Annotated in this window: 57 protein-coding genes, 1 tRNA gene and 1 pseudogene (1 of these 59 running past the window's edge); 34 read left to right on the forward strand and 25 right to left on the reverse strand. The window is 30.7% G+C overall.

Annotated elements, in window-relative coordinates; all coding sequences use genetic code 11:
• Positions 1-146: 146 nt before the first annotated feature.
• From RMO53_RS14130 to RMO53_RS14140, 3 genes are all read left to right on the forward strand, one after another.
• Positions 147-944 (forward strand): helix-turn-helix transcriptional regulator, encoded by a 798-nt coding sequence (locus RMO53_RS14130; protein WP_310381931.1) that lies wholly within the window; start codon positions 147-149, stop codon positions 942-944.
• A gap of 73 nt (positions 945-1,017) precedes the next feature.
• Complete coding sequence (locus RMO53_RS14135; protein ID WP_310381933.1) at positions 1,018-2,679, forward strand: serine hydrolase; 1,662 nt, start codon at positions 1,018-1,020, stop codon at positions 2,677-2,679.
• A 408-nt stretch (positions 2,680-3,087) separates the two neighbouring features.
• On the forward strand, positions 3,088-5,229 hold the full coding sequence (locus tag RMO53_RS14140; RefSeq protein WP_310381935.1) for a DUF349 domain-containing protein: 2,142 nt from the start codon (positions 3,088-3,090) through the stop codon (positions 5,227-5,229).
• Between the two features lie 292 nt (positions 5,230-5,521).
• Here the strand turns inward: RMO53_RS14140 and mazG are convergent, their stop codons facing one another.
• The 6 genes from mazG to RMO53_RS14170 all read right to left on the reverse strand — a co-directional run bounded on the left by mazG (position 5,522) and on the right by RMO53_RS14170 (position 8,546).
• Positions 5,522-6,307 carry a nucleoside triphosphate pyrophosphohydrolase gene (mazG, locus tag RMO53_RS14145; protein ID WP_310381936.1) on the reverse strand — a complete coding sequence of 262 codons (786 nt, stop codon included), beginning with the start codon at positions 6,305-6,307 and terminating at the stop codon, positions 5,522-5,524.
• Between the two features lie 78 nt (positions 6,308-6,385).
• Positions 6,386-6,862, reverse strand: coding sequence for a DUF5606 domain-containing protein (locus tag RMO53_RS14150; RefSeq protein ID WP_310381938.1), 477 nt, complete (start codon positions 6,860-6,862; stop codon positions 6,386-6,388).
• A gap of 66 nt (positions 6,863-6,928) precedes the next feature.
• Positions 6,929-7,516, reverse strand: a complete 588-nt coding sequence (def, locus tag RMO53_RS14155) for a peptide deformylase (protein WP_310381940.1) — start codon at positions 7,514-7,516, stop codon at positions 6,929-6,931.
• 108 nt (positions 7,517-7,624) lie between these two features.
• Positions 7,625-8,041: a Holliday junction resolvase RuvX gene (gene ruvX, locus RMO53_RS14160; RefSeq protein ID WP_310381942.1), complete on the reverse strand. Its 417-nt coding sequence runs from the start codon at positions 8,039-8,041 to the stop codon at positions 7,625-7,627.
• Positions 8,042-8,323 carry a type II toxin-antitoxin system RelE/ParE family toxin gene (locus RMO53_RS14165; protein WP_310381944.1) on the reverse strand — a complete coding sequence of 94 codons (282 nt, stop codon included), beginning with the start codon at positions 8,321-8,323 and terminating at the stop codon, positions 8,042-8,044. It lies immediately after the preceding gene.
• The gene (locus RMO53_RS14170) at positions 8,304-8,546 is read right to left on the reverse strand and encodes a hypothetical protein (protein ID WP_310381946.1); all 243 of its coding nucleotides are present in this window, start codon (positions 8,544-8,546) and stop codon (positions 8,304-8,306) included. Before RMO53_RS14170 ends, RMO53_RS14165 begins: the two co-directional genes overlap by 20 nt.
• 98 nt (positions 8,547-8,644) lie before the next feature.
• Between RMO53_RS14170 and RMO53_RS14175 the strand changes: the two genes are divergently transcribed.
• Positions 8,645-9,460, forward strand: coding sequence for a 2,3,4,5-tetrahydropyridine-2,6-dicarboxylate N-succinyltransferase (locus RMO53_RS14175; protein ID WP_310381949.1), 816 nt, complete (start codon positions 8,645-8,647; stop codon positions 9,458-9,460).
• A 30-nt stretch (positions 9,461-9,490) separates the two neighbouring features.
• On the forward strand, positions 9,491-11,347 hold the full coding sequence (locus RMO53_RS14180; RefSeq protein WP_310381951.1) for a glycosyltransferase: 1,857 nt from the start codon (positions 9,491-9,493) through the stop codon (positions 11,345-11,347).
• Here the strand turns inward: RMO53_RS14180 and RMO53_RS14185 are convergent.
• Positions 11,344-12,111, reverse strand: coding sequence for a Kdo domain containing protein (locus RMO53_RS14185; protein ID WP_310381953.1), 768 nt, complete (start codon positions 12,109-12,111; stop codon positions 11,344-11,346). The two genes, RMO53_RS14180 and RMO53_RS14185, sit on opposite strands and share 4 nt — an antisense overlap.
• Positions 12,112-12,229: 118 nt before the next feature.
• On the opposite strand from RMO53_RS14185, the gene RMO53_RS14190 reads away from it, so the two are divergent.
• From RMO53_RS14190 to RMO53_RS14220, 7 genes are all read left to right on the forward strand, one after another.
• On the forward strand, positions 12,230-13,339 hold the full coding sequence (locus RMO53_RS14190; RefSeq protein WP_310381955.1) for a glycosyltransferase family 4 protein: 1,110 nt from the start codon (positions 12,230-12,232) through the stop codon (positions 13,337-13,339).
• Between the two features lie 24 nt (positions 13,340-13,363).
• Positions 13,364-13,930: an L-threonylcarbamoyladenylate synthase gene (locus RMO53_RS14195; RefSeq protein WP_310381956.1), complete on the forward strand. Its 567-nt coding sequence runs from the start codon at positions 13,364-13,366 to the stop codon at positions 13,928-13,930.
• Between the two features lie 95 nt (positions 13,931-14,025).
• Positions 14,026-15,441, forward strand: coding sequence for an HD domain-containing protein (locus tag RMO53_RS14200; protein WP_310381958.1), 1,416 nt, complete (start codon positions 14,026-14,028; stop codon positions 15,439-15,441).
• 59 nt (positions 15,442-15,500) lie between these two features.
• A complete protein-coding gene (locus RMO53_RS14205) occupies positions 15,501-15,737 on the forward strand; it encodes a hypothetical protein (RefSeq protein WP_310381961.1) in 237 nt (78 codons plus the stop codon).
• A complete protein-coding gene (locus tag RMO53_RS14210) occupies positions 15,719-16,015 on the forward strand; it encodes a type II toxin-antitoxin system RelE/ParE family toxin (RefSeq protein WP_310381963.1) in 297 nt (98 codons plus the stop codon). Before RMO53_RS14205 ends, RMO53_RS14210 begins: the two co-directional genes overlap by 19 nt.
• A gap of 23 nt (positions 16,016-16,038) precedes the next feature.
• Positions 16,039-17,055 carry a COX15/CtaA family protein gene (locus RMO53_RS14215; protein ID WP_310381966.1) on the forward strand — a complete coding sequence of 339 codons (1,017 nt, stop codon included), beginning with the start codon at positions 16,039-16,041 and terminating at the stop codon, positions 17,053-17,055.
• 71 nt (positions 17,056-17,126) lie between these two features.
• On the forward strand, positions 17,127-17,900 hold the full coding sequence (locus tag RMO53_RS14220) for a CDP-alcohol phosphatidyltransferase family protein (protein WP_310381968.1): 774 nt from the start codon (positions 17,127-17,129) through the stop codon (positions 17,898-17,900).
• A gap of 93 nt (positions 17,901-17,993) precedes the next feature.
• Here RMO53_RS14220 and RMO53_RS14225 read toward each other — a convergent pair whose 3' ends face one another.
• The 10 genes from RMO53_RS14225 to RMO53_RS14270 form a co-directional block, all read right to left on the reverse strand.
• Complete coding sequence (locus tag RMO53_RS14225) at positions 17,994-18,752, reverse strand: LytTR family DNA-binding domain-containing protein (protein WP_310381969.1); 759 nt, start codon at positions 18,750-18,752, stop codon at positions 17,994-17,996.
• 20 nt (positions 18,753-18,772) lie between these two features.
• Complete coding sequence (locus RMO53_RS14230; RefSeq protein ID WP_310381971.1) at positions 18,773-19,414, reverse strand: DUF2306 domain-containing protein; 642 nt, start codon at positions 19,412-19,414, stop codon at positions 18,773-18,775.
• Positions 19,415-19,477: 63 nt separating this feature from the next.
• The gene (locus RMO53_RS14235) at positions 19,478-19,786 is read right to left on the reverse strand and encodes a 2TM domain-containing protein (protein WP_310381972.1); all 309 of its coding nucleotides are present in this window, start codon (positions 19,784-19,786) and stop codon (positions 19,478-19,480) included.
• Positions 19,787-19,788: 2 nt separating this feature from the next.
• Positions 19,789-20,088 (reverse strand): 2TM domain-containing protein, encoded by a 300-nt coding sequence (locus RMO53_RS14240; protein ID WP_310381973.1) that lies wholly within the window; start codon positions 20,086-20,088, stop codon positions 19,789-19,791.
• 2 nt (positions 20,089-20,090) lie between these two features.
• Positions 20,091-20,414: a 2TM domain-containing protein gene (locus RMO53_RS14245; protein WP_310381975.1), complete on the reverse strand. Its 324-nt coding sequence runs from the start codon at positions 20,412-20,414 to the stop codon at positions 20,091-20,093.
• Between the two features lie 2 nt (positions 20,415-20,416).
• Positions 20,417-21,772, reverse strand: a complete 1,356-nt coding sequence (locus RMO53_RS14250) for a 2TM domain-containing protein (RefSeq protein WP_310381976.1) — start codon at positions 21,770-21,772, stop codon at positions 20,417-20,419.
• Between the two features lie 20 nt (positions 21,773-21,792).
• Positions 21,793-21,966, reverse strand: coding sequence for a hypothetical protein (locus tag RMO53_RS14255; RefSeq protein WP_310381978.1), 174 nt, complete (start codon positions 21,964-21,966; stop codon positions 21,793-21,795).
• Positions 21,967-21,987: 21 nt separating this feature from the next.
• Complete coding sequence (locus RMO53_RS14260; protein ID WP_310381980.1) at positions 21,988-22,608, reverse strand: hypothetical protein; 621 nt, start codon at positions 22,606-22,608, stop codon at positions 21,988-21,990.
• A 132-nt stretch (positions 22,609-22,740) separates the two neighbouring features.
• On the reverse strand, positions 22,741-23,151 hold the full coding sequence (locus RMO53_RS14265) for a DUF2141 domain-containing protein (protein WP_310381982.1): 411 nt from the start codon (positions 23,149-23,151) through the stop codon (positions 22,741-22,743).
• 154 nt (positions 23,152-23,305) lie between these two features.
• Positions 23,306-25,465 (reverse strand): TonB-dependent receptor, encoded by a 2,160-nt coding sequence (locus RMO53_RS14270; protein WP_310381984.1) that lies wholly within the window; start codon positions 25,463-25,465, stop codon positions 23,306-23,308.
• A gap of 141 nt (positions 25,466-25,606) precedes the next feature.
• Between RMO53_RS14270 and RMO53_RS14275 the strand changes: the two genes are divergently transcribed.
• The 6 genes from RMO53_RS14275 to RMO53_RS14300 all read left to right on the forward strand — a co-directional run bounded on the left by RMO53_RS14275 (position 25,607) and on the right by RMO53_RS14300 (position 29,495).
• The gene (locus tag RMO53_RS14275; RefSeq protein ID WP_310381986.1) at positions 25,607-26,164 is read left to right on the forward strand and encodes a sugar O-acetyltransferase; all 558 of its coding nucleotides are present in this window, start codon (positions 25,607-25,609) and stop codon (positions 26,162-26,164) included.
• Between the two features lie 34 nt (positions 26,165-26,198).
• Positions 26,199-26,594 (forward strand): hypothetical protein, encoded by a 396-nt coding sequence (locus RMO53_RS14280; protein ID WP_310381987.1) that lies wholly within the window; start codon positions 26,199-26,201, stop codon positions 26,592-26,594.
• 19 nt (positions 26,595-26,613) lie between these two features.
• Positions 26,614-27,273 carry a DUF998 domain-containing protein gene (locus RMO53_RS14285; protein ID WP_310381989.1) on the forward strand — a complete coding sequence of 220 codons (660 nt, stop codon included), beginning with the start codon at positions 26,614-26,616 and terminating at the stop codon, positions 27,271-27,273.
• 36 nt (positions 27,274-27,309) lie between these two features.
• On the forward strand, positions 27,310-27,849 hold the full coding sequence (locus RMO53_RS14290; protein ID WP_310381991.1) for an IS1096 element passenger TnpR family protein: 540 nt from the start codon (positions 27,310-27,312) through the stop codon (positions 27,847-27,849).
• A gap of 120 nt (positions 27,850-27,969) precedes the next feature.
• Positions 27,970-29,028 carry a nucleoid-associated protein gene (locus RMO53_RS14295; protein WP_310381993.1) on the forward strand — a complete coding sequence of 353 codons (1,059 nt, stop codon included), beginning with the start codon at positions 27,970-27,972 and terminating at the stop codon, positions 29,026-29,028.
• 230 nt (positions 29,029-29,258) lie between these two features.
• Positions 29,259-29,495 (forward strand): hypothetical protein, encoded by a 237-nt coding sequence (locus RMO53_RS14300; RefSeq protein WP_310381995.1) that lies wholly within the window; start codon positions 29,259-29,261, stop codon positions 29,493-29,495.
• A 177-nt stretch (positions 29,496-29,672) separates the two neighbouring features.
• Here RMO53_RS14300 and RMO53_RS14305 read toward each other — a convergent pair whose 3' ends face one another.
• Positions 29,673-30,716 carry a hypothetical protein gene (locus RMO53_RS14305; RefSeq protein WP_310381997.1) on the reverse strand — a complete coding sequence of 348 codons (1,044 nt, stop codon included), beginning with the start codon at positions 30,714-30,716 and terminating at the stop codon, positions 29,673-29,675.
• A gap of 96 nt (positions 30,717-30,812) precedes the next feature.
• On the opposite strand from RMO53_RS14305, the gene RMO53_RS14310 reads away from it, so the two are divergent.
• The 5 genes from RMO53_RS14310 to RMO53_RS14330 are packed head-to-tail and all read left to right on the forward strand — an operon-like array spanning position 30,813 to position 40,815.
• Positions 30,813-31,709, forward strand: a complete 897-nt coding sequence (locus RMO53_RS14310) for an ATP-binding cassette domain-containing protein (protein ID WP_310381999.1) — start codon at positions 30,813-30,815, stop codon at positions 31,707-31,709.
• Positions 31,710-31,752: 43 nt separating this feature from the next.
• The gene (locus RMO53_RS14315) at positions 31,753-32,589 is read left to right on the forward strand and encodes an ABC transporter permease (protein WP_310382001.1); all 837 of its coding nucleotides are present in this window, start codon (positions 31,753-31,755) and stop codon (positions 32,587-32,589) included.
• A 15-nt stretch (positions 32,590-32,604) separates the two neighbouring features.
• Positions 32,605-34,923, forward strand: coding sequence for a choice-of-anchor L domain-containing protein (locus tag RMO53_RS14320; protein WP_310382003.1), 2,319 nt, complete (start codon positions 32,605-32,607; stop codon positions 34,921-34,923).
• 23 nt (positions 34,924-34,946) lie between these two features.
• On the forward strand, positions 34,947-39,890 hold the full coding sequence (locus tag RMO53_RS14325) for a T9SS type B sorting domain-containing protein (protein WP_310382005.1): 4,944 nt from the start codon (positions 34,947-34,949) through the stop codon (positions 39,888-39,890).
• 4 nt (positions 39,891-39,894) lie between these two features.
• Positions 39,895-40,815 carry an alpha/beta hydrolase-fold protein gene (locus RMO53_RS14330; protein WP_310382007.1) on the forward strand — a complete coding sequence of 307 codons (921 nt, stop codon included), beginning with the start codon at positions 39,895-39,897 and terminating at the stop codon, positions 40,813-40,815.
• A 52-nt stretch (positions 40,816-40,867) separates the two neighbouring features.
• On the opposite strand, the gene typA is transcribed toward RMO53_RS14330, so the two are convergent.
• Positions 40,868-42,664, reverse strand: a complete 1,797-nt coding sequence (typA, locus tag RMO53_RS14335) for a translational GTPase TypA (RefSeq protein WP_310382009.1) — start codon at positions 42,662-42,664, stop codon at positions 40,868-40,870.
• 161 nt (positions 42,665-42,825) lie between these two features.
• Here typA and RMO53_RS14340 point away from each other — a divergent pair, with 161 nt between their 5' ends.
• Both RMO53_RS14340 and RMO53_RS14345 read left to right on the forward strand, forming a co-directional pair.
• Entirely contained in the window at positions 42,826-44,535 is a 1,710-nt protein-coding gene (locus RMO53_RS14340; RefSeq protein WP_310382011.1) for a PAS domain S-box protein, read from the forward strand.
• Positions 44,536-44,541: 6 nt separating this feature from the next.
• A complete protein-coding gene (locus RMO53_RS14345) occupies positions 44,542-44,952 on the forward strand; it encodes a response regulator (RefSeq protein WP_310382013.1) in 411 nt (136 codons plus the stop codon).
• A 51-nt stretch (positions 44,953-45,003) separates the two neighbouring features.
• On the opposite strand, the gene rpsT is transcribed toward RMO53_RS14345, so the two are convergent.
• From rpsT to proS, 3 genes are all read right to left on the reverse strand, one after another.
• Entirely contained in the window at positions 45,004-45,255 is a 252-nt protein-coding gene (gene rpsT, locus RMO53_RS14350; RefSeq protein WP_310382015.1) for a 30S ribosomal protein S20, read from the reverse strand.
• 25 nt (positions 45,256-45,280) lie between these two features.
• Positions 45,281-45,352, reverse strand: a tRNA-Glu gene (locus tag RMO53_RS14355).
• A 79-nt stretch (positions 45,353-45,431) separates the two neighbouring features.
• Positions 45,432-46,910, reverse strand: coding sequence for a proline--tRNA ligase (gene proS / locus RMO53_RS14360; protein WP_310382017.1), 1,479 nt, complete (start codon positions 46,908-46,910; stop codon positions 45,432-45,434).
• A 100-nt stretch (positions 46,911-47,010) separates the two neighbouring features.
• Between proS and RMO53_RS14365 the strand changes: the two genes are divergently transcribed.
• Positions 47,011-47,937, forward strand: coding sequence for a hypothetical protein (locus tag RMO53_RS14365; protein WP_310382019.1), 927 nt, complete (start codon positions 47,011-47,013; stop codon positions 47,935-47,937).
• A gap of 100 nt (positions 47,938-48,037) precedes the next feature.
• Complete coding sequence (locus RMO53_RS14370; protein WP_310382020.1) at positions 48,038-49,597, forward strand: outer membrane protein transport protein; 1,560 nt, start codon at positions 48,038-48,040, stop codon at positions 49,595-49,597.
• A gap of 109 nt (positions 49,598-49,706) precedes the next feature.
• Here the strand turns inward: RMO53_RS14370 and RMO53_RS14375 are convergent, their stop codons facing one another.
• Positions 49,707-50,051, reverse strand: a complete 345-nt coding sequence (locus tag RMO53_RS14375; protein ID WP_310382022.1) for a helix-turn-helix transcriptional regulator — start codon at positions 50,049-50,051, stop codon at positions 49,707-49,709.
• A gap of 187 nt (positions 50,052-50,238) precedes the next feature.
• Between RMO53_RS14375 and RMO53_RS14380 the strand changes: the two genes are divergently transcribed.
• From RMO53_RS14380 to RMO53_RS14395, 4 genes are all read left to right on the forward strand, one after another.
• Positions 50,239-50,658, forward strand: a complete 420-nt coding sequence (locus RMO53_RS14380; protein WP_310382024.1) for a hypothetical protein — start codon at positions 50,239-50,241, stop codon at positions 50,656-50,658.
• A 262-nt stretch (positions 50,659-50,920) separates the two neighbouring features.
• Positions 50,921-51,316 (forward strand): hypothetical protein, encoded by a 396-nt coding sequence (locus RMO53_RS14385; RefSeq protein WP_310382025.1) that lies wholly within the window; start codon positions 50,921-50,923, stop codon positions 51,314-51,316.
• A 224-nt stretch (positions 51,317-51,540) separates the two neighbouring features.
• Positions 51,541-52,845: a 30S ribosomal protein S12 methylthiotransferase RimO gene (gene rimO / locus RMO53_RS14390; RefSeq protein ID WP_310382026.1), complete on the forward strand. Its 1,305-nt coding sequence runs from the start codon at positions 51,541-51,543 to the stop codon at positions 52,843-52,845.
• Positions 52,846-52,855: 10 nt separating this feature from the next.
• Positions 52,856-53,281, forward strand: coding sequence for a hypothetical protein (locus RMO53_RS14395; protein WP_310382029.1), 426 nt, complete (start codon positions 52,856-52,858; stop codon positions 53,279-53,281).
• A 71-nt stretch (positions 53,282-53,352) separates the two neighbouring features.
• Here RMO53_RS14395 and RMO53_RS14400 read toward each other — a convergent pair whose 3' ends face one another.
• Positions 53,353-53,769, reverse strand: a complete 417-nt coding sequence (locus RMO53_RS14400; RefSeq protein ID WP_310382031.1) for a DUF1573 domain-containing protein — start codon at positions 53,767-53,769, stop codon at positions 53,353-53,355.
• A 187-nt stretch (positions 53,770-53,956) separates the two neighbouring features.
• On the opposite strand from RMO53_RS14400, the gene RMO53_RS14405 reads away from it, so the two are divergent.
• Positions 53,957-55,210, forward strand: coding sequence for a HAMP domain-containing sensor histidine kinase (locus RMO53_RS14405; RefSeq protein WP_310382033.1), 1,254 nt, complete (start codon positions 53,957-53,959; stop codon positions 55,208-55,210).
• A gap of 156 nt (positions 55,211-55,366) precedes the next feature.
• Complete coding sequence (locus tag RMO53_RS14410; RefSeq protein ID WP_310382039.1) at positions 55,367-56,050, forward strand: response regulator transcription factor; 684 nt, start codon at positions 55,367-55,369, stop codon at positions 56,048-56,050.
• A 3-nt stretch (positions 56,051-56,053) separates the two neighbouring features.
• Here the strand turns inward: RMO53_RS14410 and RMO53_RS14415 are convergent, their stop codons facing one another.
• Positions 56,054-57,223: a LysM peptidoglycan-binding domain-containing protein gene (locus tag RMO53_RS14415; RefSeq protein WP_310382040.1), complete on the reverse strand. Its 1,170-nt coding sequence runs from the start codon at positions 57,221-57,223 to the stop codon at positions 56,054-56,056.
• A gap of 153 nt (positions 57,224-57,376) precedes the next feature.
• Here RMO53_RS14415 and RMO53_RS14475 point away from each other — a divergent pair.
• Positions 57,377-57,671 (forward strand): annotated as a pseudogene (locus tag RMO53_RS14475) (DUF4173 domain-containing protein) (its annotated part continues 1,004 nt past the right edge of the window); the annotation flags it as partial.

The following is a 57,671-nucleotide window of genomic DNA, read 5'->3' on the forward strand; positions in this document are numbered from 1 at the left end:
AGCTAATTTTGGAAATAACTTTTGGCTAATTCAAAAAGCCAAAAAAGTTATTCTAAAATTAGGCAGATTTAAAAGAATTTTAATATTTTTGATACTAACTAAATAACTAACGATGTTGCGTTAGATACTTGAATCCGCCAAAAAAAATGAATATATTAAAAAAAGGAGAATTTTTCGGAACACATTACCAAAAGTCAACTTTTGAAAATATTATTATAACTGATACTGAATATACGCATAGTAAAGTGGATTGGCATTATCACGAAAATCCCTATTTCACCTATTTACTTCAAGGTAAACTTTTTGAATCTAATAAAAAAGAGTCCTATTATCTAGAACCAGGAAATTTATTATTTCACAATTGGCAAGACGCACATTACAACATAAAACCACCCGAATATACAAGAGGATTTCATATTGAATTGAATGAAAATTGGTTTTTAAATAACGATATTAAAACAACTGATTTTGAAGGAAGCATAAATATAAAAAATCCTTTGACTAAAAATTTGATGAATAAAATCTATGTAGAATCTAAAATAAACGACCAATATTCAAATCTAGGTATTGAAACATTAATGATTGAAATTTTTAGAAATATAAAAGAAAACAAAAAAATAAGTACTAAAAAACCTGATTGGGTAAATAAACTTCAGGAACTTTTATTGGAGGAACGAATGGATTACTCCTTAAACAATTTAAGTTCTATATTAGGCATTCATCCCATTCACTTATCCAGAGAGTTTCACCGATATTTTGGCACAAGCCTAAGCAATTATATTAGGCTATTAAAAGTCAATAAAGCATTTTATTTAATTGCTTCCAATAAAATTTCAATGACAGATATCTGCTATCAATGTGGATTTTACGACCAAAGTCATTTTATTTCAAGTTTCAAACGAATCTACAATACAACTCCAAAAAAATTATTTAGAAAAATGTGATAATGTTAATTTTATACAATTTTGATGAAATTCAAAAACTCATCTTTGCAAATCATCATTAATCAATCAAAAAATGAAATTTCAAAACATCACGATCCTTTTCTTTATTCTTTTTTCGTTTTCTGTCAATGCACAAGATATGGCAGAATATACAGATAATTGGGAAGGAAAAATCGAAAATTCCAAAACTTTCAATTTAAAAGTTGAAATAAATAATTTAGGATTTGAAAAAGCTATTTTCAAAATTTATAACAATAAGAACATTATTGATTTTCCTTTTAATGCGACTACTATTAATCAAATAAAAATACCATTTACTGAAAATTTATTTTTTGAAGGTATTCTGTCTAAGGATAGTAAAGAAATTAATGGCTTTATTAAATCTGGTTTATTACTATATCATTTAAAACTAACAAAATCAAACAACAATTCTTATATAGGAGATTGGAATATTTTGATGGTAAACGAACTAAAATCTCAAGATTTTTATTTAAGTGTAGAAAATGGTTCGAAAGATGAATATCAAGCGTATCCAATTTTAGGCGACAATCGTTTTACTGGAACTTGGTGCGACAATTTCCAAAAAGAAGATAATGTCATTTCCTTTTCTGATTTTAAAACCGGATTACAATTTAAAGGAAAATTAGAACCTAATAAAATTCAACTAGGTATATACTTAGGAACCCATTTAATCACAGAAATAGATTTAAAAAAATCCAAAGCCGATTGGAAAATTGGTGGTTTTGAAACAGTTAATAAAACTTCTATTCTAAAACTTACCGAAATGGAGAATCTTATTTTAAAGGATTCATTACCCAATACGCATTCGGTTTTAATTTCGAGAAATGGCAAACTTATTTATGAAAATTATTTTGATGGTTATACCGCAAATATACCACACGATATGCGTTCATCAGCAAAAAGTATTTCATCAGCCATAGTTGGTATTGCTTTAGATAAAACATTATTCAAAAGTGTTGATCAATCTATTTTTGATTTTTTACCCACAAAATATCAAGCTCAAAAGGACAGTTTAAAAGCGAAAATAAATATTCAAAGCCTTTTAACAATGAGTTCCGGATTAGACGCTATCGATTATGGTATAAATGCAAATTCAAAATCTCCTGCAACTGAAGAAAATTTTCAAAGAACAAAGGATTGGATAGCAACAATATTATCTGTACCAATGATAAACGATCCAAATACAAAAGCAAATTATGGTTCTGCAAATCCTTATTTACTGGGAATAGCTATGGATTCTTTAGTTTCTGAACCTTTAGAATTATTTATGGATGTCAATTTATTTCAAAAACTTACTATTTCAAACTATATTATTCAGTCCGATTTAAAAGAAAATCCATATTTTGGCGGTGGAATGTATGTTACTTCTAACGATATGTTGAAATTTGGAGAGCTATATCTTAATAATGGAAAATGGAATTCAAAACGTATTTTATCAAAAAATTGGGTTAAAAATTCATTTAGAAATTATCGAGTTTTAGAAAATACCAAAGACAAAAATGGATACGGCTATTTATGGTGGCACAATACCTATCAAGTTAATGGAAAAAGTTTTGAATCTATAGAAGCTAGAGGAGCTGGTGGTCAATATATTTTTGTTATTCCTAGTTTAAAAATTGTTACAGTTATAACATCTGGAAATTTCAGAAACGGAAAAACACAACAGCCAGAAATGATTTTTGAAAATTATATCTTGCCTTATCTTAAAAAATAAAAAACAACGAACGGCTAACAGCGGTTTAGCGCAATTGAGGTTTTAGGCAAACTTTAAAGTTGGTTTTGTACTAGCGAGTTCATTTTTTAATCAAAAATTGAGTGAAAAATGAATAAATTGAGTAAATAACGTCTATTTTATTAGAAAAAAAGATTTATTGATACCCATCAATATTTAAAATTAATTAGTCTCAAAATTATTTGCGAAATTTTTTATTCAAATTAAAATTCTATAAAATTTAAGTAGGGTTTGATATTATGTTTTCTACATTTATTTTAAAACAGAAAATAGCACTCGAAAAATGCTTTATTAAATATCAATAGCTAATAAATAAAGGTTTTCTTTGAATTTAGGTATAGCTTTACTACCTTTCGCCTTCAAAAATTAGAAACCTTACACATTGAAAAAATGTTAGAAGAAAAGAATGACAACCTGCTTGAGGCAGATGGAAATTTACCGACCGAGTCAATTGAGTCTATTCAAGATGACAGAATGGTTTTCGAAACTACAGAATTAGCAACATCAGAAACTATCGAAACTGTTGCTCAAAAAGAAGAAAAAGAAGCAATTCCAGTTCAGGAAGAGTTGCAAAAACCGGTTACAAATGAAACCGTAGCCGAAATTGAAATTGTTTCAGACACGCCACTTACAGAAAAAATTACAACCGTAGAGCTAAACGATGAAAATCAAAATCAACTTTTAGAAGAAAACAGCATAGTAATTACTGATGAAGTTTTGGCAGATACAAATACTATTATTGAGAAAATTGCAGATACTAATGCCGCCGAAAGTGAAGATGAAACCTTAAAAAATCGTCACGAAATACCAATGCTTGATTATGATAATTTATCTCTAGAAACACTTGTTGATGAATTAAAAAATTTAGTCACAAATGAAAAAGTCATGGCTGTTAAAAACCATGTAGAGGAAATAAAAAAAGCGTTTTTTGCAAAATACCATCATTTAATTGATGAAAAAAAAGAAGAGTTTCTTGCAGAAAACCAAGATTCAACCCAAGAATTTCAGTATCATTCTCCTTTAAAAACACAATTTGACCAATATTATTCCCTTTTTAGAGACAATAAAAATACTCATTTTAAAAGTTTGCAAACTAATCTAAAAACTAATCTTGAGAATAGATTAGCTATTGTAGAGGAATTAAAGGAATTAATCAATCCACAAGAAAACATAAAAGACACCTTAAAGCATTTTAATGAATTAAGGGAACGATGGAAAAATGCTGGCCCAATTCCAAAAGACAAATACAACCATGTTTGGAATAATTTTCATTTTCATGTTGAAAATTTCTACGATTATCTCCACCTGGATAGAGAAGCTAGAGATCTTGATTTTAAACACAATTTAGAACAAAAACAAAAAATTATAACTCGTGTTGAAGAGTTAGTGCACGAAACAGATATTAATAAAGCTTTTAGAGAATTACAAGATTTGCATAAAATCTGGAAAGAAGACATTGGACCAGTTTCTAGAGAACATCGTGAAGATATCTGGAATAAGTTTAGCGAATTAACTAAACAAATGCACGATAAACGAGAAGTTTTATTTGAAAATTTACGAGGAACCGAACTTGAAAATTTAGAACAGAAAAACGAAATTATTGCAAAAATTCAAGTCTTAGCTACCGAAAAAGTGAATGCACATACACAATGGCTTGGACAAATAGATAAAGTAGAAGCTTTACGAAATGCCTTTTTCTCTGCCGGAAAAGTTCCTTCGGATGTGAATGAAGCAACTTGGACTAGGTTCAAAACTGCTGTAAAAAACTTTAATACATTTAAAAATTCGTTTTATAAAGATATTAAGAAAGATCAAAACGATAACTTAACCAAGAAAATTGCACTTGTAGCCAAAGCCAAAGAATTACAAGAAAGTCTAGATTTTGGGGCAACTACTCCAATAATGAAACAAATTCAAGAAGAATGGAAACAAATTGGACATGTCCCTAGAAAATACTCTGATAAAATATGGCTCGAGTTTAAAGAAGCTTGCAACCACTATTTTTATAAATTAAAAGAACAAAAAAACGAAGAAAATACTGAAGAAGTTGAAGCTTTTGAGAAAAAGAAAACTTACCTTGAATCACTAAGAACTTTTGAGCTAACGGGAGATCATAAAACCGATTTAGATGCAATTAAAGCTCATATTGAGACCTGGAAATCCTTCGGAAGAGTGCCTGTTGCGCGCAGACATATTGAAGGAAAATTTAATAAAATTCTAGATGCCTTATTTGAAAAATTAAGTTTGAGTAAAAAAGACACAGAAATGATGCGTTTTTCCAATAGAGTAGGAAATTTATCCGAAAACAATGATACTCGAAAATTAGATAATGAAAAGATTTTCTTGATGCGTAAAATTGAAGAAGTACAAAATGAAATTTTTCAATTAGAGAATAACATTCAATTCTTTGCTAACACTCGAAATGCTAAAAAAGAAAATTCTATCGTATTAGAAGTTCGAAAAAACATAGCAATTCATAAAGAAAGTTTAGATGTATTGAAAGAAAAACTGAAACAGTTGAGGAGTTTGTAGGACGTTTTAATATAATTAATGAACCTAAAAAAACCTGTACGATTTGTAAATCGTTCAGGTTTTTTTTATAATTACAACATTTTATTGTAATAATTTTATATGATTTTGTCATTCTGACGCAGGAAGAATCTCATATTATTGCTCGCAAGTTGTTGTGATTCTTCCTGCGTCAGAATGACAAATAGTGGTTATTCTTTATAGGTAATCCCAACAAAAATCCATCTATTATTTTTTGGAAAGAAGCTTAGCTTCTTCCCAAAAAAAGATGTATTTGAAAATCATAGATTTTCGATTAGCTATTTTTTGGAAGTCGCTTCGCTTCTTCCCAAAAAACATCCATCTCAGCAAGTGTCATATCCATTAATGGTTTTCCTAATTCACCTGCTTTACTTTCGAGATATTGAAACCGTTTGATAAATTTTTTGTTCGTTCGCTCTAATGCATCTTCGGGATTTACGTTTAGAAAACGAGCATAATTAATCATTGAAAACAATACATCGCCAAACTCTGCTTCAATTTTATCTTGATTTCCATCTGCAACTTCGACTTGCAGTTCTTGCAACTCTTCTTGTACTTTGTCCCAAACCTGGTGTGGTTCTTCCCAATCAAAACCTACTCCTTTTACTTTATCCTGAATTCTACTCGCTTTTACAAGTGCAGGTAAACTTTTTGGAACACCTTCAAGAACTGATTTTTTACCTTCTTTTAATTTTAGTTTTTCCCAATTTTGTTTTACTTCTTCTTCATTCGCTACTACAACATCGCCATAAATATGTGGATGACGATGAATGAGTTTATCACCTATTTCATTACAAACATGGGCTATATCAAAATCGTTTGTTTCGCTTCCAATTTTAGCATAAAAAACAATATGCAATAATAAATCTCCTAGTTCTTTTTTGACTTCGTTTAAATCATTATCCAAAATAGCATCTCCCAATTCATAAGTTTCTTCGATGGTCAAATGCCGGAGTGATTGCATGGTTTGCTTTTTATCCCAGGGACATTTCTCACGCAAATCGTCCATAATGTCGAGTAATCGCTCGAAAGCCTGTAATTGAATTTTCCTTGAATTCATATCTATTGATTTTTCGCAAAAATTAGAAATCCTGTCAGGAAAACATCTCGACAGGATTAAAATTTAGCCATACTAAAATTACTCTTTTATAGCTTTTGCTTTTTTTGCAGGAATTGTTACTTCTTCAACAATTTCTTCTTGAACAGATTCCGTTGGCGTAACAACAGCAGCTTCTTTAGAAACTAAACCTTTGACTTGCAGCAAATTATACCAGTTTAGCACTTTTTTTATATCTGATGCATATACTCTTTCTTCATCATAATCTGGAAGAATTTCTTTAAAATAGGCCATAAGTTTATGGTTGTCCTCTTTGTGTGAAATTGCTGGTCCATTATCTTCTTTTATAGCAATATTTCGCATTACTTCGCTCAAAGGTTTCTCCTCAGAAAGAGTATACATTGAAATTTCGGATAATAAACTCACGTTAGTTTTCATTACAACCGTAATTTTTTTTCCATCTATTAGAGACTCCGCAATAAATCCTGAACGCATTTGAACTTTTAATTCATACAACCCTGGTTTTCCAGAAATAGACAATATTTTTTCTAAATTCATTTTTTTAAAATGTGTATTTGATAATTCGTTTTTTAGTTTTTCAATACTATTTAACCTGTAAATTTTCTATCTTCCTTTTTTGGCAAAAAATTTCATTCTATAATCTTGAAAAGTTTTTCCTTCAAGAATGTTTTTAAGTTTCTTTTGAATCAAACGCTTTTTTAGAGATGAAATTTTATCTGTAAACAAAATTCCTTCAATATGATCGTACTCGTGTTGAATAACTCGGGCTATCAAACCGTCATAAACTTCGGTTTTCATAACAAAATCATCTTCACAATATTCAATTGTAATCGTTGGATTTCTATAAACATCTTCACGAACATCGGGAATACTGAGGCAACCTTCGTTGAAACTCCATTCCTCCCCAATTTCGGTTATCATTTTGGCATTAATAAAGGTTTTTTTGAAGCCTTTTAATTGCTCTTGTTTCTCGATTGATAAATCTTCATCATCGCTAAAAGGGGTTGTGTCTATTACAAATAAACGAAGTGCTAACCCTATTTGTGGTGCCGCAAGTCCAACGCCATTGGCATTATACATTGTCTCATACATATTGGCAATCGTTTCTTTTAAGTTGGGATATTCTATTGAAAGTTCAACACCTACTTTTCTTAAAACGGGATCACCATATCCTATTATTGGTAAAATCATTATTTTAGTATTCTATAATTAATTTTATGCTCTAAAAAAGCAAAGTGCAAAAGTAATAAAATATTTAGGATTTAGAGTGCGAAACTTAGGGATGGAATTTCAAAGCTATTAAAATATTTTTCGGTTCAAATAATCTTGAAGCATAATTGTTGCCGAAATTTCGTCGATAAGTGCTTTGTTCTGGCGCTGTTTTTTATTTAAACCGCTATCAATCATGGTCTGAAAAGCCATTTTTGAAGTAAAACGCTCATCAACCCGAATGACTATCATTTCCGGAAAATGATTGGTAAAATGAGTTACAAAACCTTTTATTATAGAAGCACTTTCTGATGGTTGTCCGTTCATTTGTTTGGGTTCGCCTATGAGTACAGCTTCAACTTTTTCTTTTGCAAAATAATCTTTCAAGAAAGCGATTGCAGTAGCTGATGGCACTGTTGTTAATCCAGAAGCAATGATTTGCATTTCATCGGTAACAGCAATTCCGGTGCGTTTTTGTCCGTAATCTATGGCGAGAATTCTTGGCATTTATAAGGAGTCTTTATGTTTTATGAACCCGAAGACAAAAACTGTTTTTTGCTCTATATTTATTTCATATACAGAAGTGTACCCTTTAAAAACATAATCTCTAATGTTTTCACTATTATAATAAATAGATTTTTTAAAATGATAAGGGCTTTTTAAATCTTTTTTGAGATTTTTAATCAAGTCTTTACGAAACTTCAACGCAGCAATAGGCTTGTCCTTATAAATATAACGAACTTGATCAATCAAATCTAATTGAAAAACCTTAATTAATTTTACGGTCATATTCAGAAAAAATATCGTCCATCATTAAGTCTAACTCATCAATTGAACAAAACTCGGCTGTACCATCTTTAATTTTAGCCAATTCAATATCCAGTTTTCTTTTATTCTCAATGAAATTTGGATCTTCATTTACAACTTTTACCTCGTCTGGAGAGAATGAGCTTAATAACTCTAAAATTTTCGATTTTAAATTTGGCTGAAATTCTATTGTAAGGGTTTCCATAATGAATAGATTTAAAGTACAAATATATAACATTTTCGATTCAATTTGCTTTTTTGCTTTTGGTTTAAAATCCTATCTTTGTCAAAAATCTAACTAAAATGAACGACTTACAACCCATTATAGAACAAGCCTGGGAAAACCGAGCTTTATTACAAGAAAGCCCTACAACTGATGCCATTAGAGCCGTTATAGAATTATTAGACACCGGAAAATTACGTGTTGCAGAACCTCTAGGTGATGCTTGGCAAGTAAACGAATGGGTCAAAAAAGCGGTGGTTATGTATTTCCCAATTCAAAAAATGGAAACACTAGAATCTGGAATTTTCGAATATCATGACAAAATGTTGCTAAAAAGAGGCTATGCCGAAAAAGGAATTCGTGTTGTTCCTAATGCAGTTGCGCGTTATGGTGCATACATTTCGAGCGGCGTAATTTTGATGCCAAGTTATGTAAACATTGGCGCTTATGTTGACGAAGGAACAATGGTTGATACATGGGCAACCGTAGGAAGTTGTGCCCAAATTGGCAAAAATGTACATCTTTCTGGCGGAGTTGGAATTGGAGGCGTATTGGAACCATTGCAAGCAGCACCAGTTATTATCGAAGATGGTGCTTTTATTGGTTCCCGTTGTATTGTTGTCGAAGGTGTTCATGTGGGCAAAGAAGCGGTTCTTGGCGCCAATGTTTGCTTGACTGCTTCCACTAAAATCATTGATGTTACCAGTGAAACGCCAGTAGAAAGAAAAGGATTTGTTCCTGCTCGTTCTGTTGTGATTCCTGGAAGTTATACTAAAAAGTTTGCTGCTGGCGAATTTCAAGTGCCTTGCGCATTAATTATTGGTACACGCAAACCGTCAACAGATTTGAAAACATCCTTGAATAATGCTTTGAGAGAATATGACGTAGCGGTATAAAAAATACACAGTTTGAAGTAAAAAAAGGAAATGAAAATACTGGTTATTCAACAAAAAATGATTGGAGATGTTCTAGTAAGTAGTATTATTTGCAATAACTTGCGAACTGCTTACCCTGACGCGCAGATTGATTATTTAGTTTATGAATCTACAACTCCAGTATTGGAAGGTAACCTCAATATAAACAATATCATTTTATTTAAAGCGGAACATAAAAATAGCAAACTTGCCTTTTTTAAATTAGCCTTACAACTCCGAAAGGAAAATTATGATTTAATTATAGATGCCTACTCTAAAATGGAAAGCTGGCTTCTGGTGCTGCTAAATGGAGCAAAAAGGCGGATTTCTTATAAAAAAGTGGGGCGTGATTTTCTTTACACTGATAATGTGCCCTTTACTGAATTTCCAAAAACAAATTTAGGTCTTGCAATAGAAAGAAGGCTTTCGTTACTAAAGCCACTAAATTTAGATATTGCAATTAATCCTTTTCCGAAATTATTTGTAACCCAAAAAGAAAATCGTGATGCTATTGCTCTTTTTGAAAAAAATCAGGTTAAAAAAAATCGAAAAACAGCGATGATTAGTATTCTAGGAAGCGAAAATCTCAAAACATATCCATTACAGTACATGTCAATGATTGTGGATAAAATTGCAGATGAATTTGATGTAAATATTCTTTTTAATTATTTTCCAAAGCAAATCGATCAAGCCAAACTAGTATATGAAAATTGTAAACCTGAAACACAAAAAAAAATATATTTTGAATTATTGGGGAATGATTTAAGAACTTTTGTTGCGATAATGAACAATTGTGATTGCATTATTGGCAATGATGGTGGAGCTATTAATATGGCAAAAGCACTCGATAAACCATCCTTTATCATTTTTTCGCCTTGGATAGAAAAAAAAATATGGGCTACTTTTGAAGATGGTGTCAATTATACTTCGGTTCATTTAAACGATTTTATACCCGAATTATTTAAAAACAAATCAGAAAAAGAAATCAAAAAAAATACTCTATTATTGTATCAGAAATTTGAACCTGCATTGTTTACAAACAAAATAAAAGCCTTTTTAACCCCTATTTTTTCAGATTATAGAAAAGAAAAAATTGAAATAATACCGGACAAAAAACTGTTTTTGAGTGTGTTGATTATTACTTACAATGAAGAAAAAAATATTGCAGCATTGTTAACTGATTTAGATTTTGCAAATGAAATTATAATTGTCGATTCCTTTAGTACTGACAACACGTTTGCAATTGCAAAATCATTCAAAAATGCAACAGTTGTTCAACATAAATTTGAGAATTATGCTGCTCAACGAAACTATGCAATAAGTCTTGCTACTAATCCATGGATACTTTTTCTAGATTCTGACGAAAGGCTTACGCCAAAACTTAAGTCCGAAATTCAGCTAAAGATTCAGTTAAATGAAGATGTAAGCGCTTACTATTTTTATAGAATATTCATGTTTAAAAACTCAAAATTGCACTTTAGTGGTTGGCAAACAGATAAAATTCATAGGCTTTTTCAAAAAGACAAAGCGCATTATGATTCGCGAAAAATTGTACACGAAAAATTAATTGTTTCAGGAAAATCTAGTAAGTTAAAAAACAAACTCATTCATTACTCCTACACTGATTATTCTAGCTATAAATCAAAAATGATTTCTTACGGAAAAATGAAAGCCAAAGAAGAATTTAATAAAGGCACAAATCCCAATTTTTTCTATTTATTCATTCGCCCTGCATACAAATTCATATATCAATTTTTAATCCGGTTAGGGTTTCTGGATGGTAAAAACGGGTTAATAATTTGTTATTTGAATGCTTTAAGTGTTTACGTTCGCTTTGAGGAGTTAAAAAAACTAAAGTCTAAAAATTAAGACTTCCAGAATTTCAATTTCTTTTTTAAGTATCTTTTTTTAGCAAAACGCTCTTGAAAATCATTGGTGTAAAACCACATTTTTTCATAAATTTCGGCTTCGGTTTGAGCTGGATATAATTTGGAATATTCGTTGCTCATTACAGCAATCATTTCCTTTTTTGGAGTCAAATGACTGAGGTTTTTCATCCTAGAATCAAAATTCATACTGTCGTGAAAATTCATTCTATTTAGATCAACCAAGAAGAAATCATAATTCCCTTTGATAGTTTTTTTAATTAAAGTGTTGCCTGGAGAATGGTCTAAAAACTCGATACCTTTTTTGTGTAAATCAAACGAAAACTGAGTGAATTGTCTTAAAATATTTTCGTGATCCGGAAAATCAGGGATTTCAACTAATTCTCGATAAGTCAAATCACATTGAAGATGTTCGCTGATATAATAGCTGTCCTTGAGTCCAATAAAGTCGTAATTCTCGTAATAAGCGATGGGCAGTGGCGTTCCAATTCCTTTTTCCAATAAGGTTGTGGCATATTCAAAAGAACGTCTGGCTTTGGATTTTCTGAAATATTTGTAGGCTATTTTATTAATTAAATGCGGAATTTTGAAGGATTTTATATTGATGGTTTTGGTTACTAATTCAAATAGCTTGATTTTATTTCTCTGTCCATCGCCAAAAAGAATTCCTTCTGAACTGAAATTATCAATACATTCATTAATCTTGACTTCAAAAGATTTACAAATAGCGTTAATCTGATATTTCATAATTGACTCTTAATCGTACAAAAGTAAGAATTGAATTCTAGACTAGAAATATTTAATGTAATTTTACATTTATATTTTCAAAATTAACATAATTACTTAAGTAAATAATACTATTACAATGACAATATTACATGTATCAGCAGTAAAAAATTGGGGAGGTGGAGAAAATCATATTGAAACATTGTGTAATGAATTAAAACATTCAAACCCAGAAATCAAAAATATTGTTTTATGTGTAAAAAATAAACCTTTTCATAACCGACTTAAGCTAACCAATATTGCATTTGAGACGGCACCACTAGCATACAATTTAGATTTTAGATTTTCGTTAAAAATAATAGCATTATGCAAAAAACACAAAGTTAATCTTATCCACATACACGACCCATCAGGAATTGCATTAACAATCATTGCCGATAAATTATCAAATTTGCCACCATTTATTTTTAGCAAAAAAACATCATTCCCTATTAAAAACAAAAAACTCACTCTTTACAAATATAATTATCCAAAAATTAAAAAATATTTTTGTGTTTCCGATGAAACCAAAAGAATTTGCGAAAGTTCAATTCATGAAAAATACAAGCTTATTACAATTTATCATGGCACTTCATTATTGAATAAAGGTACAGAAACCCCTTTTTTAATAAGAGAAAAATTCAAAATAGACCCAACTACTAAAATAATTGGAAATATAGGCAATCACATTCGTGCAAAAAATCTTGAAACTTTTGTTGAAACAGTAAACGAGATTGTCAACATAAAAAAAAGAGACGATTTTTTTTTCATACAATTTGGCACTTTTACAGATAGAACCGAGCAATTAACAAATAAAATTAAAGAACTAAAACTAGAAAATCATATCGCTTTTGTAGGTTACACCCCAAATGCTTCTAACTTTATTCCTCAATTTGATGCTTTTTTAATGACCTCTCAAAGTGAAGGAATTCCAGAAGTGATTTTTGAAAGTTTTTATCATAAAACTCCCGTAATAACGACTAATGTTGGTGGAATTCCAGAAATTATTGAAGATGAAATTAATGGTTTATTAACACCTAAACATGACCCTAAACTACTTTCGGATAAAATCATTTATTTATTTGAAAACAAAGAATTAATAAATCAATTTGTGCAAATTTCATTTAATAAACTAATGACGAATTATTCCTCATTATCAATGGCGAAAAAAATGGCAGAAGAATATAAATTCGTAGTTTCAAACCAATAAACCTATTTTAAAGTACACCAAAACATGGACATTAATCAAGAAATAAACAACGCTTTAGAAATCATACAACAAGGAGGAATAATTCTTTATCCTACTGATACGGTATGGGGAATTGGTTGCGATGCCACAAATCCTGAAGCAGTTGCCAAGATATACAAACTCAAGCAGCGAGCGGAAACCCAAAGCATGATTTGCCTAATGAATGGCGAAAAAATGATGTACAATGTCTTCAAAGATATTCCTGAAGTAGCATGGCAAATCATAGATTTATCCGAAAAACCTACCACATTAATTCTTGACAATCCACGAAATGTAGCACCAAATCTTATAGCTGCAGACAACACACTTGGAATTAGAATTGTAAAAGAACCGTTTTGTTTCAAATTATTAGAACGCATGAAAAAACCACTCGTGTCAACCTCGGCAAATATTTCTGGACAACCTACCCCAATTTCCTTCGCAGCTATTAGTCCAGAAATTATAAAAGGCGTAGATTATGTTGTAAATTTACAGCGCGATAAAGTTGGAGGTAAACCCTCGACAATCATAAAATTGACGAACGATTCGCAGGTAAAAATTATCAGAAAGTAAAATACTCTTAATTGTCATTCTGAGGCACGAAGAATCTCATTACACAACCAATATGAGATTCTTCGTGCCTCAGAATGACAAAACAATAGTGAAACATGAACTACAAATCATCCCTAAACAATAAAATCTTCGAAATCATTTCGCAAGCTTCTCAAGAACTTAACGTTGATAGTTATGTGATTGGCGGTTTTGTACGTGATTTACTTTTAAACAGAAACTCCAAGAAAGATATTGATATTGTTGCTGTTGGTAGCGGGATTGAACTGGCTTTGAGAGTATCGGAATTGCTTCCCAAAAAACCAAAAGTACAAGTTTTTAAAACCTATGGAACGGCCATGCTTCGATTTGAAGATACTGAAATTGAGTTTGTAGGCGCACGAAAAGAATCCTACAATCTAGAAAGTCGCAATCCTATTGTTGAAAACGGAACGCTCGAGGATGACCAAAACCGTCGTGATTTTACCATCAATGCATTGGCTTTATCGTTAAACAAAAAAGATTTCGGAACACTTTTAGATCCTTTCAACGGAATCAAAGATTTAGAAAATAAAATCATCAAAACTCCGCTCGATCCAGAAATCACTTTTTCTGACGATCCATTGCGAATGTTACGAGCCATGAGATTTGCCAATCAATTGGGTTTTGAAATCGAAGAAAAATCTTTGCAATCCATTACCAAAAACGCCAAACGAATCAAGATAATTTCGGGGGAACGCATTGTAGATGAATTGAACAAAATCCTTTCGACAGACAAACCTTCGGTTGGATTTTTATTATTGTACAAAACCGGACTTTTAGACCTTATTCTACCGGAATTAACTGCTTTGAACCAAGTAGAGGAAATAGAAGGTCAAACTCACAAAAATAATTTTTACCACACACTAGAAGTAGTCGATAATATTTGCCCAAACACAGATGATGTTTGGTTGCGATGGTCGGCATTGCTGCACGATATTGGCAAAGCACCCACAAAACGGTTCAACAAAAAGCAAGGTTGGACATTTCATGGACACGAGTTTCTTGGCGGAAAAATGGCAAAAAAAATCTTTGAACGCTTGCACATGCCCTTAAATCACAAAATGAAATTTGTACAAAAAATGGTCATGATGAGTTCAAGACCCATTGTTTTGTCTCAAGACGAAGTCACAGATTCAGCTGTACGACGATTGGTTTTTGATGCTGGTGAAGATGTTGAGAATTTAATGACCTTGTGCGAAGCCGATATCACTACTAAAAATCCAAATAAATTCAAGAAATATCATAGTAATTTTGAAATCGTTCGCAAGAAAATCGTTGAAGTCGAAGAGCGTGATAGTATAAGAAATTTTCAACCACCAATAACTGGAGAACAAATCATGGAAATTTTTAATCTAAAGCCTTCTAAAGAAATTGGGGTTTTGAAAGAAGCGGTAAAAGAAGCAATACTTGAAGGCGAAATTGCAAATAATTATGATGAAGCATTTGCTTTTGTATTAAAGAAAGCGGAGAAATTGGGATTGAAGAAAGTTTAAGGATTGTTTATACTAATTTTCAAAGATTTTATTTAATTTTACATAAAAACAAAGAAATAATGAGTACTTCTGAACTAAAACTAGATTTGATACAAAGTATCTCAACGATAGAAGATACTGACTTACTTAACGATGTAAAAAAACTGTTGTCTTTATCTTCCTACGAAAAAGTTTATGTTTTAAATCAGCGGCAACAACAGTCAGTAAATGAGTCAATAGAACAATATAAGTCTGGTCAGTGCATTTCTGATGAAGATGCAGAAAATGAATTTCAAAAATGGCTAATCGAAAAATAATTTGGACACCAAAATCCATAAAAACTAGAATACTATTGTATGATTATTGGGATAATCGAAACAAATCAAAATCTTATAGCCAAAAACTACACTTTTTATTCAAATCAGCGTTAAAAATTGTTGCAACTTTCCCCAAATTAGCAATTTCTACAAACAATAAAGATGTAAGATTAAAATTGGTTAGAGATTACCAAATTGTGTACCTCGCAACTGACACACAAATTATAGTTTTAGACATTTGGGATACCAGACAAAACCCTGAAAACTTTCCTTTATAATAAATCATTCGCTTCAAGCAAAAATGAAAAAATATTTCCTTAAAACGTCAAAAGCAGCATTAATATTAGTCTATTTAGTTATCATAGCTGGAGCATTAGTTAGAATGACCGGTTCAGGAATGGGTTGTCCGGATTGGCCAAAATGTTTTGGATATTACATTCCGCCTATTGATGTTGCGGAACTTACTTGGTCACCAAATAGAGAATTTGAAGAAGGACAAGTTATCATTAAAAATGAAAAACTACTTGTTGCTACCAATGATTTTACAACAGGAACAGCTTTTGTTGCTACTAATTGGAGACCGTACACCAAACACGATTATGCAATTTTTAACCCAAAACACACCTGGATTGAATACCTCAATCGACTGGTTGGAGCTTTGGCAGGAATTGTAGTGTTTATAATGGCAATTCTATCTATAACGTTCTGGAAAACCAATAAAAAAATTACGTTACTGTCATGGATTTCCGTTTTGATGATGGGATTTCAAGGTTGGCTTGGTGCAACAGTTGTCTATTCTGTTTTGAACCCTTTGAAAATAACACTTCATATGATAGTGGCACTGCTAATTGTTGCGGTTTTATTGTATATTATTAGAAAATCTAGTGCAAATTTAACGAATTTAAAAACGGATAAATTATTCCAAAACATTCTTATTGTAGTTTTGATTTTGACTTTAATTCAAATCATTTTAGGAACACAAGTACGTCAATATGTTGATGATCAAATCAAAAATTTGGGGTATAATCAAATGAATTTAGTTTTAAAAAATCCAGAACTTAATTTCTATATTCACCGTTCATTTTCTATTTTAATTTTGGGATTAAACGTGTTTTTAGTATTAAGAAATAGAAAATTGCGATTGGGCTTTGATAAAATAAATTGGGTACTGATTTTGATAGGAATTGAGGTTTTATCAGGTATGGCAATGTATTATCTGGACTTTCCGTTTAGTTCACAACCCCTACATTTGATAATTGCTTCATTACTTTTTGGCACACAATTTTATTTAATATTAGAATCTAAATCAACCAATTAACGCAATACCAAAAAATATTCTTATTTTTGCATTTCGACTATATTGTCCTATTTCTTTGTTTTTAATTATTAATGTCAAAACTTACTGCCCAAGACAAATTTCTGGATTTGTCAGATTACGGAAGACCATTTGGAAAATTTTTTGCAAATCAACTCAAAAACACACGGTTTACTCCTATTCATGTTACTCTATTGTTTGGAATTTCAGGTTTAATAGCTATTTATTGTATACTTACTGGTAATTATTTTGCAGCTGGTTTTTTTATTATTTTAAAATCGGGAATTGATGCTGCTGATGGGGAATTAGCACGACTCAAAAACAAGCCTTCTTATGTTGGTAGGTATTTAGATAGTGTGTTTGATATCGTGCTTAATTTTATGATTTTTATGGCAATTTGTTACGTCTCAAAAACCACTTTTTGGTTTACTCTTTTGGGTTTTATTGGGATTCAATTGCAAGGTACTTTATACAATTATTACTATGTGATCTTGAGAAATAAATCAGTTGGTGGAGATGCTACGAGCAAAATTTTCGAATATAAATCGCCTCGAGCTTTGCCTGGAGAAAGTCAAAAATCAGTAGATATTTTGTTCAAAATTTATACTGTTGTTTATGGCGTTTTTGATAAAATAATTCATTCTTTGGATAAAGAAGCTTACAAAGTAAAAACGTTTCCAAACTGGTTTATGACCTTACTATCGGTTTACGGATTGGGTTTTCAATTGTTGATTATTGCGGTTATGTTACCAATGAATTTGATTGAATACATTGTTCCTTTTTTCATTGCATACACTTTGTTTATTTTTGTGCTAATAGGAATAAGAAAAGTGCTTTTCAAGGCCTAAAACTACTATAAGTAAAATCTATATTAAATATACAAAATACTGATTACCATAATATTTAAATGACTTTATCTGTTTAGATTATTTACATAAAAATTACGTCAACCAAGCCTTAAAATCAGATACTTTTTCTCTACTCACAATCACCTCATCTTCCTTATAAGAGGGCAAAATTACTTTTAAACGAGAGTTACTGTACACCACAATTTCCTTGATTGACTTCATAGGAATTATGAATTTTCGACTTATTCTAAAGAAATTTTTTGAATCTAATTCTTGTTCTAATAGTTCCAATGTTGTATCCAGCAAATAATTTCTATTGTCAAAAGTATGAAGATAAGTACCTTTATTTTCACTAAAAAAACATTCGATTTCATCTGTTGAAATGACTTTGAGATGTTGTCCTATTTTGACTGTAAAACGAGTTTTGTAATTTTTATCAAATGGGTTTTGCAACATTTTTTTAATTTGATCAAAATCTAATTTCGATAGGGAATCTTGCTTTTGCAAACGGTCTTTAAATTTTAAAACCGCAACCTCTAATTCATCTTCATCAATAGGTTTTAATAAATAATCAATACTATTTAATTTGAAAGCTCGGAGTGCATATTCATCAAAAGCTGTGGTAAAAATAACAGCACTTTTTATTTCTATTTTTTCGAAAATCTCAAAGGAAAGTCCGTCTGATAATTGTATATCGAGAAAAATTAAATCGGGATGCTCATTGTTAGAAAACCACTCGATTGCTTCTTCAACAGAGTGAATCATTTTTGAGACTTGAATGTTTAGTTTTTCAAGTTTGCGCTGCAACAATCTAGCAGCGGGTTTTTCGTCTTCGATTATTATTGTCGTCATTTTTGGATGCTGGATTTTTATTAAACGATTTTATACTTTCTAGACCATTTTAAAATTAATGGCGTGAGAATAACTGTTGGCAAAAGCCAAGCGACAACACTAGGCAAAATCGTATTATTGACTACTAAAAACGCTGTTGTTGCTGCAATATAACCGCCAATCATTCGCTGAATATGAACCAGCAACCAGAAATTTTTTATAGGATTTTTACCTTGATAATTCTTGAAATCTTGCAAAACCATCAAAACACTTATCATTCCAAAAACTAAAAGTACGGTTCCAAAATAATTTTTATGGAATACTAAATAACCCCCAAAAAGCAAAAACCCAACCCCGAAAATTAACATTGCTGAACTTAAAATCCAATCGATAGTTTGAGGTTTTTGTCCTTTATTTAGCTGTTTCAAAGAAAGATACCGTTGTCCTGTGCTGGCCATATAAATAGAAAAAACGGCAATGATTAACAAGAATTGATTGTTATGAATAAGCGACATCAACAAACCTGAAAAACCATTGATTAACATTCCGTAAAAGAAAAATACGCCAACTTTTTTGTGAAGTTGATCTCCTTTTTTTCTAATAATATTCATTGTTCCTGTAAAAAGTCCAATGCTTCCTGCTGTGATGTGTATAATGAGTAAAATTTTGAATACTAATTCCATTTTTTAAGTTTTTAACTAAACACTAATCCCGAAGCTTCGGGTCTGAACACTGAACACTATTTTTTACTCCCATTTTTCATTTTTCTCTTTTTCCATCAATTCTTTAATCTTTTTTTCTTCCCAATTATTTCCCATGATTATTCCGGGTATGAAAACAGATAGTGCATGAGACAGCAACCCAATTCCCCAGAAGAAAGCAGTTGAGAAGTTTTCGAGTTTAAAATAACTTTCCCCAGTATCTAAATTTTGTATGTTAACAATTATTATCATAATATTTATTACCACATAAACTGCGGCATGAGTGTAAAAACCCTTTATTTTCTTAACTCGTTTTAAAGCTTCTTGATATTTAATTTCGTCTTGATATTGCATAATTATTCGAATTTATTGTTTTTATTTTCTTCGTCCATGAATTGTTTTATCTTACGGTTTTCCCAATCTGTATTGAGAAATGGTGCAAAATTAAAAACGTTCATAGCATGAAAGAATAATCCTGTTCCCCAACCTAATAAGGTCCAGAAAAACCAAAGATATTCTGGTGAATATTTTAAATTTATAAAAATCAAAACAGCCATAACTACAATATAAGAGGTCAAATGAGAATAAAACCCTTTAATTTTTTCTACTTTCTTTTTTGCACGATTATAGTTTTCAAAATCATTATTTGTTTCCATAATTAGTATACTTTTTTATTAGATTCATTTTCAGAATCAATGATTTTTTCTATTTTTCTTTGCTCCCATTTACTTCCAAAAATATTTTCTGTAACAAATAACGAAACGGATTCAGCTCCCAATATGAGTGCCCAAACTAACATAAAATTTAAATTTATATAATTAATTGGAAACATATTTATAGTAAACCCTAAGTAATATTTAGCCATAAAAACAACTAAACCAATACTAAAAATGAATAAATGAATGTAGTAATTTTTTAGATTTTTAACACGCTTTTTAGCGATTTCAAATCTAATTTCTTCAAATGTTTTGTCGTTGTTCATGATTAACTCCATTTGTTATTATTGTCATTATCCTTGTTCAATATTTCTTGTATTTTCTTTTCTTCCCATGATTTTCCGTAACCAAAAACTTCAAACGCATGAAAAGACAATCCCATACCCCAACCTAACATTGGGAACCAAAACCATTGAAATTCGGCATTTGTTTTTAAATTTATAAAAATTAAAATTGGAATAACACAACAGTAAGAAACTAAATTTCCATAGAATGCTTTGAGTTTCTCCACTCGTTCTTTGGCTCTTACATAAGCCATATTTTCGTTTATTATATTTTTAGTTTCCATAAATGCAACTTGTTTGGTAAGAATTGGAATCAGTACTCTAAAAAAAGATCCATTTTCTTCTATTAATACTTTTCGGGCGGAAATTAATCCATAACGGTTCACAATATTCTGCAAACCTACACCTTGCCTGTCCTGCAATACATTTTTCTTTTGTAAGTTATTTTCAACTACAAGATAATTGTCCTTGACAAATATTTTAATATGTAAAGGTTTGGTTTCACTTACTATATTGTGTTTAATCGTATTCTCTAACAATAATTGTAGAGACAACGGAACCACTTTAGCATCCGTCATTGCGAGTTTCGAAACCATTTCATTTTCTAATATTTCAAACGTTATACTGTTCTCAAACCGCATTTTCAACAAATTCATATAGGTTTTTGCAAAAGTCAATTCTTCATCTACTGAAACTAACTCTTTGTCTTTTTGTTCTAAAACATAACGGTATATTTTAGACAGTGAAGTTGTAAACCGCTGTGCATTGTCTGGATTTTCCTCAATCAAGGAACTCAATACATTCAAACTATTGAACAGGAAATGAGGGTCGATTTGATTTTTTAAACTTTCGAACTTAGCGGATGCTGTTCCTGCAATTATCTTCTGTTCTTTAAGCCTATTTTCCTGATACCATTTATACAAGTAAATAATATGAACAATTAATAAAACAATAAAAGCAAAAATTGAAGCAACTACATAATCCGATGGGCTTTCTTGTTTTAAAAAGTTTTGTAACGAATTGTTCTCAATAACTATATTTATAAATACTCGCAGTAAAAAAATAACAAAAAGCGAAAGAAAAAACGAGGAGATAAAACCTATTGCAATCCGCTTCTTTGAAAACCTATCGTTTATAAAAACTTTGTCTAAAAAAATAAACAAAAAGGTGTTTGCTAAGTGCAATGAAAAACTATAAAGAATTGTATAAATAAAAGTCAACTTCAATTTATTGTTGAAACCAACACTCTCGCCGTTTAACAACTGAATGATTATAATTACACTAAAAATAGATATTCCAATAAAAAGCGCTCTTGGTAATTCCTTTATGAATTGTTTCATTACTTCAATTTTATACTGAATTATTTATTTTTATCCGATCTATAAATTGCCGAAGCTAAAAAACCAACCCCAATTCCAATTAATGTTCCAACCGAAGTGTTATTCATATAATTCCCTACTCCAATACCAATAAACATGCAGCCAACAAAAATTATTCCTGCAATTTTGTTTGTTTCATTTTTTTGATTTTCCATGATTACGCTAGTTAAGGTTAATTATTTACAGTTTTTAATTGCAATTTGCGCTCTATCTAAACCCCATTTTGGTGAAAAAGGTGTTTCTGGTTTAAAGGTAGCAAAAAGTCCAATAGCTTTTTCAATTTGAGCACACATAGGCTTTGTATCTGTTCCCCAAAATTGAGCTGCTCCAATTTCAAATTCGGCTTTTCCAAAAACAACTCTTGGATTTTCTGGCGCAATTGCTAGAGCTTTACCATACAATTCCATAACTGTTCCAGATAATTTTTGTCCGTTTGTCATCGGGTCAAAAGCAATCCAAGCAGTATGTATCATGGCTTGAATCACTAACAATTCTGGATTGTTTTGGGATTTTAACATTTCAATATCCAATGCGTTTTGGGCTTTGGTCAGCAATAAGTTAATTTGTGCTGCATCTTTTGTTCCAAATGCAGTGGTTGTATTAACCAAAGCTACATAATAATTAGGCAACCAAGATGTTTTTTCTGCCGAAGCAATTCTTTCGAACATATCAGATGCTTCGGTGTTTTTTCCTTCGCCCCAAAGCTGAAAAGCTTTTCCCATTCCTTGTTCAAATTGTCCCTGTGCTGCTAATATGCTACAAATAAGTAAAGCGGTAATTGTGATGATTTTTGTCATGTTTTCTAGTTTTTAATTGTATTTATTTTTGATGTTTTTTGTTTAAAATTCTGATGTAAATTTATTATGATTGTGTGTTTTTTAAAATTGATTCTGACCGAGTTGTTGATTTTTGATGCTGAAATGTTATTTTTAGTTTATATTAATTACAATTTTCGAATTATTTGCGACTAAAAACTTAGCATTTATATATTTTGGTGGTCCCATAAATCCTTTAGAATCGTTTGATGCCATATAATCTTCGGTTGGAATTCCCATAAAATTTGAATCCAATTTACCGTTCAAATTTTCGTCTTGATAAATCATAACAGCATATTCTCCTTTTTCTAATCCTTCAAAAATCACATTTGCTTTCTTGTTTTTGAGATGAGATTTTTTTCCTTTGCAAGTTGTTTTTAAAAATTTTCCTTCGGAATTATACAAGCCTACAATCACAACTCCATCGTTGTTTTTAAATCCTTTCATTTCGATTTCTAGAGAAGATTTTTGGGCTGTTACTAATCCTGTAACTAAAACTGCCATTGCTACTATTAAATTTTTCATTTTGTTCATTTTTTAAATGTTAAAAAGTTGTTTTTGATTTCTTGTACAAAGCTATATTGATCGGTTTTGATTTAAAATTTATGGTGACTCAACTGTTGAAATTTGTAGATGAATTGTTCCTGTTTTAGTGACGTTGCGATGCAATGTCTCTACATTACAAATTCTTTAATTGATTATCTTTCTTGTCATTGCTAATGGTCCAAAAGAAACCTACAAAGAAAAACCGGTCTGCTGTGGGTATAATTTCTTTTCTATTGTATACTCCACTTGAATTAGGATTATTCGCATATTCATATCCAAAAACATTTTGAGTACCCATTACATTAGAAACCGAGAAATATAAAATCTTTTGTTGCGATAACAAATACGCCCAATTAAAGCTTAAATTGTTATATGATTTTGTTTTGCCGTTCATGAATTTGACTTCGTTAGGATTATTATAAGGTCTTCCAGAACTGAACGAGTTTGTAAACCCAATTTGTGATTTCCAGTCTGAAATCCAATATTTTGTTACCAATGATAAAGTGTGATCCGCAACAAAACTTGGTGTGGCTTGAGTGCTAAAATTTTTGTAATCACGCTCGGTATCGATGTAAGAATACGACACCCAATATTCAAGATTTTTTATCGATTTTCCGTCTCTCCAAAACAAATCTAATCCTTTTGCATAACCGGAACCGTTGTTCGTAAACACAGAGTTGTACTCTGCCATTGGCGTATCATATTTGATTAAGTTGCTGTACTCTTTAAAATACATTTCGGCTCTAAACGTTTGTTTGTCCTTACTGTATTGAAAATTTAAAATATAATGTGATGCTTTCTCGCTTTCGAACTCATTCGTTTTTGAATATTTAATGTAATTTGCGTTTGGAGTTTGGTTAAAATCGCCATAAGCAAATGCAAACTGACTGCTTTTTGCAATTTTATAAGCCAAAGAAATCCTTGGAGATACAGCAGTTTCATTTAACAAACTATTATTTGAAGCTCTCAATCCTACTTTTGCAGCAAACTTTTTAGAAAAGAAAATATCTGCTTCGGTGAAAATTGCCGCTATTGAATTGTTGTATCCGCTTGTAAATGAAAATCCAGAATTTGGAATAAAATCTTCATTAAAATTTGTTATAAAATAATCACTCCCAAAAGACAACTTTATTCGATCCGAAATTGTTTTTCGCAATTTTAATTTTAAATGTGCCGCATTCTCTTTGTTTTCAATATCATCTGTAACAATACCTATTTTATTTTGACTGTAACTATAACTCATTCCAGTTGTAATTTGCCAATTGTTGCCAAAATTTCCTTTGTAAGAACTGTTTAAATAAAAATTATTGTTTTTTAAATCAATACGAATTTTATCAGTATAATTTATATTTTCTTGATTAATATCAAATCTCGAAGCATCAAAAGCAGCATATAATTTAAATATTCCATTGGCAAAATTATACCGGTAAACAGATTCGCCAGACAAGGATTGAAAAGGACTATTCCAGTCAACCGCTTGTGGAACTGCTGCTTGATATGGTGCTAAATTGATGTAACTTGTATTTAGACTCAACGAACTTTTTTTCCATTTTTGTGTGTTTCCAAGACCTAAACCCACAGTCATTAAAGCAATTTCAGTTTTATTTTGATCGGGTTCATCTTGAGTATTTAACAATAATACGCTTGATAAAGCTTCCCCATATTCTGCACTATAACCGCCTGTAGAAAAGGATATTCCACTAAATAAAAAAGGGGAAAATCGACCGCGTGTGGGCAAATTATTAGTAGTTGCGCCATACGGTTGTGCAACACGAATTCCATCTACAAAAGTTTGGGTTTCGTCCGCTTCGCCACCACGAACAAAAAGTCTACCGTCTTCCCCTACGCTTTGAGTTCCCGGCAAAGTTTGCAATGCAGCAATAATATTACCCGCAGAACCAGCTGTTGTAACAATATCTAATGGTTTTAGTACTGAAACACGAGATTTATCGCCAGCTTCAAGATTACCCGCAGTAATAATCACCGCATCAAGAGAGGTTACACTTTCCCGTAATTTGATCGTTTTATTTTGAAAGTTAGCTACATCAATTACTGTTTTTGAAGTTTCATAAATCAAGAAACTTACCACTAAAGTTTGATTTCCGGTTGCTGTAGTTGTAAAATTAAAATCACCTTGATCGTTTGAAGTTCCGCCATCATAAGTGCCTTCGATATAAACATTTGCATTTGCAACGGGAACGTTTTTTACGTCAACCACTTTTCCAGAAATAGTAGATTGAGAAAAGGCGAAAATTGTTGTTAAAAATAAAATGAGTGTAGTAATTATTTTCATTTGACTTTGATATTAGATTAGGGTACAAATATCATTGTGTTATTTATATTTATAAATTATTATTAACCCAATTGTAGAAATTCAAGACTGAGTTGTATATTTTTAGAATATTGAATATATTTATCCAACTTTATTTATTTTATGAAAACCGAAAAAGAAAAAATGATAGCTGGAGAATATTATCTCGCTGGAGATCCTGTTTTAGTAAAAGACAGACGAAAATCTAAAAATCTACTCCATAGATTAAATGTTTTAGAATATAGAATCACTAAAAAAGCAAGGGAAATAATCAAAGAGTTAATTCCAAATACAGGTGTAAATTTGTATATTGAACCGCCTTTTTTTTGTGATTATGGTTACAATATTATTTGTGGTGACCATGTGTATTTCAATGTAAATTGTGTTGTACTAGATTGTGCAAAAGTTACCATAGGTTCCAATGTTTTTTTTGCACCCGGAGTTCAAATCTACACCGCAACACATCCACTTGAAGCCACATTAAGAAGAACACTTGAAAATGCACTTCCCGTAACCATAGGCGATGATTGCTGGATTGGTGGAAATACAATTATATGTCCCGGAATTACTATAGGAAAAGGCTGTGTGATTGGTGCTGGATCAGTTGTTACAAAAGATATTCCAGAAAATTCATTGGCGGTTGGAAATCCTGCAAAAGTCATTAGACAGTTAAATGAATAAACAATATATTTGTATCCAATTAAATAATCTCACCATGAAAAAAATTAAACTTATTGCATTATTTGCCTTCATTTTTATTACAAATAATCTATCTGCTCAAAGCACTTTTGAAAAATGGCCCGCCATAAAAACCTTTCATGGTGTAATGTCACAAACTTTTCATCCTGCAGAGGAAGGCAATTTAGAACCCATAAAAACGCGTTCCGAAGAAATGGTTCAAAAAGCGAATGCATTGTCTACAGCAGAAATCCCTGCTGAATTTAAAACTACTGCAATTCTAGCATCTATTGAAAATCTACAAAAAGATTCAAAAGTGTTGCACCAAATGGTTTTAGACAAAGTTACTAATGAAGAATTAACAAAAAAATTAAGTGCATTACATGATGTTTTTCATGAGATTGTAGGACTTTGTTCTGCCGAAAAACATTAAATTTATTTTATAAATCAGCATGGTAAAATCGTATGTTTTTTGGACCGGAATACTAAGCGTTTCGCTTTTTGTATTGACAACTATTATTGGCGGTTTTTTTTATCCTGATTACAGCCACACTCGCCAATTTATAAGCGAATTGTATGCCGTTGATGCACCAAACGTAAATCTTGTTCGGTTTTTAGGCTATTTTCCTAGCGGCATATTATTTATAGTTTTTTCATTACTAGCCCGAAAAAAAACTCCTAAATCAAGGCTTTCAGCTATTGGTTTTTTAGGAATAGAACTTGGGTACGGTTTTGGAACCATTATTTGTGTTCTTTTTAACTGCGATGCGGGTTGTAATCCAAAATTTATAAACCCGAGTTTGTCTCAAATCATACATAACTTAATGGGAATTATAACTTATTTAGTAGTTCCATTTTCGATATTATTAATTGCCATTGCCTCTTTAAAATGGAAAAACAGTTTGAAGTATACATTTGCTAGTGGACTAGTTTTTATAGTAAGTTTTATTTTTGTCCTAATCCTAAATTTAAATCTTGATTCTCCATACAAAGGATTACTGCAACGAATTATTGAAAGTTGCTTTTTAATCTGGATCGCTTGTGGTGCGTATCATTTTTCGAATAAAATATTATCAACAAAACGTAAATCAAAATTAGTAATTCGTAATTAATATTTTACCTTTGACCTCATTGTAAAAACAAAGATTATGGTTTATAAATTCAGAGTAATTCTAGATGCTGAAGAAGATATTTTTAGAGACATAGCAATACTAGAAGACGATTCATTAGAGGATTTGCACAACGCTATTTTCAATTCATTTGGATTTGACGGCATGGAAGTTGCCTCATTTTACACTTGCGATGACACTTGGAATCAAGAAGATGAGATTTCTCTTTTTGATACTGGAGATATTATTGGGGAGCAAAAAATAATGAGCGATTATACTCTTTCGGAAATTTTAGACCAAGAAAATACCAAAATTATTTATGTTTATGATTTTATAAATATGTGGACATTCCTAGTCGAATTAGCCTCAATCGAAGAACAAACCACTGGAAATACCTATCCAGAAACGTTATTTTCACATGGCGAAATGCCAGATGAAGCCATGGAAAAAAACTTCGAAGCCGATATGGAACATGAAAGTTACAACGAATTTGAAGACGATTTAGACGAGGATGATCTGGATATGTTTGAAAGTGGAGACAACTTTGAAGATTTTGGGTTTGAGGAAAATTGGAATTAATCCCCAAAGAATATAGATAAAAGAGAAAAGAAAAAAGACTTCAAAAAATAATAAAGTTATAGTAATATCAAGGGCAATCTATGCTCTATATTCTATTTTCTTTATTCTAAAAAACAAAAAATGATCAACTTATTTAATGCGCATATAGAAACTTTATCCCTACATAGAGTTGGAAATAAAAGTAGAAACGAAGCCCTTTTTCTGTCAGAACTTCCTTTTAATTTGAATGATGAAATTACGCCTTTAATGAAAGAATATTTCTTTAGACCGTTTAGAGAAAAAGAAGAAAACTATTTTCAATTTGCACATGAAGTCGATTTAGAATACAACGATATGTTCAAGATGGCAACACAAATATTCGACAATCCTCGTAGTGTTCATGATGTTTCCAAGAAAATAACCTCGCATTTATTTGAGCAATCCAATCATCCACACATCAAAAATGGCGAAGTATATGTAACTTATTTAACCAATATAAATATTGACAACACTATTGTAGATGCTATTGGGATTTTTAAAAGTGAGTTGCAATCTGATTTTTTACAATTTGAAGAAAAAGGAACAGCTCTCGAAATGATTTTACAACAGGGTATAAATTTGAATAAACTGGATAAAGGTTGTTTGATTTTTAACTACAAAAAGGACGAAGGATACAAAATCTTGAGTGTTGATAGTAATCGATACGATGCAAGGTACTGGTTAGAGCATTTCCTATCAGTAGATGCCTTTGAGGATGAAAATTTTATTACAAAAAAGTATTTAAAATTTTGTCAAGGATTTGCCAAAGACGTTGTTTTTCCTGCCGAAGACAAGAAAGAAGAAGTCATGTTCATGAATCGATCTGTGAATTATTTTGCAAAAAACGATCAATTTGAAGAAAGCAATTTCTTGAATGAAGTACTTGATAATCCTGACTTGATACCCGAATTTAAAAATTACAAAGTGGATAAAGGTGAAAAATACAGTATCGAAGACGTGACGACTTTTCCAATAGCAAATGCTGCTGTTACTGATGCCCGAAAATACATTAAAAACGTAATAAACTTAGATACACACATTCAGATTAAAATGGATTTCATTAATCCAGAAAGCGCCGAAAAATATGTAGAAAAAGGTTGGGACGAAGAAAAACAGATGTATTATTATTTAGTTTACTTTAATAAAGAACAAAAAAGCTAATACCATCTTGTCCTTCTGAACAAAGTGAAAAATCTCATCCTCAATTGCAAAAGTAATTGAGGATTTTTTATGCAATCACCTTAAAATATAATTTATTGAAAATAGTGAATAACTGTAATTTTGTAAGCTTTTAATTACTTATAAAAATAATTAATGCATTTTGTCGGTTTTATTTTGTATTTAATCGGTTATTACATAGGTTTATCGTCCCAAATCTAAATAACCTAATTATGAATACCATTGAAATCAAAGAGAAAGTTCCTAGAAATCTAATATGTTCTTTTTTAGGGCATAAATTTATTACAACCAGAAATGTAACGGAACATTTCAAAGAATATAAATGCACCGTTTGTGATTTGGAATTAACAAACGATCTAAAAGGTCATAAAACGTATCTCACTCCAAAACTCAGAGAAATCAATGAGTCGTTGATGAGTTTGTACAAAAAAAGACATTTTTCGATCTAATTTTTATTAATTTAAAACCACAAAAACATGCTTACATTATTGCTCATAAAAACCTTCTTGATATTAAGAAAAAGGTTCAATCAAGTACTTTTAACTGAAATTTCAAAACACAATAATATATTTTAAGACTTGATTTGAAAGCACCATCACGGTTTTCTATAAGACTTCAAAAAGCATTTAATGTTTTTTGAAGTTTCTTGTTATAAATTCAAAAGCCGCATTCATAACATTACCCATTGATTTTGCTTTTTTAAAATTCAAATCATTAGTGTAACGGTACAATTCTAATTTTAATTGTTTCAAATGTTCCTCTGGAGCCAGAATGTCATGACTCATAATTTGCATTAATCTCTTGATGCGATTTTCTGCAGAGTGAATTCGTTTGGCAAGGGCAGAGCGTTCTTCATTTTTATATTGTTCTATAGAACTGTCCTGCAATTTTTCTTTGACAAGTTGAACCATTGGATAATTTTCCTTAAAAAATTGTGGTCGGTACACTTTAAAATTCCCTTCATAACACTGCTGATCAAAATCTATAGGGCGAATTTTATAAACCACATGATCAAAATCATGAATAGGAACAATTACATAATTGTAAGCTCTCATATCACCCAATAATCGTATCATACAGCGCTCATTAAATTTCACAAACTCCTTTGCGATTTGCGATTTTTCGGTTTCTGTACATTTATTTAAAAGCGTTTTCATAAAAACATCACCCGGAATTCCAATGATATGTTCTTCGATTAAAGTGTCTTTAAACACCAAAAAATTTATTTTATCAGGCGAAAGTATATGTTCTAACTCTAGACCATAAATACGAGAAGCATCGGCTTTTTTAATATAAAAATGAACATAGTTATCGTTAAGAATATTTCGAACTTTAATTCTAAAAGGCTTAGAATTTCCAAAAGTACAATAGTCAATAGCATCGATATTTAAAAATTTTATAATTTCTAAATTTCCATCCGAATATAAAAGTGAGTACACTTTTTTTAGATTCAAATCGATATCATTTCGCTCGAATTCATTATAATAAACACGAGTCCATAATGTGTCTTGATCGTTTTTATCGTAAACATTTATTGAACCTGAAAAACGCAATAAATCATCATAAAAAATTGAAACTTTGGAGATACGATCAAACCGCTCTAAATAATCTAATAAAGAGTCATTTACAGGATAAGAAGGTTTTTTAAAAAGCATTAAAGGCTCACTCATTTTAAATACATTTGTTACAAATTTAAGCTAAATTACATTTCAATAGTAACAAAATAAAAAGTTGCTCGTCCTATTGTAAATTAAAATCATAAAAATTTGGAAACAATACTCACCATTCAAAATTTACACAAACGATATGGAGGAATTCAAGCCTTAAAAAATGTTTCGTTCGAAATAAAAAAAGGACACGTTTATGGAATCCTTGGTCCAAACGGAAGCGGAAAATCAACAACTTTAGGGATTGTATTGAGTGTTGTAAACAAAACTTCGGGAGAATACAGCTGGTTTGATGGTAAAATTCAAACTCATGAAGCTTTAAAAAAAGTAGGAGCAATTATCGAACGTCCTAATTTTTATCCCTATATGACTGCACAGCAAAACTTAAAATTAGTTTGCAAAATCAAAGATATAAAACATACAAAAATTCAAGAAAAACTAGATTTAGTTGGTCTGAACGATAGAAAAGACAGTAAGTTCAGCACTTTTTCGTTAGGAATGAAACAACGTTTAGCCATTGCTTCTGCCCTATTAAACGATCCTGAAATACTTATTTTAGACGAACCTACAAACGGTTTAGACCCACAAGGAATTCATCAAATTAGAGATATTATTAGAAAAGTAGCTTCACAAGGAACTACAATTTTACTGGCTTCACATTTATTAGACGAAGTAGAAAAAGTATGTTCGCATGTTGTGGTTTTAAGAAAAGGTGAAATTTTATATTCCGGTCTAGTCGATGGAATGTCCTCAAACGAAGGCTTTTTTGAATTGCAAGCCGATGATAATGATAATTTAATAGCTGTTTTAAAAACACATCCTGCAATTGAAAAAATCATTACCGAAGACGGAAAAATTTTGGTTTATTTAAAAACTTCATTAGAATCAAAAGATTTAAATCATTTCCTTTTTAGTAATAATATTATCCTAAATCATCTCGTAAAACGTAAAAATAGTCTCGAAGAACAATTCTTAGAATTGACAAAGAATCAATAGCAATGGCAATGGCAATTTAAAACTCTAAAATCACAAATCTAAAATGAAACGATTACTCTCCATAGAATTACAAAAAATATGGCTTAACAAAGCCAGTCGTGTATTGACTTTGACCTATTTTATATTACTTTCCTTTATTGCATTAATTGCCTCTATAAAATTCGATATCGGTTTTTTTAAATTTCATCTTGCTGAAATGGGAATATTTAACTTCCCTTACATTTGGCATTTTAACACTTATATTGCAGCAATTTTAAAGTTCTTTTTAGCGATTGTAATTGTTTCCATGATGGCAAACGAATACAGTTATGGCACTTTAAAACAAAATTTAATTGACGGAATTAGTAAAAAAGAATTTATTAAATCTAAGTTTCTAACCGTTATCGTATTTGCATTATGCTCTACAATTTTTGTTTTTACAATGAGTTTAATACTCGGGCTATCCTTTTCTTCATACACCGAGTTTAGTATAATATTTTCTGATTTAACTTATTTGTTAGCCTTTTTTGTCAAGTTAGTTGGGTTTTTCTCGTTTTGTTTGTTTTTAGGAATTTTAGTAAAACGTTCTGCATTTGCACTAGGTTTTTTATTAGTTTGGAGTATTATTGAATCTATTGCTAAAGGAGTTTTGACTTTTAAACTATTTCCTGATAGTGATATTGCAGCTAAAATCACTCAATTTTTTCCTTTAGAATCGATGTCTAATTTAATTGTAGAACCTTTCACGAGATTGTCTGTAGTTAAAAATATTGGAGCTCAAATTGGTGTTGAAAATAGTAAAGATTACGGTGTGTCGTATTTACCCATTTTGATTGTACTGATTTGGACTTTCCTTTTTATGCTAATGTCTTACAAATTATTAAAAAATAGAGATTTGTAGTATCTTTGTACCACTATGAACTGTACAAAAGTTATACTTTCAGTTTTCTTTTTCTGTTGCAATTTAACCATTGCAAGAGCACAATACATTACAGTAGATGATACTAAAACCGCACAACAACTTGTTGAGAATATACTGGTAAACAGTTCTTGCGCAACAGTTTCAAACTTTACAGTAAACGGCGACACTTTTACTTCTGGGAAGAACAGTTATGGCTATTTTAATGCAGGAACGAGTACTTTTCCTTTTGCCGAAGGTGTGGTTTTAAATACTTGGAGTGCCGATAAAACAATTGGCCCATTTGTAGCTGGTAATAATGGTGGCGGAAGTCAATCTTGGACTGGCGATGCCGATTTAAATCAAGCATTAGGAATCAATTCTGTAAATGCAACTTCATTAGAATTTGATTTTACACCTTTGACAAATTTTATTAGTTTTAATTACATTTTTGCGTCGAATGAATATCAAGGCAATTTTCCATGTAATTACTCAGATGGTTTTGCTTTTTTGATTAAAGTAAAAGGTAGTACGGCAAATTATCAAAATCTGGCTTTGGTTCCCGGAACAACGACGCCTGTTTCTTCTGTAAATGTACGTCCTACAATTCCTGCATCTGGAGCTCAAGGTGGTTGTCCAGCACTAAACCAAATTTATTTTAATGGATTTAATACGGCAGCTAACCCAACAAATTTTGGTGGACAAACGGTTGTTATGAATGCCCAGTCTACAGTTATTGCTGGAACGACTTATCATATAAAACTTGTTATGGCTGACGATCAGACACGGTTTTTTGATTCAGCTGTTTTTCTTCAAGCTGGAAGTTTTGCTCCAAAAATAAACCTCGGACAAGACCGACTTTTAGTTACAAATAATCCAGTTTGCTTTGGTCAACCTTTTGTAATTGACACACAATTACCTACTACTTATGGTTACAAATGGTTTAAAAATAATAGTGAAATAATTGGCGAAACCAACCCTTTCTATCAGGCGATTGATGCTGGTGATTATAAAGTTGAAATCACATTATCTCCCTCAACTTGTATGGCAATTGGACAAATTAAAATCGAATATACTCCCGAAATTATTTTATCAAATTCAACCTTAATTCAATGCGATGATAATGGTGATGGAAAATCAGTTTTTGATTTAACTAGAATAGATAATTTGATAAAAAATAATGACACTAGTTTGAGTCCTGTGGTTTATTATGAGACTTTACCAGAAGCCAAATTACTTATTAATCCTATTTTGAATCCAACCACTTATACGAACAAAATAATAAACCAAATCCTTTATGCTAGAGTAACAAATTCGTATGGTTGTGTAAATTATGCTGAATTAAACCTTAAAATTTCAAACAATATTATTGCGCCTCAAAATCCTATTTCTATTTGTGATGGTGATTCGGTGCAAGATGGATTGTCTCAATTTGATTTAAATTTACTAGTAACACCTCAAGTATTAATGGGTTTGCCTACTGGATTACTAGTCGAATATTATTTAAATTCTAGCGATGCTGTGCTTCAAAAAAATCCTCTGGCAAACAATTTTAGCAACACAGCTCCAAACCAACAAATTATTTATGCCCGAATCGTAAATGGTTCTAATTGCTATGGACTTGTTCCTATAACTCTTGTGGTAAATCCATTTAGTCCACCAAATTTTCAAACCGAAACTGCAATTGTTTGTGAAAATGCTACAATTCCGTTGAGCGTTCCTTTAGGCTATTCCAGTTACTTATGGAATACTGGTTCAATGAACAACACTATAATAGTTAAAGATCCCGGTAGTTACACCGTTACCGTTACTAATGCTAACGGCTGTAAAGCAACTAAAACATTTACTGTAACTGCATCCGGAATTGCGACAATTACTGGCACTAAGGTTAATGATTTTGCAGGAAATAACAATTCGGTTTTAATAGAATTTACCGGAATTGGAAATTATGAATTTTCATTAGATAATTCCTATTTTCAAGACAGTCCACAATTTGATAATGTTGCGCCCGGTTATTATGTGGCTTATGCAAAAGATAAAAAGGGTTGTGGCTTATCAAATCCTTTTGTGGTTTATGTTTTAGATTATCCTCGTTTTTTCACGCCAAATCAAGATGGATTTAATGATTTTTGGGAGATTAAAAATCTTAATTTATTTCCAAATGCAACGCTTACTATTTTTGATCGATACGGTAAATTACTAAAACAACTTTATGCGAACAGTTCTAGTTGGGATGGAACTTTGGAAGGAATACAATTACCCTCAAACGATTACTGGTTTCAATTAAATTTTAAAGACGGAAAAATAATAAAAGGCCATTTTAGCTTGAAAAGATAGCTAATATTTGTTATTTTTAGCCAATGAAAAAAATAGCATTCCTATTCATGGTTTTTTTAACCATAAATTGTTTTTCCCAATTTAGCAAAACCCATTATATTCCTCCCGTAACTTGCAATACTAATTTAGCAGGTGATCAATATATCTATATTTCTACACCAAGTATAACTAATGTTAATTTTAAAATTATCGAAAATGGTGGAAACACAATAGCTGGTAGTGTAAACAATGCTAACCCTTATGTATATTCCATTGGTTCTGGTGATAATACTAGACTCTTTACACCTAAAACAAGTATCGGGATTGTTCAAAATAAAGGCTACATTATTGAAGCCGAAGATTTAGTTTATGCAAGCGTCCGAGTAAATTCTGGACTTGGTTTTGGTGGCTCATACGTTCATGCTGGCGGACTTGTTTCTAAAGGAAATAGCGCTTTAGGGAAATCATTTCGTTTAGGCGCTATGTTAAATCCCCTTTTTGATGTTACTTTATTAAATTTTGCTTCCATTTTATCTACAGAAAACGGTACTAATATTACCATTTCTAATATACCTATTGGAACTATACTCTCAAACGGTGTAGCCATTTCTGGACCATTAACTTTTACATTAAATAAAAATGAAAGTTACGTTTTAGCTTTCGAAAACTTTAATGACGGAAATCCTTTATCAAATAGTGCTAAAATGATTGGCGCATTAGTAGAATCAGACAAACCAGTGGTTGTCAACTCTGGATCGTTTGCAGGAAGTAATAGCATAACTCTTAACAATCAGGGAAATCCTGCAGGAAGAGATGTTGGTTTTGACCAAATTGTTTCTTTCGAAAAAACAGGAAAAGAATACATTTTTGTTCAAGGAATTGGTGCTAATGATTTAGAGCGTGTTTTATTAATTGCACACAAACCCAATACAGCAGTATATTTAAATGGCAACCCAAACCCTTTTATTACACTTGTTAATCCTGGTGATTATGTTGTTTTAGATGGAAGCCAATTTATTAATGGCAACCTTTATGCTTCAACAAGTGAAAATGTTTTTGCCTATCAAAGTATTGGAGGATCAGCTACGCCAGCAAATCAAAACTTATTTTTTGTACCACCATTAAATTGTGCAACGCCTAGTATCGTAGATAATATCCCATTAATAGAATCTATTGGAAATGTAACATTTATTGGCGGTTTAAATATTGTAACTAAAACTGGAGCTACTGTTTTGATTAATAATTCTCCTATTATTTCAACTCCGATTGCAGTTGTTGGCAACCCAAATTATGTACGATATACAGTAAGTAATCTCTTTGGAAACATAAATGTAAAATCTACCAAAGAAGTTTACGTGTCCTATTTTGGAACAAATGGTGCAGCAACTTATGGTGGTTATTATTCTGGATTTGATACTAAACCTGAAATAGCTTCGGATAAATTATCGATTACAAATTCATCGTGCATCCCAAATGTAGTACTTAAAATAAGCGCATTAACTGCTTATGATTCTTTTCAATGGTATAAAAATGATGTACTTATTCCATTAGCGACTAACAGCACTTATACACCAGCAGAACCTGGTTTTTATCAAGTAAAAGGAAGTATTTCTAATTGTTTGAGCGATGTTTTTTCTGATAAAATACCAGTTAGCGAATGTCCAACTAATGGTGATAATGATTTAGCAAATGATAATATTGATCTAGACTTTGATAATGACGGAATCCTTAATTGCACAGAATCGTATGGAAATCAAAATATTAATAGTTCAAATTTCGCTGCAGGGATTGTTACTGTTAGCACTTATTCAAATCCTTTTATTGGAACAGTTACTGCTACAACTCCAGCAGCAACGCTACCATTTATAGGAAATGCTGATGGCAGTTTTATAACTGAAGTTCAAGCTGGAAAAGGGTTTTCGGTAAATTACAATGTCAGTTTTCTACAACCTATAAATATTAGTCTTGAATATGTAGCGACAGCACTAGCAACAGATTTAGCCAATACAGATGCCGAGTATATTGTAAATTGTGATGTAAACAAAACCATTACTGTTTTGAACCCAACAAATCAATTACTAATTGACACCAATTATGATGGAATATATGAAAGTGGTGTAACACAATTCTCGTCTTTCGAAATTCGATTTAGAGTAAATGGCACTGTACCTTTAAATGCAGGAACTGGAACCTTTAAATTTCAATCCTACCAAACTACAAATTTTAAATTTACTCATAAAAACCTCATCGATACAGCAGGAAACAAATCGACTTTTAAACTTAGTGCAACTTGTATTCCAAAAGATTCTGATGGTGATGGAAGTCCAAATCAATTAGATTCAGATAGCGACAATGATGGAATTTTGGATAGCACAGAAGCACAAGTAAATTCAGCGATAGTTTTAACAAATGCGGATACAAATGGAGATGGAATTGACAATGCTTTTGGAAACGGATTAACTCCAATAGATACTGATGTTGATGGAGTTGTTGATTATTTGGATTTAGACAGTGATAATGACGGTATATTCGATCTTACTGAAACTGGAATCGACTCTGACGCAGATGGAATTAAAAATTATCGCGATTTAGACAGTGATAATGATTTGTGCAACGATGTAATCGAAGCCGGATTTTTAGATTCAAATGGAGACGGTTTACTTGGCGGAATTATTCCACCTACTGTTAATTCAAATGGACAAGTTTCAAGCGGAATTGGTTACACTTCGCCAAATAGTAATTACATAATAGCTGCACCAATTGCAATAACAACACAACCAACAATAGCTCCAACTTGTGAATTGCAAAATGCTACCATTACACTGGTTGATAATGGTGGAAACATGTATCAATGGCAAGTTTCGTCCGATGGTTTGACTTGGAATAACATTTTAAACAATGCAACTTATTCTGGAGCAACAACAAATATGTTAGTTATAACAAGTGTTTCAAACCCAATGAATGGTTATAAATATCGGGTACAATTAAATAAAACAGGTAATTCTTGTGGGTTAATTTCTAATGATACTGCATTAATCGTTTATGCATTACCTACGGTAAATACTGTAACAATCATTCAGTGCGATGATGATTTAGATGCTATTTCAACTTTTAATCTAACGGTTAAAAACAACTTGATTTCTAGTAATTCAGCCAATGAAACTTTTACGTATTACACGTCATTTATTGGAGCAAACACAGCAAATTCGGTAGAGTTAATTACAACACCACTTGCTTTTAAAAATACTACTCCAGGCGCAATGCCCGTTTGGGCGAGAGTTATCAATGCAAATAATTGTTTTAGAATAGCACAAATTAATTTACAAGTATTGGCAACACAAATCCCCAATACCTTTAATAGAGCTTTTGAAGTATGCGATGATTTTTTAGATCTAAATGGCATCAACAACGCAAATAATAATAAAAGAGATGGAGTGTCAACTTTCAACTTTAGCAGTGTTACAACAGCCATTCAAGGTTTATTGCCCGTTGGAAATTACGCCATAACTTATTATAGAAACCAAGCCGATGCATTAGCAGAACTCAATGTTATTACAGATGTTGTAAATTATAGAAATATTGGTTATCCAAATACGCAACAAATTTGGGGCCGAGTGGATAGTAATGTTGACAATGCTTGTTTTGGTCTTGGCCCTTTTGTGAGTTTAACCGTTGAAGCCTTACCTTATGCAAATACTGTTACTATTCCCAGACAATGTGATGACAATCAAGATGGTATTTTTACTTTTAACACTGCAACTTTACAAGCTACTTTGTTGAATGGTCAATCCAATAAAACGGTTACTTATTTTGATCAATCAAATAATCCTTTGCCAAGTCCTTTTCCAGCAACTTACGCATCAGTATCGCAAACCATCAGAGCAGTTGTAACAAATAATTCGGTATTAAAATGTTTTGACGAAACTACCATACAATTTGTTGTTAACGATTTACCCGAAGCTTTCCCGCTTTCAAATGCCTTGACTACAATTTGCGACGATGAAGCCAATCCATTATTACAAGACGGAAAATTTAGTTTTGACACTGCTACTTTCGAATCTACAATTTTAGGATCACAAACCGGAATGATAGTAAAATATTTTGATGCAAACGGAAACTCTTTGCCAAGTCCATTACCCAATCCATTCATTACTGGAACACAAAATGTAACTGTAACAGTAGAAAACCCAATAAATACTGGTTGTAAAGCAACCTTGATTTTACCATTTATTGTAAATCCATTACCCAAAATAAATTTAAATACAAATGGGGATGATGATGAATTAGTATGCTCAAACGACCCGACTTTCTTTGTTGTACTAAACGCAGGAATTCAAGACGGCTCACCTGCTAGTGATTACAGTTATGTTTGGACAAAAGATGCAACTGTTTTGGTCGGTCAAATTGAATACACTTTAAATGTTAACACCGAAGGAGATTATAGTGTTGAAGTAACGAATTCTTTTGGTTGTAGTAGCATTCGAACTATAAAAGTAACCGCATCCGACATCGCACACATTCAAGAAATTGTTATTGTAGATTTGGCCGATATTAATACAATAACTGTAAACGTAACCGGAACAGGTGATTACGAGTACAGTTTAGACGAACCTTTTGGACCATGGCAAAATTCGAATTTCTTTGATAATGTGTCCGCAGGATTTCATGAAGTTTACATCAATGATAAAAATGGGTGTGGAACCGTTTCTAAAAAAATTGCCGTTGTTGGAGTTCCAAAATATTTCACCCCAAACAATGATGGCTACAATGATTCTTGGAATGTAAAGGGAGTAAACTCCAATTATAACAGCAAATCTATTATTTATATTTTCGACCGTTATGGTAAACTCATCAAACAAGTATTACCCTCAGGAGAAGGTTGGGACGGAACTTTAAACGGAAATCCATTGCCAGGAGATGATTATTGGTACACTATAAAATTGGAAGACGGAAGAGCAGCAAAAGGTCACTTTAGTTTGAAAAGATAATCCAATGATAAAAAAAATAGCATTACTATTTCTATTGTTTTTTGCCTTGCAAATAAAGGCACAATCCATTAAGGTTTCTTCAGGAAAAATTGAACGATTTGCGAATTTTAATTCCCAATTTGTCGATGCTCGAAATATCGATGTTTGGTTACCTGATGGCTATTCAAAAAACGAAAAATATGCTGTTTTGTATATGCATGATGGTCAAGCTTTGTATGATGCTGAAAAGACTTGGAACAAACAGTCTTGGGAAGTAGATGAAACTGCAGGCAAATTAATAAACCTTCGCAAAACAAGAAAATTTATAGTTGTAGGAATATGGAACAATGGATTAAAACGTCATCCAGAATATTTTCCTGAAAAGCCCTATCAAACTTTTGATGCAAATCAAAAGAGATTCATTTCTGAAAATTTATTGAAAAGAAAAAAAATTGATGCTGAGTTTAAAGTACTATCAAATGAATACTTGAAGTTTATAGTAACCGAATTAAAACCTTTTATTGATAAAACATTTGCAACAAAAACAAACAGAAAAAACACTTTTGTTGCAGGTTCCAGTATGGGAGGATTAATTTCGTTGTATGCTATTTGCGAATATCCTAAAGTTTTTGGAGGTGCAGCTTGCCTTTCAACACATTGGACAGGAATTTATCAAAACAATGAAAATCCAATTCCTAATGCTTTTATAAACTATCTAAATCGTAATTTACCAAGTCCTAGTAAACATAAAATTTATTTTGATTATGGCAATAAAACTTTAGATAGTTTGTATCAACCTTCACAAGAACGGGTAAATAAAGTTATGATTGCCAAAGGTTTCACTAAAAAAAATTGGACTACTACATTCTTTCCCGGTAAAGATCATACCGAAAATTCTTGGAGAGATCGGCTGGATGTTCCGCTTCTTTTTTTACTGAAAAAGTAAAGCAAAAAAAAAGCCATTCTCACAAATGGCTTTTTTAGTATAAAATATAAAATTAGATTTTGAATCTTTTTCTATCTGTTTCAGTCAAATATATTTTTCTCAAACGAATCGATTTTGGAGTTACCTCAACATATTCATCTTTTTGAATGTATTCTAAAGCTTCTTCTAATGAGAAAATAATTGGAGGAATAATTCGCGCTTTTTCATCATTACCAGATGAGCGAACGTTGGATTGTTTTTTCATTTTAGTCACATTCACACACATATCATCGCTACGAGAGTTTTCTCCAATAACTTGACCTTCATAAATTTCGTCGTTTGGATTTACAAAAAACGATCCTCTATCTTGTAATTTATCGATAGAATAAGGAATTGCTTTTCCGTTTTCCATAGAGATTAACGAACCATTGTTTCTTCCAGGAATGTCACCTTTGTAAGGTTCGTAGCCAATAAAACGGTGCGCCATTATAGCTTCACCAGCAGTAGCAGTCAAGAGTTGATTACGCAATCCAATGATTCCACGTGAAGGAACATTGAATTTTACAATCATTCGTTCACCTTTTGCTTCCATAGAAAGCATTTCTCCTTTACGAATAGAAACAAATTCGACTGCTCTTCCAGACAAATGATCTGGTAAATCGATAGTCAATTCTTCGATTGGTTCGCATTTTTTACCATCAATTTCTTTAATGATTACTTGTGGTTGTCCAATTTGTAATTCGTAACCTTCTCTTCTCATGGTTTCAATAAGTACAGACAAGTGCAATACACCACGTCCAAAAACCATAAATTTATCAGCCGAATCAGTTTCACCTAACTTCATTGCTAAGTTTTTTTCTAATTCTTTTGTCAAACGGTCTCTAATGTGTCTTGATGTCACAAATTTACCTTCTTTACCAAAGAAAGGAGAATCATTAATGGTAAATAACATACTCATTGTAGGCTCATCGATTGCAATGGTTTGTAAAGCTTCTGGATTTTCAAAATCGGCTATAGTATCGCCAATTTCAAAACCTTCTATTCCAACAATAGCACAAATATCTCCAGCTATAACTTCTTGCACTTTTTTACGACCTAATCCTTCAAAAGTGTGTAACTCTTTGATTCTTGATTTTATAACTTTACCATCTCTTTTTACTAAAGAAATTGGCATTCCCTCTTTTAAAACGCCTCTTTCCAAACGACCAATCGCAATACGACCTGTAAACGAAGAGAAATCTAAAGAAGTAATTAGCATTTGAGGAGTTCCTTCTGAAACTTTTGGAGGAGGAACATTTTTAATCACCATATCTAATAATGGCTCTATGTTAGTTGTTGGATTCCTGAAATCATCCGACATCCAATTGTGTTTAGCTGAACCGTAAACTGTTGGAAAATCCAACTGCCATTCTTCAGCACCTAATTCATACATTAAATCGAAAACTTTTTCATGAACTTCTTCAGGAGTACAGTTTTCTTTATCTACTTTATTAATAACTACGCAAGGTTTTAAACCTAAATCGATTGCTTTTTGCAAAACAAAACGTGTTTGAGGCATTGGACCTTCAAAGGCATCTACTAAAAGACAAACACCATCAGCCATATTTAAAACACGTTCCACTTCGCCACCAAAATCGGCGTGACCAGGAGTATCAATAATATTGATTTTTGTTCCTTTATAAGAAACAGAAACGTTTTTTGAAGTAATTGTAATTCCTCTTTCGCGTTCAAGGTCGTTGTTATCAAGAATTAAGTCACCCGCATTTTCATTTTCACGAAAAAGTTGACAATGGTACATAATTTTATCAACCAATGTTGTTTTACCGTGATCGACGTGGGCAATAATTGCAATGTTTCTAATAGATTCCATCTGTTATTTTTAATGGGTGCAAAGGTACACTTTATTTCGATTAAAAAAACTGTATCAACAATACTTTACATTATCGTAACGCAAACTATCGTTTTTAAATATAAAAGTGTTTTTTTTAATAAAAAAAATTGTTTTAATAAATAATTTTTTATTTTTGATTAATGAAAAATAAATCGAATAAAATAATTCTTACTTATTTTATAGCTATACTTTTTTTGGTTTTTGCAAGCCAATATTTTCTACTAAAACAATACCTTCCAAAAAACCTTTTTCTTCTTAGTTTTCTAATTAGTTTTATTGTTATATCGACTTCAACTTTGTTTTTTGGCTATTTAATTTCAAGAAACAATAAATTTGTTACAAATCATTTAAATAAATTAAAAAACAGTAACGAAGAATTATCCAAGTCTAATGAACGATATGATATTGTTGCTAAAGCTACAAGCGATACTATTTGGGATTGGGATATTGGAACAAACAAATTCATATTCAATAAAGGTATTCAAGGTATTTTTGGTTATAAAAAAGAAGATGTTGGCGATTCTATTCAATGGTGGTTTGATAAAATTCATCCTGAAGACAGCTTAAAAATTTCGGTTAAAGTATATTCTTATATTGAACAAAAAACGGAGAAATGGCAAGATTATTATCGTTTTTTATGTTCTGATGGATCCTATAAATATATTTATGATAGAGGTTTTTTAGTAATGGATGATACTAAAAAAGTTATTCGAGTTATTGGAGCAATGCAAGACATTACAAAACTTAAAGAAGAAGAACAACGGTTGCGTTTATTAGAAACTGTAATTACTCAAACGAAAGATTCAATTATAATTACTGAATCTGAGAGTAACGAGAGAGGAATTCCGAAAATTGTATATGTAAATCCAGCTTTTACAAAACTGACAGGTTTTTCATCAAAAGAAGTTATTGGGAAAACTCCTAAAGTTTTTATGAGTAAGAATTCTGTAAGAAAAGATATAAAAAACTTAGCAAATGCTATTAAAAAAAAGGAAGAATTTACTTTTGAAACTTTAAATTATAATAAAAAAAATGAAGAATATTGGGTTAATTTTACTATGATTCCAATTACAAATTTCGATAATGAACATTCGCATTGGATATCAATTCAAAGAGATATTTCAAAAGAAAAAGAAAGAGAAGAAGAACGAGAACATTTAATAAGTGAGTTAACGCAGAATAATAAAGATTTAAAACAATTTTCTTATATTACTTCTCATAATTTAAGAGCGCCTTTGTCTAATCTTACTGGATTGTTAAATTTAATTGAAGACATTCCGATTGAAAATGAAGAATTAAAAGAATTATTAGATGGTTTTTCGAAATCAACCGGATTATTAAATGAAACAATAACCGATTTAGTTAATGTAATTATTATTAAAGACAGTCCGTCTATTCAAAAAGAAGAAGTAGAAATAAGAGATGTTTTTGAAAATGTATTCAATCAATTAACTTTTATTATTGGTGTTCAAAAACCTATATTAAAATTGTCTTTCGATAACGCAAAAACTTTAATTATAAATAAATCGTATTTAGAAAGTATTTTATTAAATTTGATGACAAACTCTTTGAAATACAGAGATGAAAAGAGGCAACTTAAAATATTTATTACGTCATCTATTGAAGGGAATATGACTGTTATTGAATTTGCTGATAACGGAATTGGCATCGATTTAGAAAGAAATAAAGATAAAGTTTTTGGATTATACCAAAGATTTCATAATCATACCGACAGTAAAGGATTGGGATTGTATTTAGTTAAATCTCAAGTTGAAGCAATGGGAGGAAGTATATCAATTCATAGTGAAGTTGGAAAAGGCACTTCTTTTAAAATATTATTTAAAAATTAATGTAAAATGTTAGAAAAAATACTTTGTGTGGACGATGATCCGATAACTTTAATGCTTTGTAAAAAAGTAATAAAAAAATCAGATTTTTCACAAGAAATTGATTCCGCAAATAATGGAGAAGAAGCTCTAAAATATTTTGATAATTTAATAATTGAAAATGTAAATCAAGCAAATAACTTTCCTCAATTAATATTTTTAGATTTAAATATGCCTATAATGAATGGTTGGGAATTTCTGGATATTTTTTCTAAAAATGAATATTTGGAAAATTTTTATAAAACTAAAGTAATTGTTTTATCTTCAACAATTGATCCTAATGATATAAAAAAATCAAAAGATTATCCAATGGTTATAGAATTTTTATCAAAACCAATAACATCTGAAATTCTTGAAATATTAAAAAATATAATCAAATAAAAAAAGCCTCCATAATTATGGAAGCTTTTTAAATATAATTATATTAAACTTTTAAAGTTTAGCAACATGTTTTGTTAATTTTGATTTTAAATTAGCTGCCTTGTTATCATGAATAATGTTCTTTTTAGCTAATTTATCTATCATAGATATAACACCTGATAATTTTGAAGATGCATCAGATTTATCTGTAGCTATCCTTAAAGCTTTTATAGCATTACGAGTAGTTTTGTGCTGGTATCTATTTAATACTCTTTTTTTATCGTTACTTCTAATTCTTTTTAAAGCTGACTTATGATTTGCCATTTTTTTTTATTTTATAAGTTAAATGTAGCCCGTAGGGGAATCGAACCCCTCTTACATGGATGAAAACCATGCGTCCTAACCGATAGACGAACGGGCCATCTTCTTGAATGCGGATGCAAAAATACAACTATTTTTTATTCACACAATAGTAGAAAGTTATTTTTTTTTATTTTTTTTTAATATGCTTTAGCAAATAGCACTCTACCAGTTGACTTGCCTCCAGAAAAAACACATATTCCTTCTTGTTCTTTTCTATCTATTGGAATACAACGAATACTTGCTTTGGTTGCGTCTTTAATTTTTTCTTCGGTTTCTGATGTTCCATCCCAGTGAGCTGCTATAAAGCCAGTTTTATTTTCTAGTACTTCTTTAAACTCATCAAAAGAGTTAACTTCAGTAATATGAGTATTTCTATATTCTAAGGCATTATTAAACAAGTCATTCTGAATAATAATTAATAAATCACTTATGTAAGTTACAATTCTTTCTTTACTAATTATTTCTTTAGACAATGTATCGCGACGCGCAACTTCAAAAGTTTCATTTTCTAAATCTTTTGGTCCAACAGCAATTCTGATTGGAACTCCTTTCAACTCCCATTCGGCAAACTTAAAGCCTGGTTTTTGTGTCAATCTGTCATCATATTTAACCGAAATTTTTAACTTTTTAAATTGAGAAACTAAATCTGATACAACTTTTGTTATCGCTTCAAATTCATAATCAGTTTTAAAAATGGGAACAATTACAACTTGAATTGGCGCTAAATTTGGAGGCAAAACTAATCCATTATCGTCAGAATGAGTCATAACTAGAGCTCCCATTAATCGTGTAGAAACTCCCCAAGAAGTTCCCCAAACGTATTCTTGTTTCCCTTCTTGATTTGCAAATTTTACCTCGAATGCTTTTGCAAAGTTTTGTCCTAAAAAATGTGAAGTTCCTGCTTGCAATGCTTTGCCGTCTTGCATTAATGCTTCAATACAATACGTTTCTTCTGCACCAGCAAATCGCTCCGATTCTGTTTTTAATCCTTTAATTACAGGAATTGCCATGAAATTTTCAACAAACTCTGCATAAACATTCATCATTTTTTCAGATTCTTCAATTGCTTCTGCTTTTGTAGCATGAGCTGTATGACCTTCTTGCCATAAAAATTCGGCAGTTCTCAAAAACAACCGCGTTCTCATTTCCCATCGCACTACATTTGCCCATTGATTAATTAAAAGTGGTAAATCTCTATACGATTGCACCCAATTTTTATAAGTACTCCATATAATTGCTTCACTTGTTGGTCGAACAATTAGTTCTTCTTCCAATTTAGCATTTGGATCGACCATTAATTTTCCAGGTTTATCTGGATCGTTTTTTAATCGGTAATGTGTCACAATCGCACATTCCTTTGCAAATCCTTCAGCATTTTTTTCTTCTGCTTCAAACATACTTTTGGGAACAAAAAGCGGAAAATAGGCATTACTATGTCCTGTTTCTTTAAACAATCGATCTAATTCAGCTTGCATTTTTTCCCAAATAGCATAACCATAGGGTTTGATAACCATACAGCCTCTAACGCCTGAGTTTTCAGCTAAATCTGCTTTAACTACTAGTTCGTTGTACCATTTGGAATAATCTTCATTTCGTGTTGTTAAGTTCTTACTCATAATGAATAGTTTGGCATAAAAATTGTTTAACTTATTTTAACTAAATAGTTCGACAAAACTAACTATTTTTGTAATGAACAACAATAAAAAAGCTATAGATATGAAAACAAATTATTTTTCTTCAAAAAAATTATCCATTTATACGCTATTTGGATTTAGTGTTATGGTTATAGCATCTTGTGGGTCAACTCAAAATAAATCATATTATGATAATGATGGAATTTATGGAAGTTCTTCCAAATCGACACAAAATGATGTTGTAGCTACTAATAAATATAAAGAGTATTTCAGTTCTTTAAACCAAGAAAATCAAGAAATTTTTACTGATGTTGAAAATTATTCAACTGTAACAGATACTGTTAATAAAAATTCAATCGTAGAAACTAATTCTAATAGTAGTTGGGGTTCTAATCCTACAACAACAACTGTAATAGTTTATGATAATAATTGGGGTGGAGGCTGGAATAACTGGGGTTGGAACAATTGGGGTGGAGGTTGGAATAACTGGGGTTGGAATAACTGGGGTTGGAACAACTGGGGTTGGAACAATTGGGGTTGGAACAATTGGGGTGGCAATTTTGGTAATCCTTATTTTTGCGGTGATGGTTTTTACAATAATGGAGGTTTTTACGGAAATAATTATGCCTATGGTAATGGCAGAAGGGATCGTATTAGTAATGTTGGTTCTCGTCAAAGAACTACGATAACTCCTACCAGATATAATACAACAACTCCAACTAGAGGCTATACATCTACTGATAATAGACCAAATACTATAAGAACAAACTCTAACAGCAGAAATTATTCTACTAGATCCAATACTACATCGTCAAAACCTAACACAACTGCGAGAGATAATAGTACTAATTCTAGAAATAATACTACATCTCCTTCTCGAGACTATAATACAAATTCAAGAAGTGATTCACCTCGTTCCTATTCTCCTAGTTCTGGTGGTAGTCGTTCAAGTGGCTTTGGTGGCGGTGGCGGTGGACGTTCAAGTGGTGGCGGTGGCGGTAGAAGATAATATCTCTTTAATTTTTTTATTTTATAGCATATTTTAATGAATGACCTATTTATTAATATTTTGTTATTGCCTAATCCTTATTTTAAAAATTAGTTCTGTTATGAAAAACATAATTTCTTTAATGATTACAGTCTTTATTGTGTTCACAATACAATCTCAAAATACAATTGATGCATTACGTTATGCACAAGATAATCTTAATGGAACTGCACGTTTTAGAGCTATGAGTGGTGCTTTTGGAGCTTTAGGTGGTGATTTTTCTTCCTTAAATGTAAATCCAGCTGGTTCAATTGTATTTTCAAATAATCAAATCGGACTTACACTTAGTAATTTCAATAACAACAATAAGTCAAACTATTTTGGGAAAAGTACTACGGAAAATGATAATGCTTTAGACCTAAATCAAGCTGGTGGTGTTTTTGTTTTTACTATTCCAAAAGAAAATACCAATTGGAAAAAATTTGCAATAGCAATAAATTATGATAATGCAAATAATTTAAATAATACTGTTTTTTCAGCTGGCACCAATCCAACAAACTCAATAGCTAATTATTTTTTAAGTTATGCTAATGCAAATGGGGGAATTCCTCTAGAATTATTACAAACACAACCTGGAGAATCAATACAAAATTTATATTCATTTCTTGGTGGATTACCCGATTCAACTACTTATTCAACTATAAATGGTTACAGTGCTCAACAAGCTTTTCTGGGTTATCAAGCTTTTATAATTGATCCCAATTTACCTTCAACTACTCAATATAATTCTTTAGTTGCTCCTGGCGGAAATTATTATCAAGAAAATAGAGTAGTATCAAATGGATATAACGGAAAACTAACTATTAATGCATCAGCACAATACACTGATAAATTTTCTTTTGGATTAAATATAAATTCTTACTTTACTGATTACCAACAAACATCTACTTTTACTGAAACTAATACTAATAATACTTCAACAACCGATTTAGTTAAACGTGTTCGTTTTAATAACGATTTGTATACTTACGGAACTGGATTGTCGTTTCAATTAGGAACTATTTACAAACCTGTTAAAGAAATTCGTGTCGGATTAGCTTATGAGTCACCAACTTGGTACCGATTGAACGACGAGTTTTCACAAACATTAGTGGCTACTAGCGGAAGTACAAATGGTAATTTACCACCCGATGTTGTTGATCCAAATACAATAATAATTTATGAACCTTATAATTTACAAACACCTAGCAAATGGACAGGTAGTTTTGCTTATGTATTTGGAAAAAAAGGATTAATCAGTTTGGATTACGCTATTAAAGATTACAGCAAAACACAATTCAAGCCTAATAATGCTTTTACACAAACCAATGTTCAAATGGCAAATAATCTTGATGTTTCTAGCGAAATTCGAGTTGGAGCCGAATATAGAATCAAAAAAATTAGTTTACGTGGTGGTTACCGATTTGAACAAAGTCCGTTTAAAGATGGTAAATCGGTTGGCGATTTAACCGGATATTCTGGAGGCTTAGGTTATAATTTTGGTTCTGTCTTATTAGATTTGGCCTTTTCTCAGTCGCAAAGAGAAACACAACAAGGTTTTTTCTCTCGAGGGCTTACAGATCCTGCAATGATAAAAACAATAAACAATACTATTTCTGTTACTTTACTTTTTGAACTGTAAAAAATAAAATAAAACCATTTGTTGATTTGAATGGTTTTTGCTATTTATTAGATGAAAAATAATTTAATCGTCATCTCAGTTTTCAATTTAAAATTAAATTATTTACTTTCTAAGTTTTACTCATCAATGATATTAAAGTATCCAATTTAGCATGAAAAATATCAAAAATATTTTTAGGAACATTTACTTTAATCTCATATCCGTTTATTGAATTATCATTTTCTCCGTGATTGTGAGTAATATTTATTAAAGGAATATCGGCTTCTTTAATTTTATCAACATCTACATTAAGTACTTTTGCAAATCTTTCCCATTCATCATCAGTAATGGTAATTCTTCCTTTTTCACGTCGATTATATTGAGATTGATCCATAGCAACTAGTTCTGAAAAAACTTCTTGAGTAAACATTGATTTTCTAATTTTTTTTAATTTTTCTTTAGGCTGTAATATCATAATTTAAGATTTTGTTAGTATATGTTACCAAAAATATTAAAATTAAATAGATGAATAACATTTATGCAAAAAAATGTGTGAAAAATTCACATTTTTTTTTAAACCGAACCTTCATAATTTTACCAAACTAAATATCGCGATACATTTTGTTTTATCAATTTTATTATTAACTTTAAATTTTATTATTATGAAAAATTTATTTTATTCTTTATTTATTAGTTTTTTATTTATTGGTTGTTCTTCTGCTCAGACAAATCCTGCTCAGACAAATCCTGAAAGATTAATTAATTTTTGGTTTACTGCAACTGCAACAATGGTTAGTGCTGTAAATGGATGCTACACAGTTAATTTAGTAATTAATTACCATGATGAAAGTGGGCAAGTTTGGCAATTTGCTAATCAAAATGTTCAAGTAGGCACTAATTGTACAAGAGTAGTATCTGGATCGACCAAATGCAAAGATATTTTGTATAAAGGTGATTACATTATTGGAAGTGATAAACCAGAATACAAAGATTGCTTAGTTGATTATTTAAAAGACGAGGTAACATATGCCAAGTATGTTATAAGCAGAGAAAAAGCAATATCAGATTTTCTTAAAAAATGATACAAATAGTATTCAATATCTAAATCTATTAAAATCTTACAAAATCAATTTAAACCTCACTTCTATATATTTTATGGATGTAGTATGTTGTGAAATTAATTTGACCAAATAAATAAATATATCTAAAATCTCCTATTAAATTAATGTAGATTCTAGCATAGAAAATAAATATTTATGCAATTGGAAATAGTAAATTTGTTTGGTCAAATAAAATTATTTAAGACTTTATAATCAACAGTTAAGCTTTTAACAAAAAACTTTAGTGAACAAAATTTTAAAAATTATTTTTTTTATTTCAATTAACACTTTTGCTCAAACAGATATACAAAATATTTTAAAAGGTGGTGAAATACTAGTAAATGGAATATCTTTTTTTAAAAATAATGTATCGGAATCTAAAGAAACCAACAAAAAAATTATTGAAAGTGTTTGTGTCAAAAACAAACTTCTCGATAGGATAACTTTTATATTAGTTGGTAAAGATGGAGATGATAATGATATTAAAAAAGAACTCATAATCCAAAAAGAAGGAAAAGAATGCGTTTTTGAATTACCAAAAGGCATTTACACATATGAAATTATATTGTCTAATAAAGAAGTTTTTAAAAAAGGCGAATATAAATTCAATGAAGAAATAACCATTACGATTAAGGAATAGTAACTATCCATTTCAAATTAAACTCTAAAACCATTCGTTGATTTGAATGGTTTTTTTTGTATACTTACATCACTATTTAGCCCTGACAGCAGCGATATCCTTTATCGCAGATAAAGATATAGCGAATGGCAGGAAAATGGAAACCAAAAAAGCCCAAAAGTTTCGCTTCTAAAGATAAATAACGTAATTTTGCAAAATTCTCAAAATAATTGAGATTTAAGTATATGAGAACCAAATCGGTAAAGAAAAATAGAATCAACGTTATTACACTTGGATGTTCTAAAAACACTTACGATAGTGAGGTGTTAATGGGACAATTAAAAGCCAGTGGAAAAGATGTGGTTCATGAACAAGAAGGTAATATTGTAGTAATTAATACGTGTGGTTTTATTGATAATGCCAAAGCAGAATCGGTAAATACTATATTAGAATATGCTGATAAAAAAGAGAAAGGTTTAGTCGATAAAGTATTTGTTACAGGTTGTTTATCAGAAAGATACCGCCCCGATTTAGAGAAAGAAATTCCGAATGTAGATCAGTATTTTGGCACAACAGAATTGCCTTTATTATTAAAAGCACTTGGTGCCGATTACAAACACGAATTGCTTGGTGAACGTTTAACAACTACGCCAAAAAATTATGCTTATTTAAAAATTGCTGAAGGTTGTGACCGACCTTGTAGCTTTTGTGCTATTCCGATTATGAGAGGCAAACACGTTTCACAAACTATCGAAAAATTGGTTAAAGAAGCCGAAGGTTTGGCTAAAAATGGTGTGAAAGAATTAATTTTAATAGCGCAAGATCTGACTTATTATGGTTTGGATTTATACAAAAAAAGAAATCTTGCCGAATTGCTTGAAAACTTAGTGAAAGTTGATGGAATTGAATGGATTCGTTTACATTATGCTTTTCCAACGGGTTTTCCAATGGATGTTTTAGAATTGATGAAACGCGAACCAAAAATTTGTAATTATATTGATATTCCGCTACAACATATTTCTGATTCTATTTTGAAATCGATGCGACGAGGAACAACAAAAGAAAAAACGACTAAATTACTCAAGGAATTTCGTAAAGCTGTTCCTGAAATGACAATTCGAACAACTTTAATTGTTGGTTATCCTGGCGAATCGCAAGAAGATTTTGAAATTATGCGCGATTGGGTTCAAGAAATGAAATTTGAACGTTTGGGTTGTTTTACGTATTCTCATGAAGAAAACACGCATGCTTATTTACTTGATGATAACGTTCCCGAAGAAATAAAACAAGCTCGTGCAGCTGAAATAATGGAAGTACAATCGCAAATTTCGTGGGATTTAAATCAAGAAAAAATCGGTCAAACTTTTAAATGTATTATCGATAGAAAAGAAGGTCAATATTTTGTTGGAAGAACTGAATTCGACAGTCCAGATGTTGATAATGAAGTATTAATCGACGCTGCAAAATTTTATGTAAAAACAGGCGAATTTGTATATGTGAAAATATTTGATGCAACAGAGTTTGATTTATATGGTGAACCAATTAAATAATTAAATAAACATGAAAAAAATAAATTTATTCTTTACTGTTTCACTTCTATTATTTCAAGTGGTTGTATCGGCACAAAATAATGGTATGAGAGGAAACAATCAATTTGATACTGAACCTACTATAAATGAAGAAAGACAAAAAGAAGATATCGAGAAAATGAATAAAGAAACCGTTGAAAAATCGGTTGCTGTATTAAAAACTGATTTAAAATTAGATGCTCTACAAGAAATTGCTATCAAGCAAATTGTAACAGAAACATTTAAAACACGAGGAATTATAATGAAAAAAGAAGAAAATCAAGAAAAAAAGTTGAGTGCTTTACAAGCTCTTTCTGAAACCACAAAAACAAAAATTTTGGCATTACTAAATAACGACCAAAAGACAAAATTTTTAGAGAAGAAAGACGATGCAAAAAAGAAAAAGAAAAAAAATTAAATTAAATTTTAATATAAAAAACTCCTAAACAATTAAGTTTAGGAGTTTTTTTTGACTTTTTTTACAATAACTTAAACTTTAGCCAAAACTATACCTTTAAAAGTCAATACTTTTGGAGTTTCCTCAGCATTAGTGGTTACAGTAACCGTTTTAGTAAATGCACCAACATTTGAAGCATTGTAAGTAGCTTTTATTATTGCTGTTTTACCTGGAGTAATTGGTTCTTTAGTATAATCGGTTGCTGTACACCCACAAGAACCCTGAACATTTGTAATAATTACTGTTGCTTTTCCAGTATTTATAAATTCATATTCTATTAATTTTGGTGTTCCTTGCGGAATTTGTCCAACATCAATAAGATCTGATTTCCAAGAAATTGGAGAAGCATCTACCTCTTTTACAATTGAATCTTTATAAATTGGATTCACTGAAAATGACATTAATGATAAGGTTAATGCCAACATTGAAATTTTAATTGCATTTTTCATTTTTTAAATGTTTAAATTAATACTCTTCTTTTTTTGATTGTCCGAAATGGATTCGGATTATGTTCACCGGTTTGAACAATTCAAAAGTATTTCAATAGTAGAAGCACTGTTGTTAAATGATTTCAAATGTTTGTTAATGACGTGTTAAGTCTAAAATCATATGTATTTTTTTTAGTAATATTACAGGGTGAAAACAAAAAAATTAAATATAATTATTGTACTCGGACTAGTAGCCACTATAGGAATATTAATTGCGCAATTACTTTGGACAAAAGAAGCTTTTAACTTAGAAGAGAAAAAGTTTTCTCAAAAAACACATATTGCTTTACTAGAAGTTGTGAAAAAACTCTATGAAGGAACAACAAGTGAATTACCCGCTGAAAATCCGATTAAAAAAGTGGCTAACGATTATTATATCGTTAATGTAGAAAATGATTTTCAACCTGATATTCTAGAATATTATTTAAAAACCGAATTTGCTAAATTCGATATTACAACCGATTTCGAATATGCTATGTACAACTGTCAAAGTGATGAAATGGTTTATGGAAATTACATTTCATCAAGTGATAAAACTCAAAATAAAGAATCGGTTCATTTTCCAAAACACAAAAATCTAGTTTATTATTTTGCCATTCGATTTCCAAATGAAAAAACCTATTTATTTAGCTCATTACGATTCTGGTTTGTACTTTCTTTTGCTTTAATCATTATACTATTAGTTTATGTATATTCGATTTACACCATTATCCAACAAAAGAAATACTCCGAATTACAGCGTGATTTCATCAATAATATGACACACGAATTTAAAACTCCTTTATCATCTATATTGCTAGCTTCAAGCTATTTAAACAAACAAGAAGTGATTTTAAAAGATGAAAAACTCGAAAAATATACCGAAATTATTATCAATCAAAGTAAAAAACTCAACAGTCATATTGAGCAAATTTTAAATATTGCTAAATCGGATAACTCTCCAATGCATATGGAAAAAACTACCGTTAAAGTAGTTCCGATTATAAAAGATGTTGTTGAAAATATGCAATTAAAACATCCTAATTTAACTGTTGAAATTAATTTAGATGCCGATTTAACAATCCAAGCAGACGAATTTCATTTTACCAATATTGTATATAATTTATTTGACAATTCAATAAAATACTGTGATGAAAATCCGTTTATAACAATCAATAACTCTCAAGACAAAACACAAATTAAACTTGATTTTATAGATAATGGAATTGGAATTTCCAATAAAAATTTAAATTTTATATTTGAAAAATTTTATCGAATTCCGAGTAAAAAAAGTAATGAAATAAATGGTTTTGGACTCGGTTTGTATTATGTGAAAAAGATTTGTTCACAACACCATTGGAAAATTTTCGCAACAAATAATAACGATAAAGGCATTGCAATTTCTATTGTAATTCCGAAATGATAAAATATAAATTACTCAAATAAAATTAGTATTAACTAAATAACTTAAAGAATTTGTGTAAATTAGTGTAATTCGTTTTAAACAAAATTAGGATCAAATTAGCTAGCGCTCTGTTCACTTTGCTCGAGTTACTTCGTTCCTTGCAATGACAAAACTATGACAAAATATAAAATTCTTTACGCCGAAGACGATGAAACACTTGCTTTTCTTACAAAAGACAATCTCGAATTGTATTATGATGTAACACATTGCAATGATGGTGAATTGGCTTTTGAAGCTTTCAAAAAAACCGATTTTGATATTTGTATTTTGGATATTATGATGCCAAAAAAAGACGGATTTGAACTTGCAGAAGCTATCCGAAAAAAAAATACCGATGTTCCAATAATCTTTCTATCCGCTAAAACATTAAAAGAAGATCGAATTAAAGGATTGCGTTTGGGAGCCGACGATTATTTAGTAAAGCCATTTAGTATTGAAGAATTACTTCTTAAAATTGAAATCTTTTTAAAGCGTTCTCAAAAAAAATCAATTTCGGATACTACCATTTATACTGTCGGAAAATACCAATTTGACAGTAAAAATTATTTGGTTTTTACCGATACTGAAAAAATTAGTTTAACACAAAGGGAATCTGAACTTTTAAAGCTTTTTATCGAAAATAAAAATGTGGTGATGAAAAGAGAAGAAATATTAAAATCTCTTTGGGGAACCGACGATTATTTTATGGGAAGAAGTTTGGATGTTTTTATCTCTCGATTGCGCAAAATACTTGCTGATGAAAAAGAAATTGCAATCGAAAACCTTCACGGAATTGGGTTTAAGTTTAATATGAAATAGAATTTATTCAGTTAAAATTCGGTTGATTTGAATAAAAGATCTTGCATAATAGTCTTCTTTTGTAGACGAAATAATAACTCCCATTTGTGTGGATGAATGTATGAATTTAATTTCTTCTTCAACAACTTCCGTAACCATTCCAACATGACTAATTCGTCCTTTTCCAAAAGTTGCAAAGAAAATTAAATCGCCTTTTTGTGCTTGCGATTTATCAATTTGTTGACCGTAATTTGCCATTTCTTTTGAAGTTCGAGGCAAAATCATATCAATATTTTTAAAGGTACTAAACATTAATCCCGAGCAATCAAAACCATCATTTGTTGTACCTCCACTTCGGTATCGAACACCTAAATTTTCTGAAGCTTTTGCAATTAAAAAATCAGCTTTCGATACATTTTCAAACGATATTGGTTTTACAACTTTAACTTCTTTTAGATTTGAAATTATTTCTATTGGAGCAACAATTACATTCTCATCAATTCCTGCTTTTACAATCAAATTATAACCAACTGGAAGTCCAGACGGCAAATTCGGATTTAATTTTTGCAATTCTGAAACCGAAACACCATACTTTTTTGAAATTCGAAATAAGGTTTCTTTGGGTTGTACTTTGTGCATAACTGCATTTTCAGAAATTATTTCAGTTAATTTTGGTTCTTCAACTCCAAGTTTATGTTCAATTTTTACTTCGCCTTTTATATCAGAAATAAAATTAGAATGGTTAAATTTAAGCTTTGCTCCTATTTTTAAATTGCCCGTTTTCAATTCTGGATTCATCTCACAAATCTCCTCCATCGTTACGCCATACTGCTTTGAAAGACTGTATAATGTTTCTTTGGGTTTTATAATGTGTGTTATAAAAGATGAATTCGTAGTAGTACTATTTTCCTCTTTCTTTTTAATTTCTGAAGCAATCTTCTTTTTCTCAACTTTAGATTTTTCCTCTTCTCCTTTGAACTTTTTATTCGGAATCGTAACTACAACTTTTATACCTAAAACTGCTCCTTTTAACTTCGGATTCAATTCATAAATATCTTTTTCTGTTACATCGTATTTTTGCGCAATCGAATAAATCGACTCGCCACTTTTTACATTGTGTTTAATGATTTTTTGAGAAAAGGCAGTAGTGCTACAAAAAATTATAATCAGAAAAATAAATTTAAAAAACTTCATGTGTAATAATCATTCAGAAGTACAAAATGTACCATTTAAAAAGGCACAAGTTAGCATAAAATGGCTTTTTTATTGGCTTTTTTAACTTAAAATTAATTATCATCAATACTATATTCCAATCATAATCGTTATAAACTAAACAAATTAAAATAAATGAATTCAAAAATAAAAATTATTGTTACCCTTTTATGTTCTTTACTATTGACAATTTTATTTCATAAAAAAGCTTTAGGAATCAATTTATTTATAGCTGAAATAATTCTTCTCTTTTATCTAATTAAATCAAAACAGTTTAAATTTCAATCTTTCAATGCAAAGCATACACTTTTAGGAGTTTTGATTACTTCAATAGCTACAATTTTAATTCATTCCATATTATCCTACTTTATTAATTTTTTATCATTGTTTATTTTATTTGGAATCTTAATATATCCTGAAGTAAAATCGT

Source organism: Flavobacterium sp. (assembly GCF_031409475.1).
Lineage (GTDB): Bacteria > Bacteroidota > Bacteroidia > Flavobacteriales > Flavobacteriaceae > Flavobacterium.

What these genes read in the sequence shown, in the direction of transcription:
- RMO53_RS14130 (WP_310381931.1), top strand. Translation starts at nt 147, where the DNA reads ATGAATATATTAAAAAAAGGAGAATTTTTCGGAACACATTACCAAAAG.
- RMO53_RS14135 (WP_310381933.1), top strand. Translation starts at nt 1,018, where the DNA reads ATGAAATTTCAAAACATCACGATCCTTTTCTTTATTCTTTTTTCGTTT.
- RMO53_RS14140 (WP_310381935.1), top strand. Translation starts at nt 3,088, where the DNA reads ATGTTAGAAGAAAAGAATGACAACCTGCTTGAGGCAGATGGAAATTTA.
- mazG (WP_310381936.1), bottom strand. Translation starts at nt 6,307, where the DNA reads ATGAATTCAAGGAAAATTCAATTACAGGCTTTCGAGCGATTACTCGAC.
- RMO53_RS14150 (WP_310381938.1), bottom strand. Translation starts at nt 6,862, where the DNA reads ATGAATTTAGAAAAAATATTGTCTATTTCTGGAAAACCAGGGTTGTAT.
- def (WP_310381940.1), bottom strand. Translation starts at nt 7,516, where the DNA reads ATGATTTTACCAATAATAGGATATGGTGATCCCGTTTTAAGAAAAGTA.
- ruvX (WP_310381942.1), bottom strand. Translation starts at nt 8,041, where the DNA reads ATGCCAAGAATTCTCGCCATAGATTACGGACAAAAACGCACCGGAATT.
- RMO53_RS14165 (WP_310381944.1), bottom strand. Translation starts at nt 8,323, where the DNA reads ATGACCGTAAAATTAATTAAGGTTTTTCAATTAGATTTGATTGATCAA.
- RMO53_RS14170 (WP_310381946.1), bottom strand. Translation starts at nt 8,546, where the DNA reads ATGGAAACCCTTACAATAGAATTTCAGCCAAATTTAAAATCGAAAATT.
- RMO53_RS14175 (WP_310381949.1), top strand. Translation starts at nt 8,645, where the DNA reads ATGAACGACTTACAACCCATTATAGAACAAGCCTGGGAAAACCGAGCT.
- RMO53_RS14180 (WP_310381951.1), top strand. Translation starts at nt 9,491, where the DNA reads ATGAAAATACTGGTTATTCAACAAAAAATGATTGGAGATGTTCTAGTA.
- RMO53_RS14185 (WP_310381953.1), bottom strand. Translation starts at nt 12,111, where the DNA reads ATGAAATATCAGATTAACGCTATTTGTAAATCTTTTGAAGTCAAGATT.
- RMO53_RS14190 (WP_310381955.1), top strand. Translation starts at nt 12,230, where the DNA reads ATGACAATATTACATGTATCAGCAGTAAAAAATTGGGGAGGTGGAGAA.
- RMO53_RS14195 (WP_310381956.1), top strand. Translation starts at nt 13,364, where the DNA reads ATGGACATTAATCAAGAAATAAACAACGCTTTAGAAATCATACAACAA.
- RMO53_RS14200 (WP_310381958.1), top strand. Translation starts at nt 14,026, where the DNA reads ATGAACTACAAATCATCCCTAAACAATAAAATCTTCGAAATCATTTCG.
- RMO53_RS14205 (WP_310381961.1), top strand. Translation starts at nt 15,501, where the DNA reads ATGAGTACTTCTGAACTAAAACTAGATTTGATACAAAGTATCTCAACG.
- RMO53_RS14210 (WP_310381963.1), top strand. Translation starts at nt 15,719, where the DNA reads ATGGCTAATCGAAAAATAATTTGGACACCAAAATCCATAAAAACTAGA.
- RMO53_RS14215 (WP_310381966.1), top strand. Translation starts at nt 16,039, where the DNA reads ATGAAAAAATATTTCCTTAAAACGTCAAAAGCAGCATTAATATTAGTC.
- RMO53_RS14220 (WP_310381968.1), top strand. Translation starts at nt 17,127, where the DNA reads ATGTCAAAACTTACTGCCCAAGACAAATTTCTGGATTTGTCAGATTAC.
- RMO53_RS14225 (WP_310381969.1), bottom strand. Translation starts at nt 18,752, where the DNA reads ATGACGACAATAATAATCGAAGACGAAAAACCCGCTGCTAGATTGTTG.
- RMO53_RS14230 (WP_310381971.1), bottom strand. Translation starts at nt 19,414, where the DNA reads ATGGAATTAGTATTCAAAATTTTACTCATTATACACATCACAGCAGGA.
- RMO53_RS14235 (WP_310381972.1), bottom strand. Translation starts at nt 19,786, where the DNA reads ATGCAATATCAAGACGAAATTAAATATCAAGAAGCTTTAAAACGAGTT.
- RMO53_RS14240 (WP_310381973.1), bottom strand. Translation starts at nt 20,088, where the DNA reads ATGGAAACAAATAATGATTTTGAAAACTATAATCGTGCAAAAAAGAAA.
- RMO53_RS14245 (WP_310381975.1), bottom strand. Translation starts at nt 20,414, where the DNA reads ATGAACAACGACAAAACATTTGAAGAAATTAGATTTGAAATCGCTAAA.
- RMO53_RS14250 (WP_310381976.1), bottom strand. Translation starts at nt 21,772, where the DNA reads ATGAAACAATTCATAAAGGAATTACCAAGAGCGCTTTTTATTGGAATA.
- RMO53_RS14255 (WP_310381978.1), bottom strand. Translation starts at nt 21,966, where the DNA reads ATGGAAAATCAAAAAAATGAAACAAACAAAATTGCAGGAATAATTTTT.
- RMO53_RS14260 (WP_310381980.1), bottom strand. Translation starts at nt 22,608, where the DNA reads ATGACAAAAATCATCACAATTACCGCTTTACTTATTTGTAGCATATTA.
- RMO53_RS14265 (WP_310381982.1), bottom strand. Translation starts at nt 23,151, where the DNA reads ATGAAAAATTTAATAGTAGCAATGGCAGTTTTAGTTACAGGATTAGTA.
- RMO53_RS14270 (WP_310381984.1), bottom strand. Translation starts at nt 25,465, where the DNA reads ATGAAAATAATTACTACACTCATTTTATTTTTAACAACAATTTTCGCC.
- RMO53_RS14275 (WP_310381986.1), top strand. Translation starts at nt 25,607, where the DNA reads ATGAAAACCGAAAAAGAAAAAATGATAGCTGGAGAATATTATCTCGCT.
- RMO53_RS14280 (WP_310381987.1), top strand. Translation starts at nt 26,199, where the DNA reads ATGAAAAAAATTAAACTTATTGCATTATTTGCCTTCATTTTTATTACA.
- RMO53_RS14285 (WP_310381989.1), top strand. Translation starts at nt 26,614, where the DNA reads ATGGTAAAATCGTATGTTTTTTGGACCGGAATACTAAGCGTTTCGCTT.
- RMO53_RS14290 (WP_310381991.1), top strand. Translation starts at nt 27,310, where the DNA reads ATGGTTTATAAATTCAGAGTAATTCTAGATGCTGAAGAAGATATTTTT.
- RMO53_RS14295 (WP_310381993.1), top strand. Translation starts at nt 27,970, where the DNA reads ATGATCAACTTATTTAATGCGCATATAGAAACTTTATCCCTACATAGA.
- RMO53_RS14300 (WP_310381995.1), top strand. Translation starts at nt 29,259, where the DNA reads ATGAATACCATTGAAATCAAAGAGAAAGTTCCTAGAAATCTAATATGT.
- RMO53_RS14305 (WP_310381997.1), bottom strand. Translation starts at nt 30,716, where the DNA reads ATGAGTGAGCCTTTAATGCTTTTTAAAAAACCTTCTTATCCTGTAAAT.
- RMO53_RS14315 (WP_310382001.1), top strand. Translation starts at nt 31,753, where the DNA reads ATGAAACGATTACTCTCCATAGAATTACAAAAAATATGGCTTAACAAA.
- RMO53_RS14320 (WP_310382003.1), top strand. Translation starts at nt 32,605, where the DNA reads ATGAACTGTACAAAAGTTATACTTTCAGTTTTCTTTTTCTGTTGCAAT.
- RMO53_RS14325 (WP_310382005.1), top strand. Translation starts at nt 34,947, where the DNA reads ATGAAAAAAATAGCATTCCTATTCATGGTTTTTTTAACCATAAATTGT.
- RMO53_RS14330 (WP_310382007.1), top strand. Translation starts at nt 39,895, where the DNA reads ATGATAAAAAAAATAGCATTACTATTTCTATTGTTTTTTGCCTTGCAA.
- typA (WP_310382009.1), bottom strand. Translation starts at nt 42,664, where the DNA reads ATGGAATCTATTAGAAACATTGCAATTATTGCCCACGTCGATCACGGT.
- RMO53_RS14340 (WP_310382011.1), top strand. Translation starts at nt 42,826, where the DNA reads ATGAAAAATAAATCGAATAAAATAATTCTTACTTATTTTATAGCTATA.
- RMO53_RS14345 (WP_310382013.1), top strand. Translation starts at nt 44,542, where the DNA reads ATGTTAGAAAAAATACTTTGTGTGGACGATGATCCGATAACTTTAATG.
- rpsT (WP_310382015.1), bottom strand. Translation starts at nt 45,255, where the DNA reads ATGGCAAATCATAAGTCAGCTTTAAAAAGAATTAGAAGTAACGATAAA.
- proS (WP_310382017.1), bottom strand. Translation starts at nt 46,910, where the DNA reads ATGAGTAAGAACTTAACAACACGAAATGAAGATTATTCCAAATGGTAC.
- RMO53_RS14365 (WP_310382019.1), top strand. Translation starts at nt 47,011, where the DNA reads ATGAAAACAAATTATTTTTCTTCAAAAAAATTATCCATTTATACGCTA.
- RMO53_RS14370 (WP_310382020.1), top strand. Translation starts at nt 48,038, where the DNA reads ATGAAAAACATAATTTCTTTAATGATTACAGTCTTTATTGTGTTCACA.
- RMO53_RS14375 (WP_310382022.1), bottom strand. Translation starts at nt 50,051, where the DNA reads ATGATATTACAGCCTAAAGAAAAATTAAAAAAAATTAGAAAATCAATG.
- RMO53_RS14380 (WP_310382024.1), top strand. Translation starts at nt 50,239, where the DNA reads ATGAAAAATTTATTTTATTCTTTATTTATTAGTTTTTTATTTATTGGT.
- rimO (WP_310382026.1), top strand. Translation starts at nt 51,541, where the DNA reads ATGAGAACCAAATCGGTAAAGAAAAATAGAATCAACGTTATTACACTT.
- RMO53_RS14395 (WP_310382029.1), top strand. Translation starts at nt 52,856, where the DNA reads ATGAAAAAAATAAATTTATTCTTTACTGTTTCACTTCTATTATTTCAA.
- RMO53_RS14400 (WP_310382031.1), bottom strand. Translation starts at nt 53,769, where the DNA reads ATGAAAAATGCAATTAAAATTTCAATGTTGGCATTAACCTTATCATTA.
- RMO53_RS14410 (WP_310382039.1), top strand. Translation starts at nt 55,367, where the DNA reads ATGACAAAATATAAAATTCTTTACGCCGAAGACGATGAAACACTTGCT.
- RMO53_RS14415 (WP_310382040.1), bottom strand. Translation starts at nt 57,223, where the DNA reads ATGAAGTTTTTTAAATTTATTTTTCTGATTATAATTTTTTGTAGCACT.